Here is a 55337-nt window from a genome sequence, read left to right as displayed (position 1 = left end):
TCGACGTCGAGCTCGTAGTCGCCGTCGACGAGGGTCGCTATGGGCACCGTGGCGCCGAGCGCGGCCGTCGTCATCGGGATGCGGAAGTTGCAGTGCAGGTCGTGGCCCTGGCGGACGAAGACCTCGTGCGGGGTCTCGTCGATCTCGACGTAGAGGTCGCCTGCCGGGCCGCCGCCGGGGCCGACCTCGCCCTGGCCGGACAGCCGGATGCGCATGCCGTCGCCGACGCCCGGCGGGATCTTCGCGGTGACGTTGCGGCGGGCGCGGATGCGGCCGTCGCCGCCGCACTGGCGGCAGGGGTCGGAGATGACCTCGCCGAAGCCGCGGCAGACCGGGCAGGGGCGGGCCGTGACGACCTGGCCGAGGAAGGACCGCTGGACGGACTGGACCTCGCCGGCGCCGCCGCAGGTGTCGCAGGTCTTGACGCCGGTGCCCTCGGTGGTGCCCGCGCCGCGGCAGAGGTCGCAGACGATCGCGGTGTCGACCGCGATCTCCTTGTCCACGCCGGTCGCGCAGTCCTCGAGGCTGAGGCCGAGCCGGATCAAGGCGTCCGAACCGGGCTGGACGCGGCTGCGCGGGCCACGCCCGCGACCGCCTCCGCCGCCGCCGGCCGCGCCGAAGAAGGCGTCCATGATGTCGCCGAGGCCGCCGAAGCCGGCGAACGGGTCGCCGCCCCCCGCGCCGCCGCGGCCGCCGCCGTCCATCGGGTCGCCGCCGAGATCGACGATCTTGCGCTTCTGCGGGTCGGACAGCACCTCGTAGGCGGTCGTCACCTCGCCGAACTTGTGCTGCGCGTCCTCCGACGGGTTGACGTCGGGGTGCAGCTCTCGGGCCAGCTTCCGGTACGCGCGCTTGATGTCCTGGTCGCTCGCGTTCTTCGCCACCCCGAGGATGCCGTAGTAGTCCCTCGCCACCGTCTCTGCTTCTCCTTCTGCTCTGCCCGGCTCAGCGGCCGGACAGGATCTGACCCACGTAGTTGGCGACCGCGCGCACCGCGGCGATCGTGCCGGGGTAGTCCATCCGGGTCGGGCCGACCACCCCCATGCCGCCGAGCACCATGTCCTGGCCGTATCCGATCGAGACGACCGAGGTGCTGCGCATCTGCTCGTCCTCATTTTCCTCACCGATGCGCACCGTGATCGCACCGGGGTTGCGGGTGGCGGCGAGGAGCTTGAGGACGACGACCTGCTCCTCGAGCGCTTCGAGGACCTGGCGCAGCGAGCCGGGGAAGTCCGCGACGTTGCGGGTGAGGTTCGCCGTACCGCCCAGGACCAGGCGTTCTTCGGGGTGTTCGGCCAGTGACTCGACCAGCACCGTGCACACGCGGATGAGCGCGTCGCGCAGCTCGCCGGGCGACTTGTCGGGCAGCTCGGCGACGCGCGCGGCGGCCTCGTTGAGCCGCCGGCCGGCCATCGCGGCGTTGAGCACCGTGCGCAACCGCGCGACGCCGTCCTCGGTGATGACGTCGCCGAGGTCGACGGTCCGCTGGTCGACGCGGCCGGAGTCGGTGATCAGCACCAGCATGAGCCGGGCCGGGGTCAGCGGCACCACTTCGAGGTGGCGCACCGCGGCGTTGGTCAGCATCGGGTACTGGACGACGGCGACCTGCCGGGTCAGCTGCGCGAGCAGCCGGACCGAGCGGCGCAGGACGTCGTCGAGGTCCGTGCCGCTGTCGAGGAACGTCGTGATCGCGCGGCGCTCGGCCGCGCTCAGCGGCTTGATCTCGGACAGCCGGTCGACGAAGAGCCGGTAGCCCTTGTCGGTGGGGATCCGCCCGGCGCTGGTGTGCGGCTGGGTGATGTAGCCCTCTTCTTCGAGGGTGGCCATGTCGTTGCGCACGGTCGCGCTGGACACGCCCAGGTTGTGCCGTTCGACGATCGTCTTCGAGCCGACCGGCTCCTGGTTGGAGACGTAGTCGGCGACGATCGCGCGCAGCACGTCGAAGCGGCGTTCGTCCGCGTTGGCCACCCGTTCCTCACCCACTTCGCTCGCTGCTCATGCCGAGTTTACGGAAGCCTGAGCCGGTCGCGCTCAACACCGCCCGTCTCGCCCCGGGTAAAGAACGGATAAATGAATTCCCATGCGTTGTTCTCGGAAAGATTTTCCGGGTTGTCGGCGGAACCGAAACGGGGTTTGCTGCCTCTGATCCGCATGCCCTCCCCCGACTTTCGAGGTCGCCGTGAACATCACTGAATCCGCTTCGGCCGGTATGCCCGAAATCGCCCGGCGCGCCGCGGAGGCCAAGGTCCGGCTCCAGCACATCTCGGCGACGGCCACGAGCGCCGACGGCGCCGTCACGGTGACCGTCAACACCAGCGGTGCGCTGCAGGAACTCACCTTCGGGCCACGTGCCGACGAGCTGCCGCGCGCCCGCCTCGCCGCCGCCGTCGTGGCCACCGCGAAACGCGCCCAGGTGCAGGCGGCCCAGCAGCTGACGAGCGTGATGGCACCGGTGATCGGCGCCGACAGCGACGCGATGAAATTCCTCCGGGAACAGATTCCGGAGCCCGAATTGCCCGAAGAGGAATCACCTCGGGATTTCCCCCGGAAACCGCCGCCGCGGCCGGGTGACGAAGAGGACTTCGGCGGCCCGATCCTGCGCCGGGGGCTGTGATGACGGCCATGAAGGTCGACTTCGACGTCCTCGGCGGCCACGAGGACGAGATCCGCGAGATCGCCGGCCGGGTGCAGCAGGCGCTCGACGCCGCGGGCACCGCCCAGGCGCTCGACTTCGACGCGTTCGGCATCGTCGGGCAGGTCTTCGCCGTCCCGATCCAGGGGTGGGTCGACCAGGCCGACGGCCTCCTCCAGGCCGCCGTCGACGCCGGGCACGACGTCGCGGACCGGGTGAAGACCGCGCACACGGCGTTCAGCGAGCACGAGCAGCACACGAAGAGCCTCATCGAAGGCATCGGCAAGGAGCTGCCGGCATGACCGAGACGCAGGAGAACCCCCTCGTCGCGACGAGCGAGTCGTCCGGCGGCTTCTGGAGCGGGATGGGCGACGGCTCGAAGGGCGAGCTGGACAACGTCAACGCCCAGACCGGCGGCGCCGGCATCTTCAGCGACGCCGCCTCGACGCTGACCGACGCCCGCAACGGCGACTGGGGCAACCTCGCCATGGACGTCGGCACCGACGCCCTCGACCTGCTCGGCGCGGCGATGGACCCGCTCGGCACGCTGGCCAGCGCGGGTGTCGGCTGGCTGATCGAGCACATCAGCTTCCTCAAGGACGGCCTCGACAAGCTCGCCGGCAAGCCCGAGGCCGTCACCGCCAAGGCCGTGACCTGGTCGAACATCTCGAAGCAGCTCACCGAGACGGCCGAGCAGTACGAGCAGAAGGCGGCGAACGTCGGGCAGTCGTTCAGCGACTGCGGCTCCGCGGAGGCCTACCAGCGGACGGCGGAGAGCTACGTCGGCGTCCTGCGCGGAGCGGCTTCGCACGCCGACAGCGCGTCGACGGCGATGAACGTCGGCGCCGCGCTGGTCGGCACCGAGCGCGGGCTGATCCGCGACCTGATCTCGTCGTTCGTCGGCGAGCTGATCGTCAAGGCGCTGGCCGCGCTCGCGGCGTCGTGGTGCACCTTCGGCGGCACGATCGCGGCGTTCATCGCCGACTCCGTCGTCGAGGGCGGGGTGCTCGCGGAGAAGATCAGCACGCGCATCACGAAGGTCGTCGAGAAGCTGGAAAGCCTGGCCAAGGGCGCCGGCAAGTCGAAGGCGGCCCTCGAAGGCGCGGCGAACGCGCTGAAGAAGGTCGGCAAGGGCGTCGACAAGCTGGTGGACAAGAGCGTCGACACGGCCGCGGGCATCGAGCGCAAGGCCAACGAGCTGAAGCAGGCCGGCAAGGAGGCGAAGACCGCCGAGGAGACGGCCAAGGGGTGGAGCGACGCCGCCAAGGAGCACGTGCCCGGCCGCGAGAAGCTCGAAGGTCCCGGCGAGAAGTACTCCGAGGAGGGCCGCAGCGTGCTGAACCAGCACAAGCTGCTCGACCCGAACGAGAAGGTGCACTGGAGCACGGCCGACACCGTCGGCGTCGTGACCGAGGGCCGCCGCCAGGAGAACGAGCAGATCGACCGGAACCACGAGGCCACGGAGGCCTACGAGAAGGAACACCCCGAAGGCGAGGGCGAGTGATCGAGCAGGCCGAGGTGGAGCTGGCCAACCGCAACGGGCAGCTCCACCCCGCCCAGCGCGGGAAGCTGCTCGACCTCAACTTCTGGGCCGCCGCGGTGGTGGCGGTCGCCGGGGTGGTGGTCGCGGTGCTCGTCGCGACGGTGGCCGACACCGCGGGCGAGGTGCTGGGCACCGTCGTCCCGATCCTGGCGCTGACCGCCTGGTTCGCCTACATCAGCTGGCGGCGGCTCGCCGACGCGACCGGTGGGCGGCTGCTCGCGGTCACCGGCTGGACGCACGACTTCGACACCGCGCGCCTCACCGACGAGTACCCGATCGGCCTGCACCACAGCCCGGCCGGGTTCAAGAGCATCGAGACGTTCAGCCTGCGCGCCGGCGGCCGGACCTACCCGCTGGAGCGCGAGCTCCGCGGGCGGATCCGGCCGGACCGGGTCAACACCGTGCTGATCACGCCGCGCAGCAAGCTGCTGATCAACGTGCTCCCCGCCTGACGCGGCACCGGAACCGCCGACCGGTTCCGGCGTGCGGTCTGCCGCGGCTGGTCGTGAGTGTTTAGGGCGGTTAGAACCGCCCTAAACACTCACGACCGGAGCCGAGCGCTAGGCGGCCGCCTCGGACAGGGCGTCGAACTCGGCGTCCGTCAGCTCGATGTCCGCCGCCGCGATGTTGTCCTCGACGTGCGCGACCGACGACGTGCCCGGGATCGGCAGCACCACCGGCGAGCGCTTGAGCAGCCAGGCCAGCGCGAGCTGCGACGGCGACGCGTCGTGCTCCTTGGCCAGGGTGCTCAGCGGGCTGTCCGGGCCGGCGAGGGCGCCGGTGGCCAGCGGGAACCACGGGATGAACGCGATGCCGTGCTCGGTGGCGTGCTCCAGCAGCGGCTCGGCGTCCCGCTTGACCAGGTTGAACATGTTCTGCACGGACACGATCTCCGCGGTCTTCTGCGCCTCCTGCAGGTCCGCGACGCCGACCTCGGACAGGCCGATGTGCCGGATCTTGCCCTCGTCCTGCAGCTTCTTCAGCTCCCCGATCTGCTCGGCGACCGGCACCTTCGGGTCGATCCGGTGCAGCTGCAGCAGGTCGATCCGCTCCAGGCCGAGGTGGCGCAGGCTCAGCTCGACCTGCTGGCGCAGGTACTCGGGCCGGCCGACCGGGATCCACTCGTTCGGGCCCTGCCGGGTGAAGCCGGCCTTGGTCGCGATGACGAGGTCGTCGGCGTACGGGTGCAGGGCCTTCTTCAGCAGCAGGTCGGCGACGAACGGGCCGTAGACGTCGGCGGTGTCGATCAGCGTGACACCCAGCTCGACGGCGCGCCGCAGCACGCGGACGGCCTCCTCCGGGTCCTTCGGGTCACCCCAGACGCCAGGCCCGGTGAGCTGCATCGTGCCGTACCCCAGCCGGGTCACCGGCAGGTCGCCACCGATCGTGAAGGTGCCTGAGTTCTTCGCACTCATCTTTCGTCCCATCGTCGTCCGGGGTGCTCCACCGGGTCTCAACCCGCGGAGCTCCCCGGACAATCCCGGATCACGTCAGGAATTGCGCGGGAACCCCAGGTTCACCCCGGCGTGCGACCGGTCGGGCCAGCGCGAGGTGACGACCTTGGTGCGCGTGAAGAAGTGGAAGCCCTCCGGCCCGTACGCGTGGCTGTCGCCGAACAGCGAGTCCTTCCAGCCGCCGAAGGAGTAGTAGCCGACCGGCACCGGGATCGGGACGTTGACGCCGACCATGCCGACCTCGACCTCGTTCTGGAACCGCCGTGCGGCCGCGCCGTCGCCGGTGAAGATGGCCGTGCCGTTGCCGTACGGGTTGGCGTTGACCAGGTCCAGGGCGTCGTCGTAGGACGCCGCGCGTGCCACCGACAGCACCGGGCCGAAGATCTCGTCGGTGTAGATCGACATCTCCGGGCGCACGTGGTCGAACAGCGTCGGGCCGAGCCAGAAGCCGTCGCCGGGCACCTCGACGCCGCGGCCGTCGACGACCAGCGCCGCGCCCGCCCCGACCCCGGCGTCCACATAGGACTCGACGCGCTCGTGGTGGGCGCGGGTGACCAGCGGGCCCATCTCGGACTCCGGGTCACGCCCGTCGCCGACCTTCAGGTTCCCGATCCGCTCGGCGATCTTCGCGACCAGCTCGTCGCCGACCGGGTCGACGGCCACCACGACCGACACGGCCATGCAGCGCTCCCCCGCCGAGCCGAACCCGGCGGACACCGCGGCGTCGGCGGCCAGGTCGAGGTCGGCGTCCGGCAGCACGATCATGTGGTTCTTCGCCCCGCCGAGGGCCTGGACGCGCTTGCCGTGCCGGGTGCCGGTCTCGTAGACGTACCGCGCGATCGGCGTCGACCCGACGAACGAGATCGCCTTGACGTCGCGGTGTTCCAGCAGGCCGTCGACCGCGACCTTGTCGCCGTGCAGCACGTTGAGCACGCCCGCGGGCAGCCCCGCCTCGGCGAACAGCTCGGCGAGGAACACCGCCGCCGAAGGGTCCTTCTCACTGGGCTTGAGCACGACGGTGTTGCCGCAGGCGAGCGCGTTCGGCACGAACCACAGCGGCACCATGGCCGGGAAGTTGAACGGCGAGATCACGCCGACGACGCCGAGCGGCTGGGCGATCGAGTAGACGTCGACGCCGGTGGAGGCGTTCTCGCTGAAGCCGCCCTTGAGCAGCTGCGCGGCCCCGCAGGCGTACTCGACGTTCTCGATCGCGCGGGCGATCTCGCCGGCCGCGTCGGACTCGACCTTGCCGTGCTCGCTCGTGACGATCTTCGCCAGCTCGTGCTTGCGCGCCGAGAGCAGCTCGCGGAAGGCGAACAGCACCCGCGTCCGGCCGGCCAGCGACGTCCCGCGCCAGCCCGGCAGCGCCGCGGACGCGGCCGCCACGGCCTGGTCGACCTCGGCCTGCCCGGCGAAGTCGACCTGCGCGCGGACCTGGCCGGTGGCGGGGTCGAAGACGTCGCCGGTGCGGGCCGGGGTCCCGGTGAACGGCTTGCCGTCGATCCAGTGGCTGATGCGGTCGGTCACGACGGGCACTCCTTCGCTCGGGGACGTCCCTGCGAGTGTCCGGGCGGGCGCCACGCGGACGCCATCGGCAACGTGTACGGACTCGCCGCCCCGGCCGTACAGTCTGTCCCCTGCCGATCATCGCAACCATCACCAGCGAGGTGCCGTGTACCCGACCGTGGCCGACGTGCTCGCGCTGCCGGTGCTGCGCCAGGGCCGGCCGCACGTCGTCGCGGGCGCCGCCGGGCTGGACGCGCCCGTGCGCTGGGCGCACGTGGCCGAGGTCGCCGACATCGCGCACCTGCTGCGCGGCGGCGAGCTGGTGCTGACGACCGGCGTCGCGCTGCCCGACGACGGCCCGTCGCTGGCCCGCTACGTCGCCGACCTGGCCGGCGTCGGCGCCGCCGGCGTGGTGATCGAGCTGGTCCGGCACTGGAGCGACAAGCTGCCCGCGGCCCTGGTCGAGGCCGCCGACGCGCACGGGTTTCCGCTGGTCACGCTGTCGCGTGAGACGCGGTTCGTGAGCGTCACCGAAGCCGTCAACGGCCAGATCGTCGACGCCCAGGTCGCCGAGCTGCGCGCGGCCGAGCGGGTGCACGAGACGTTCACCGCGCTGACCGTCGCGGGCGCCGAACCCGGCGTCGTGCTGGGCGAGGTCGCGCGGCTCACCGAGCAGCCGGTGGTGCTGGAGACGCTCTCGCACGAGGTGCTGGCCTACGACGCGGCCGGCACCGACCCGGCCGAGCTGCTCACCGGCTGGCCCGCGCGGTCCCGGGTGGTCCAGGTCGGCGAGCGCACCGGCTACCACGCGAACGCGGGCTGGCTGGTCACGATCGTCGGCGCGCGCGGCCACGACTGGGCGCGGCTGATCGTCGTGTGCGCCGACCAGCCGCCGCACCGCCACCGCGTGGTCGCCGAACGCGCCGCGTCCGCGCTCGCCGTGCACCGGCTGGTCGCCAAGGACTCCGACGGCCTGGAGCGCCAGGCCCACCGCGCGGTGCTCGCCGAGCTGCTGGCCTCGCCCGCGCCGTCGGCGGAGCTGCTGGCCCGGGCGTCCGCGCTGGCCGTGCCGCTGACCGGGCGGCAGCTGGTCGGGCTCGCGGTGCGGCCGCGGTTCACCGGCACCGGGCGGCCGGCGTTGTCGACGCCGCCGGTGCTGCGCGAGCTGGCCGAGGCGACGGCGCTGGCCGCGCGCCGCGCGAAGGTGTCGGCGCTGGTGGCGACCGACGACATCGGGGTGCGGGCGCTGATCGCGCTGTCCCCGGAGGCGAACGCCGACGCGGTGCTGCAGCGGCTCGCCACCGACGTCCACGAGGCGCGCAGCAGCGCCCCGGGGGTGCTCGCGGTCGGCACCACGGTGCTCTCGCCCGCCGAAGCGAGCCGGACGCTGCTGGAAGCCGGGCAGGTCGCGGCCGCCGCCCTGGGCGCCGGCGAGGAGCGGGTGCTGCACCGGCTGTCCGACGTCCGGCTGCGCGGCCTGCTGCACCTGCTCGCCGGGGACGAGCGGGTGACGGCGTTCGCGACCCGTGAGCTGGGGCCGTTGCTGCACCGCGACGCCGCGTCCGGCAGCCGGCTCGTGCAGGCGCTGCGGCACTACTGCGAGCAGGGCGGCAACAAGTCCGCGGCGGCCGCGGCCGCGCACACTTCGCGGACGGCGTACTACCAGCAGCTCGCCCGGATCGAGCAGGTCCTCGGCGTCCGGCTGGAGGAGCCGGAGTCGATGCTCTCGCTCTACGTCGCGCTGCTGGCGGTGGACCTCACCCGGCCGAGCGAAGAAGACTCACCCGGACGTGCAGCACAGTGATCACCTTCGGCCTGCCGATGAGACCGATATGGCCCTCCTCCCGTTCGCTGCCTGCCTGATGAGCCTGAGCTGTCTCGCGCCCGCGCAGCCGCCGGCGTCGACGTTGCAGCTGACCAGCCACGACACCGCCGACCGGATCGGCTCGGTCGTGCTGACCTGCGACCCGACCGGCGGCACGCACCCGAAGCGCGGGAAGGCGTGCGACGTCCTCGAAGGCGTGAACGGCGACTTCGCCCGCATCCGCGGCCGGCACCAGGCGTGCACGCTGATCTACGCCCCGGTCGACATCACGGTGGTCGGCACCTGGCGCGGCAAGCCGGTGTCGTTCCGCACGACCTACGCCAACCGGTGCGAGGCCGTCCGCGACTCCGACGACGTCTTCGCCTTCTGAGCGGGTTTCATCGGTTTTCATCGGGTTTCGCGCGCGGGAGCCGCCGGGCCGCCCCCACGACGGCCCGGTGGCTCCCGCTCGACCTCATGGACCACGCACGAACGCGCCGTTCGGTTCAGCCGCACCGGCCGAGGGTGACCTCGCGCGCCGTGGAGCGGCTGAGGTTCCAGGCGGGCCAGCCGTCCGGCGTGTCGTCGGCGAGGATCCGCCGCAGCACGCAGGTGCGCACCGGCTCGGGCAGCCGCGCCGAGACGACCGGGACGACGTCTGCGGAGAACTCCTCGAGATAGCTGTGGTCCAGGGGCTTTCCGGCGGCGGCGCGGTCGAGGTTGGCGTCGGCGATGAGCCGTTCCGGATCGAGGAGGGCGAGCGTCAGCAGCGCCGCGGCGGCGGTGCCGATGGCCGCGCGGGGCAGCCACGTCGAGCGCAGCTTGACCAGCGAAGCGATCACCAGCACGAAAACCGCGCCGAACCACAGCTCGCAGACTTCGACCAGCAGCCGCAACACCGTGAAGCCGTAGGCCTCCTGGTAGGTCCACATGCGACTCAACGCGGACCCGACGAGCACCAGGCTGAGCCCGCTGAGCGCCCCGAGCAGGACACGCTGGCGGAGCCGGTCGGCCCGGGTGACGTCCGGCGCCCAGCGCAGCGCGGCGGCGACGATGGCGAGCGTCAGCACCGTCACCGCGCAGAGCTGCCAGAAGCCGCCGCGGGCGTATTCGGCCGCGGTCAGGCCGCTGGTGCGCAGGACGTACTCGGTGCCACCGAAGAGCGTGACCAGCCGGACCGCGACGAAGACGCTGAAGAGCAGCACGAGAACAACGAGCGGGACTGTCCATTCCAGACCGTACTTGCTCCGGTGTGGACGGTCGACGGTCGCCCGAGGCGGTGGCGCGGCGAGGAAGTAGCAGGCCCCGGCGACGACCGACGCGGCGACGACGAAGACGAGACACCACCGCGCGACGGTCGCGACGCTGAGGTCGGGGATCATCGCGCGGACGAGCGCGGCGAAGGCGGCGTCGGCACTGGCGAGCAGCGGCACGAAGACGGCGACGAGCACCGCGGCGGCCAGCACGGCGAGCGCGATCCGCCGGGCCACACCGTCGCGGCGGGCGGTGAACTTCCCGATCCCGCGGCCGGCCCACGGAACCGCCCGCAGCGCTTCGAGCGGGACGGCGAGCACGTCGTAGAGAACGCTGTGGACGGTCCGCTTCCCCACCAGTGCCAACGATCCACTGACGACGGCCCCCAGCACGCAGAGGACGAACAGCCACCCGGACGCCCGGATCGCCCCCATGCTCAGCAACGCGAGGGAAAGTGCGGCCCACCCGGCGTTGCGCCAGGTGAAGGTCCCGTCTCGGCCGTCCCGAGCCCGCCGATCGGCGACGACGACGGCTCCGACGACGGCGATCCCGGTGAGCAGCCACCCGATCCCGGGCCGCCAAACGGGCAACACCAGCGCGGCGACGACCCCAGCCACCCCGGCGGCCGGCAACACGGCCGGAGGCAGTGGCACCACAACGGACTTGGGCGGCGGCAGCGGCCGCATCAACACCGGCGGCGCGGCCACGGCGACCCCACCACCCGCACCCGCCCCAGCGCTCATCCCTGGTTCCGGCCCCACGGCAGCACCAAATCCCGGCCCACCACCGGCCACTGCACCCGGCCGCGCGCCGCCACTCCCCGCAGCGCCTACGCCACCCGCCGCTCCCGCAGCCGACCCCGGCCCACTGCCCATCTCTGGCTCGCGCCCCACAGCCGCACCAAGTTCCGGCCCGCCACCGGCCGCTGCACCACCCCGCCGTGCGCCGCCCCTCCCCGCCGCGGTCGCGTCAACCCGCGCGGCCGAACCGGCCGAACCCTCCGGCGCCTCCGCCGTCCGAGGCCCGGCCGAGCGCTTACCCCTCGGCACACCGCCGCCACCGACACTGGACTTGGGCATCTCGCCTGCTTTCTCGCGTACTCGCGTTCACGTTCGCAAATGTCAAGTGCCGCTGTGCTCGCGTTCTCGTGAGTGGCAATGAGGGTTCTAACCCGCATTACCACTCACGACCCCCGGCACTCAGGCCGTCGGGAGGGTCACCCGGATCCGGCCGCCGGTTCCCGCCGATGGCTCCACCACGCCTATCGACCCGCCGTGCAGCTCCACCGCCCACCGGGCGATCGCCAGCCCCAGGCCCGTGCCGCCGCCGGTCGGGCGCTCGCCGCGCGTGAAGCGCTCGAAGACCCGCGTGCGGTCCGCCGGGGCGATGCCCGGGCCTTCGTCGCACACGTCGATGTGCACCTCGCCCACCCGCGTCTCCGCGAGGATCCGCACCACGCCGCCCGCGGGGCCGTGGCGGGCCGCGTTCTCCAGTAAGTTCGCGACCACCTGGAACAGCCGGCCGCGGTCCGCCGTCACCACCGCTTCCGGCGGCGTCACCGCCACCTCGAACCGCACCCCACGGCCCGCGAAGGCCGCTTCGCCGACGACGTCCGACAACAACCCGGCCAGCGGGAACGACGTCTTGTGCAGCGGGATCGCCCCCGCGTCCAGCCGCGACAGGTCCAGCAGCTCGTCGACCAGCGTCGCCAGCCGCTCGGTCTGCTGCAGCGCCGTCTTCAACGTCGCCGGGTCCGGGTCCTCGACGCCGTCGACGAGGTTCTCGAGCACCCCGCTCAACGCCGTGATCGGCGTCCGCAGCTCGTGGGACACGTTCGCCACCAGCTCGCGGCGCTGCCGGTCCGCGTCGCCGAGGTCGCCCGCCATCTGGCTGAACGCCTGCGCCAGCTCGCCCACCTCGTCGCGCGTGGTGGCGCGGATGCGACGCGTGTAGTCGCCCTTCGCCATCTCCCGCGCGGCCGCCGTCATCTCGCGCAGCGGCCGGGTCATCCCGTGCGCCAGCACCTGCGAGAGCACCAGGGCCAGCACCATCGCGGTGATCGTCGTCTTCGGCGGCAGCCAGCCGATCTGCCAGTTGAAGAACGCGAACGCGACCCCGCCGGACGCGAGCATCAGGATCGCCAGCTTCAGCTTGATCGACCGGACGCGGTCGAGCGGCCGCGGCAGCAGCTCGGCCACCGTCACGATGACGCGCTTCACGATCCCGCCTCCAGCGCGTAGCCGACGCCGTGCACGGTGCGGATCAGGTCCGCGCCGAGCTTCCGCCGGAGGGCCTTGATGTGGCTGTCCACCGCCCGCGTCCCCGCGGACGTGCCGTGCACGTCCCACGCCCACACCTCCGAGAGCAGCCGTTCCCGCGGCTGCACCACCCGCGGCCGCCGCGCGAAGTGCACCAGCAGGTCGAACTCGATCGGCGTCAGCTGCGCCGCCACCCCGGCCCGGGCGACGCGCCGCTGGTCGACGTCGATCTCGAGGTCGCCCAGCACGATCCGCGCACCGTGCGCGGACGAGGACCGCTCGACGCGTCGCAGCAGCGCGTGCACGCGGGCGGTCAGGACCCGCATCGAGAACGGCTTCGTGAGGTAGTCGTCGGCGCCGACGCCGAGCCCGACCAGCATGTCCGTCTCGTCGGCGCGCGCGGTCAGCATGAGCACCGGCACCGGCCGCCGCCCCTGGATCCGGCGGCAGACCTCCAGGCCGTCGAAGCCCGGGAGCATCACGTCCAGCACCACCAGGTCCGGCTCGAGCGACGCTTCGGCCTCGACGGCGGCCGGCCCGTCGTGGGCGACGTCCACGGTGAACCCTTCGGCCCGCAGCCGGGCCGCGATCGACGCGGCGATCGTGACGTCGTCCTCGACGACCAGCACGCGCCGTCCACCCAGTTCCATAGGGGCGACTTTAAGCACCGGAGGTGGAGACGGTCGGCGCGAACTGTGGAGATCTTGTGGAGACGCGAACCGGCAGGTCACGGGGCCTGCGTGTTGCGAGGAGGTTGCGTGAGGACTACGGCGTGATGTGTGACGTACGTCATGCATTGCCACGACGTGAACGCAATCGACAGTCTGCGTTCCGACGCGGCGAAGAGTGAACAGTCTGCCAATGCCACCCGCGCGCACCGGCGCGGAAGATTCCGCAATGGCGCCGACACCCGCAGACCAGCGCGTGCACGAGGACGGCCGGGTCGAGCTCGAACCCGGTGACGTCCGGTCTCTCGAAGGCAGCCGGTTCTTCAACGACGAACTGGCCCCCGTCCCCGTCGAAAAGCGAACCTGGACCACCTACAACTACTTCGCGCTCTGGATGGGGATGGCCCACAACATCCCCAGCTACGCACTGGCCGCGTCGCTGATCGCCCTCGGCATGAACTGGGTGCAGGCGCTCATCACCATCACCATCGGCAACCTGGTCGTGCTGGCGCCGATGCTGCTCAACAGCCACGCCGGCACGAAGTACGGCATCCCGTTCCCGGTGTTCGCCCGCGCCTTCTACGGCATGCGCGGCGCCAACCTGGCCGCGCTGCTGCGGGCGTTCATCGCGTGCGGCTGGTTCGGCATCCAGACCTGGGTCGGCGGCGAGGCCATCTACGTCATCCTCGGGCGCCTGCTCGGCTCGTGGTGGCGGGACGCGCCGGAGATCGCCGGGCAGCACTGGACGCTCTGGCTGTCCTTCGTGGTCTTCTGGATCGGCCAGATGCTGATCATCTGGCGCGGCATGGACGCGGTCCGCCGGTTCGAGAACTGGACGGCGCCGCTGGTGTCGGTCGGCTTCCTGATCATGCTCGGCTACGTGCTGGTCAAGGCGGGCGGGCTCGGCCCGATCCTGGCCGACGGCGGCAAGCTCGGCTGGGGCCCGGACTTCTGGAAGGTGTTCGCGCCGTCCCTGATGGCGATGATCGCGTTCTGGTCGACGCTCTCGCTGAACATGCCCGACTTCACGCGCTTCGGTGGCAGCCAGCGCAAGCAGGTCCGCGGCCAGATCCTCGGCCTGCCGACGACGATGACGTTCATCGCGATCGTCGCCATCCTGACCACGTCGGGCGGGCACGTGCTCTACGGCGAGGACATCTGGGACCCGGCGCAGCTGGCCGACAAGTTCACCAGCCCGGTCGTGGTCGTCGTCGCGCTGGTCGCGCTGGTGCTCGCGACGATCTCGGCGAACCTCGCGGCCAACGTCGTCAGCCCGTCCTACGACTTCTCCAACGCCTTCCCGAAGAAGATCACCTTCGCGATCGGCGGCGGGATCACCGGCGTCATCGGCATCCTGATCCAGCCGTGGCGCCTCTACTCCGACCCGAACATCTACATCTTCGCGTGGCTCGGCTTCTACGGCGGCCTGCTCGGCGCGGTCGCCGGCGTGCTGGTGGCCGGGTACTGGGTGATCGCCCGCACGAAGCTCAAGCTGAAGGACCTCTACACACCCGATGGGGTGTATTGGTTCAGCGGCGGCTGGAACTGGCGCGCACTGGTCGCGACGCTGGTCGGAGCCGTTCTTTCGGTCGGTGGTGCGTATGGCGGGCCGTTCCCCGACAGCGGGCTCATCCCGTTCCTCAAGCCGCTTTACGACTACAACTGGGTGGTCGGCTTCGTCTCGGCGTTTGTCGTCTTCGCCGCCCTGTCCGCATCATCGAACAAGGAGGAAGCCAGTGAGCGTGGTCCGAGCCGCATTGATCCAGCAGCGGTGGACGGGTGACAAGGAGTCCATGATCAAGGCGGCGGTGGACCACATCGCCTCCGCCGCCTCGCAGGGCGCCCAGGTCGTCTGCCTGCAGGAACTGTTCTACGGCCCCTACTTCTGCCAGGTGCAGGACACCGAGTTCTACTCCTACACCGAGGGCATCCCGGACGGGCCGACGACCAAGCTCATGCAGGAGGTCGCCGCGCGCCACGGCGTGGTGCTGATCGTGCCGATGTACGAGGTCGAGCAGCCCGGCGTGTACTACAACACCGCCGCGGTGATCGACGCCGACGGCACGTACCTCGGCAAGCACCGCAAGAACCACATCCCGCAGGTCAAGGGGTTCTGGGAGAAGTTCTACTTCCGGCCCGGCAACCTGGGCTACCCGGTGTTCGACACCGCCGTGGGCCGCATCGGCGTCTACATCTGCTACGAGCGGCACTTCCCGGAGGGCTGGCGCGCGCTGGGCCTGGCGGGCGCGAAGATCGTGTTCAACCCGTCGGCGACCAGCCGCGGCCTGTCGCAGTACCTGTGGAAGCTGGAGCAGCCGGCGGCCGCGGTGGCGAACGAGTACTTCGTCGGCGCGATCAACCGCGTCGGCGTGGAACCCCTGGGCGAGAACGACTTCTACGGCCAGACGTACTTCGCCGACCCGCGCGGCCAGCTGATCGGCGACGCCGCGTCCGACACCGACGACGAGGTCGTCATCCGCGACCTCGACATGACCCTGGTCGACGAGGTCCGGGACCTGTGGGCGTTCTACCGCGACCGCCGGCCGGACACCTACGGCCCCCTCACGGAGGCCTGATGACCACGCTCATCAAGGGCGGTCAGGTCGTCTCGCCGTCGGGCGCTCTGCCGGCGGACGTGCTGGTCGACGGCGAGACCATCGCCGCCGTCGGCGCGCCCGGCACGCTGTCCGGCGACGAGACGATCGACGCCACCGGCAAGTACGTGCTGCCCGGCGGGATCGACGCGCACACGCACATGGAGATGCCGTTCGGCGGCACGCACTCGGTCGACACGTTCGCCACCGGCACCACGGCGGCGGCCTGGGGCGGCACGACGACGATCATCGACTTCGCCGTGCAGGCCAAGGGCACGTCGCTGCTGTCCACGATGGACAAGTGGCACACCAAGGCCGACGGCAACTGCGCGATCGACTACGGCTTCCACATGATCGTCTCCGACGTCAACGACCAGTCGCTGAAGGAGATGGAAGCCTGCGTCGACGCCGGGGTCGGCAGCTTCAAGATGTTCATGGCCTACCCGGGCGTGTTCTACTCGACCGACGGCGAAATCCTGCTGGCCATGCAGAAAGCGCGTGAAATCGGCGCCACGATCATGATGCACGCCGAGAACGGCATCGCGATCGACCAGCTGGCCGCGCAGGCGGTGGCCGCCGGGAAGACCGACCCGGTGCAGCACGGCCTGACCCGGCCGCCGGAGCTGGAGGGCGAGGCGACGTCACGGGCGATCCAGCTCGCGAAGGTCACCGGCTCGCCGCTCTACATCGTGCACCTCTCGGCGTCGCAAGCGCTTGCGGCTGTGGCGGAAGCACGCAACGAGGGGCAGAACGTCTTCGCCGAGACGTGCCCGCAGTACCTCTACCTGTCCATCGAGGACCTGGCGAAGCCGGACTTCGAGGGCGCGAAGTACGTCGCTTCGCCGCCGCTGCGGGAGAAGTCGCACCAGGCCGACCTGTGGCGCGGGTTGCGGACGAACGACCTGTCCGTGGTGTCGACCGACCACTGCCCGTTCTGCTTCAAGGATCAGAAGGAGCTGGGCCGCGGCGACTTCCGGGCGATCCCGAACGGCATGCCCGGCGTCGAGCACCGGATGGACCTGCTGCACCAGGGCGTCGTCGCGGGTGAGCTGACGCTCGGGCGCTGGGTCGAGACGTGCTCGGCGACGCCGGCGCGGATGTTCGGGCTGTACCCGCGCAAGGGCGTGATCGCCGCGGGTTCGGACGCCGACATCGTCGTCTACGACCCGACGGCGACGCAGACGCTGTCGGCCGAGACGCACCACATGAACGTCGACTACTCGGCGTACGAAGGGTTCGAGCTGACCGGTCGTGTGCACACGGTGCTGTCCCGCGGGCGGGTTGTCGTGTCGCCGGACGGGTTCACCGGGTCGACGTCGCACGGCAAGTTCCTGTCCCGCTCGCTGAACCAGTACCTGAACTAGGAGCGGTCCATGGACTTCGGGATCGTGCTGCAGACGGACCCGCCCGCGCGGGACGTCGTGCGGCTGATGAAGGACGCCGAGGACGCCGGGTTCCGCTACGGCTGGACGTTCGACTCCTGCGTGCTGTGGCAGGAGCCGTTCGTCATCTACTCGGCGATCCTGGCCGCGACGTCGTCGCTGGTGGTCGGGCCGATGGTGACCAGCCCGGGCACCCGCGACTGGTCGGTGATGGCGTCGACGTTCGCCACGCTCAACGACATGTACGGCAACCGGACGGTCTGCGGCATCGGCCGCGGCGACTCCGCGCACCGGGTCGTCGGGAAGCCACCGTCCACTTTGGCCACCGTGCGCGACTGCATGCACGTGGTCAAGGAGCTCGCCGAAGGGCGGGCCGTCGAGATGAACGACACGACCGTGCAGATCCCGTGGATCCGCAACGGCCGGCTGGAAATGTGGATGGCCGGCTACGGGCCGAAGGCGCTGAAGACGGTCGGCGAGCACGCCGACGGCTTCATCCTGCAGTGCGCGGACCCGGCGATCGCGCGCTGGACGATCGGCGCGGTGCGGGACGCGGCGCGCGCCGCCGGGCGTGACCCGGGCGGCATCACGATCTGCGTCGCGGCCCCGGCGTACGTCGGCGACGACCTGGCGCACCAGCGCGAGCAGCTGCGCTGGTTCGGCGGGATGGTCGGCAACCACGTCGCCGATCTCGTCGCGCGCTACGGCTCGTCGGGTGCGGTGCCGAAGGAGCTGACCGACTACATCCGCGAGCGGGAGGGGTACGACTACAGCCACCACGGCAAGGCGGGCAACCCGTCGACGGAGTTCGTCCCGGACGAGATCGTCGACCGCTTCTGCCTGCTGGGCCCGCCTTCGGCGCACGTTTCCCGCCTGCAGGAGCTGGCGGAGCTGGGCGTCGACCAGTTCTCGCTGTACCTGATGCACGACGACCGCGAGTCGACCCTCGCGTCCTACGGGTCGCAGATCATCCCGAAGCTGACCGCCTGAAAGCCGTGAAGGCCTCCTTACCGGCTCTTATGGCCGCGAAGGAGGCCTTCACGGCTTTCGGCGTTCGTAGGGCTTGCCCCACCCCGGTTCCGGGGGTGCGCACCAGCGCGCCCCCGGTCCCGGCGGCGGGACGATCGGGCCCATGAAATCTCCGAAACTCCGTGCTGCGCTGGCTCTGGGGGCCGCCACGCTCGCGGTGGGCGCACTCGCGCCCGCGGCAGAGGCGAGCCCCGCCGGAATCGTCTGGGAAACCTGCCCCACCGGCTCGCCGGGCGGGTACGACTGCGGGCGCCTCGACGTCCCACTGTCCTATCAGGACCCTTCGGCCGGGACGGTGTCGGTGGCGATCGGCCGTCTGCCCGCCACCGACCAGGCCCACAAGCTGGGCACGATCTTCTACAACCCCGGCGGCCCCGGCTCGTCCGGCCGGTTCGCCCCGGCGTTGACGCCTTTCCTGCACACCCGCTACGACATCGTCGGGATCGACCCGCGCGGCGTCGGGGCGAGTGCGAAGATCCACTGCTTCACGGACCCGTCGCAGATCCAGGTGCTGCAACGCGCCCTCGGGACGTTCCCGTTGACGCCGGCCGCCGAGCAGCAGCAGATCGCGGACACCCGGACCGTGACCGACCTGTGCGAGCAGAACGCCGGGCCGCTGGCGAACCACCTGTCCACCGGCACGATCGCCCGCGACCTGGACCGGCTGCGCGCCGCGTTCGGCGAGCCGAAGCTGCGCTACTACGGGAAGTCGTACGGCACGTACATCGGCGAGACGTACGCGAACCTGTTCCCCGGCCGCGTCGGCACGCTGGCCCTGGACGCCGTCGACGACCCGTCGCGCTGGGCGACCGGCGCGGGCCCGATGAGCTACCGCCTGGCGGGCTACGTCGACGGCCCGCGGGCGCTCCAGTCCTTTTTGGACGCCTGCGCCGCGCGCTGCACCTTCGACTACCCCGCCATCCTCGACCGCTTGGCGACCGGCCCGATCACGGTGACGGACACCAACGGTCGCCAGGTCGCCGTCACGTACCAGAGCGCGATCGCCCAGATCCACAACTACCTGACGGACGCCCAGGCGGCCCCGCAGCTGGCGGCGTTCCTCACCGCGCTGGCAGACCCATCGTCGCTCGCCCCGGCGTCCGCCGGCGGCCCCCCGGACGTCGATTCGATGCTGGGCGGCGGCGCAACCCTGTGCTCGGACGCGGCGAACCCGCATGACCCGGCGGTCTGGGCGGGATACGCCCGCGCGGCCGACCGAGTCGGCCGCGGCTTCGGCCCGTACGACGTCTACAAGACCCTGCCGTGCGCGAGCTGGGAAGTCACGGATACAGGCCGCTACTCCGGCCCGTGGAACCGCCCGACGGCCCCGATCCTCCTGCTGGCCAACAAGCAGGGCGACCTGGAAACCCCGTACGACGGCGCCCAGCGCACGGAGAAGCTGCTGGCCAACGCCCGCTTGCTGACCCTGGACACGTACGGCCACGGTTCCCGCGGCAAGAGCGCGTGTGTCGACAAGTCGCTGGACACGTATTTCCTGACGGGCGCCGTCCCGGCGCGAGGCGCGGTCTGCGCCCCGGACCAAGGCCCGTTCGGCTGACGCCGGTCGTGAGTGAGAAACAGTGTTAGAACACTGTTTCTCACTCACGACCTGTAACAGACCGGATGGCCGCGGCGACTCTGGCGCTTGATCAGTTCCCGCAGAGATCGGCACCGGCATGGACATCGCGGAGCGCGCGCAAGCACTCGCCCTGAAGATCCGCAAGCACAAGGACGGCATCGAGACCGAAGAGGCGACCAAGAACGCCTTCGTGATGCCGTTCATCAGCACCGTGCTCGGCTACGACGTGTTCAACCCGGCCGAGGTGATCCCCGAGTTCACCGCCGACGTGGGCACCAAGCGGGGCGAGAAGATCGACTACGCGATCGTGCACAACGGGCAGGTGCAGGTCCTCGTCGAGGCGAAGAAGATCAACGACCCGCTCAAGATCGAGCACGCGTCACAGCTCTTCCGCTACTTCGCCGTCACGAACGCGCGGATCGCCGTGCTGACCAACGGGCAGGTCTACCAGTTCTACACCGACCTCGACGCGCCGAACCGGATGGACGCCAAGCCGTTCCTGGTGATGGACTTCTCGGACATCGACGAGACTCTCCTGCCCGAACTGGCGAAGCTCACGAAGGAGGACTTCGACCTTGACTCGGTCATCAGCGCGGCCGGCGAGCTGAAGTACATCGGGCAGCTCAAGCGCATCCTCGCGGCTCAGTTCAAGGAGCCGGAGGACGAGTGGGTGAAGTTCCTGACGACGCGGGTCTACGAAGGGGCGTTCACCCAGCGCGTGCGCGAGCAGTTCGGCCCGCTGGTGAGCAAGGCGACCCGCCAGTTCCTGAACGAGCAGGTCAACGACCGGCTGAAGAACGCCCTCGGCGGGCCCGACGCCTACGTCAGCGTCTCCACGGGAGCCGGCACCGACACCACCCCGCAACCCGAACCCGCGGTCGCCGAGAGCCCCGACCGGGAGGACGACCTCGTCACCACCGAGGAAGAGCTGGAGGGCTACCGGGTCGTCCGCGCCATCGTCTGCGGCGAGGTGCCGGCCGCGAGGATCGCCGCCCGCGACACCAAGACCTACTTCGGCGTGCTGCTCGACGACAACAACCGCAAGCCGATCGCGCGGCTGTGGTTCAACCGCTCGAAGAAGTACCTCGGCGTCTTCGACGAGAACAAGGCCGAGACCCGGATCCCGATCACGAGCGTCGAGGAGATCTACACCCACGCCGACCACCTGCGACGAACGGTGGCGCGGTACGTGGCCGCACCCCCGATCGCCGCCGACGTCGTCGAGGAACCTCAGTCCACGAGTGCTTGATAGACCAGCTGCCGCAGCTGGGGCCGTAGCCGGTAGGTGCTCGACGGCAGCAGCTGCGTGTAGAAGCCCACCGTGATGTCCGCGGCCGGGTCCACCCAGAACGCGGTGGAAGCCGCGCCGCCCCAGGCGAACTCGCCGGCCGACGAGATCGTCCGGGCCTTCACCGGGTCCTCCAGCACCGAGAACCCGAGGCCGAAACCGTGGCCGTCGAACGGCATTTCCGCGAACAACGGGCGACCGTACGCCTCCAGGTCCACGTGGCCGGGCAGGTGGTTGCTCGACATCAGCGACACCGTCCGCGGGGACAGCAACCGGACGTCGTCGAGAACTCCGCCACGCAGCAGCATTTCGGAGAAACGCCAGTAGTCCGGCGCCGACGACACCAGGCCGCCGCCGCCCGAGAGGCACGAGGGGCGGGACGTGCCCAGTGCTCCGAACGCGTCGTTCCGCAAGATCCCGCCAGAAGGGTCCGGCAGGTACATCGCCGCCAGGCGGTCGGTGTCGGTGGTGAAGAAACCCGTGTCCGTCATGCCCAGCGGGCCGAAGATGCGGGAGGCGAAGAACTCGTCCAGCGACTGACCGGACACCACCTCGACGACGCGGCCGAGGACGTCCGTCGCGATCGAGTAGTTCCACTCCGCGCCCGGCTGGAACAGCAGCGGCAGCTTCGCCCACTGCTCGGAACACGCGGCCAGGTCCAGACCCGGCGGGGTGCCCCACTCGAAGCCGGCCGCGCGGTAGATCGCGTCCACCGGGTGGCCGTGGTGGAAGCCGTACGTCAAGCCCGCCGTGTGCGTCAGCAGGTGCCACACCCGGATCGGGGCCGTGGCGGGCTCGGTCAGCGGCTTCAGCGCCGATCCCTTGACGAACACCCGCGGCGACGCGAACTCCGGCAGCCACTGCGAGATCGGGTCGTCAAGCTCCAGGAGACCCTCTTCGGCGAGGATCATCGCGGCGACCGACGTGATCGGCTTGGTCATCGAGAAGATCCGCCACAGCGTGTCCGGCTCGACCGGCAGCCCGGCCTCCACGTCACGATGGCCGCCGCTGCCGACGTGCACGACCTTGCCGTGCCTGCTCACCACCGCGAGCCAGCCGGGCAACCGTCCATTGTCGACATACCGGGCGAAGTGGTCGTCGATCCGCTTCAGCCGCACCGCGTCGAACCCGGCCTCGGCCGGGTCGACGTCTACCTTCAGCTCACCCATGCAGCGAGGTTACTTCTCCCGCGCGCGCTCGGCCGCTTTCTCTTCACGCCAGGCTTCGTCGTCCTTGCCGACGCGCCAGTAGCCGGAGATCGACAGCAGCTCGCGCCGCACGCCCCGCTCGTCGAGCAGGTACCGGCGCAAGTCGCGGACGAAACCCGCCTCACCGTGCACGAACGCCTGCACGACGCCCTCACGCCACGGCAGCGCCTTCACCGCCGCGGTGACGTCACCACCCGAAGCGCGGTGCAGCCAGGTGATCTGCGCGTCCGCCTTCGTGACCAGCGCCTGCTCTTCGCTCGCGTCCTCGACCAGGATGACGGCGTGCGCCGGGACGCCGGCCGGGAGCGCCTCGAGCGACGCCGCGATGGCCGGCAGCGCGCTCTCGTCGCCGGCCAGCAGGTGCCAGCCGGCGTCGGCGCCCGGCGCGTACGCGCCACCCGGGCCGGACAGCAGCAGCTCGTCACCGGGCTGCGCCGAGGCCGCCCACGGGCCGGCGATGCCTTCGTCACCGTGGTGCACGAAGTCGAAGACCAGCTCGCCGGCCTGCGGGTCGAACGCCCGGACCGTGTAGGACCGCATCCGCGGCCACTGCTCGCGCGGGAGCGTGGCCCGGATCTCCTGGACGTCGAACGGCTCCGGGTACACGACGCCGGGCACCTTGAACAGGACCTTCACGTAGGCGTCTGTGAAGGCGTTGGGCGCGAAGCCGGCGATGCCGTCCCCGCCCGCGACGATCCGGATCATGTGCGGGGTGAGCCGCTCGGTGCGCAGCACGCGCAGCTTCACCGCGGGCCGTCCGGACCGCCGGGGTGCTTCGGCCATCGGCCAACTCCTCGCTCAGGTACTAAGGCTTACCTAAGTCACCCTACGCGCCGGATCGCGCCCCCGGCTACTCCGGCCCGCCCAGCTCCCGCAGCAACCCGGCGAATCCGGCAGCCACCTTTTCGCGGTACCCCAGGAAGAACCGGTTGGCCAGCGGCACGCCCCACCGGCCCCACTCGGCCGCGTTGACCACCCGGTGCTCGACCCGGCTGCCGGCCGGATCGGCGGTCACGCGGTACTCGCCGCGGTACCACCAGCCCCCCTGCACGGCGACGAAACCGCGGTCCGCGTCGACGTCCATGCGCATCGGGTGACCGCCCGCGGTCAGCCACCCGCGCAGCCGCTCGAACACCTCGTCCGGCGGCCGCGGCACCACCCCGGCCGCCTCCGCAAGCATTTTCACCCGCGCGGATCCGAGACGCGGGTGTTCTGGAACGCCGTGATCAGCCATTCGCCGTCCTCCCGGACCAGCGCGAAACCGACGGTGGATTCGCGGCCGGCGTCGGCGGTCTCGCCGCCGGCGAGCGAGGAGCCGCCGCCCACCACGGCGATGGCGACGTCCGGGCGAATGAACCGCACCTTGGTCTCGGCGCCGAGGTTCCCGGTCAGCTTCGAGCCCTTCAACGGCCCTTCGAAGAGCGCGCGGTGCCCGCTCTCGATCGCGGCCCGGCCGGGCATGTTCAGCCCGAAGAAGGTGATGTAGTCCGCGTCTTCGGTGAAGAGCCGGCCGTACGCGGTGGCGTCGCCGTCGTTCCAGGCCTGCGTGAGCCGGTCGAGCACGGCGCGGACGTCGGCTTCGGCGGTGGTCGTGGTCATGAGAGATCCCCTTCGCGAACGCTGTTCGTGTTACGAACACCGTTCTACATACGAACGACGTTCGCGTCAAGTACAGTGTTCGTTACGTTCGTGAACCCCGGAGGTGCTCGTTGACCGTTCCCCCGCCGCCGTGGCGCCGCGCCCCGCGCCGCCGCGCCGCGAAACCCGCGCTCTCGCAGGAGCTCGTCGTCAAGACGGCGCTGGAGATCCTGGCGAAGGAGGGTTTCGACGCGGTGACGATGCGCCGGGTCGCGCAGGAGCTGGAGACGGGACCCGCGTCGCTCTACGCGCACGTGTCGAACAAGGACGAGCTGGCGGAGCTGATGCTCGACGCCGTCCTGGGCGACCTGCCGCTGCCGGAGCCCGACCCGGCCCGCTGGGACGAGCAGGTGAAGGAGCTGGTCGGGGCGCAGATCCGGGCGATGGTCGCGCACCCGGGCATCGCGCGGGTGGCGTGGAACATCGCCGTGCCGGTCAACCCCAGCTCACTGCACCAGGGCGAGGCGATGCTCGCGCTGCTGCGCGCGGGCGGGCTCGACCTCAAGCAGGCGAGCTTCGCGGGCGACGCGCTTTCGCTCTACGCCAAGGCGTACGCCTACGAAGCGAGCGGCTGGACGTGGGGCGAGATCGACGCCGACGACGTCTCCGAGCGCGGGAAGCAGATGCTCGCCTACATGCGGTCGCTGCCCGCCGAGGCGTTCCCGAACATGCTGCTCATGGGCGAGTTCTTCACCGAGGAGACCGCGGCCGAGCGGCTGGAGTTCGCGCTCGACGTGTTCCTGGCCGGCGTGAAGGTGGTCGCGGCCAGGAACACGTGAGCGTCAGGGGACCAGGACGATCTTGCCGCGCGTGTGGCGCTGCTCCAGCTCGAGGTAGGCGTGCTGCACCTCGTCGAGCGGGTACACGCTCGCGATCGGCACCTCCAGCAGGCCCTTGGCGATCAGCGTCGCCAGCTCGCGCAGGACGTCCGCCGACGACGCGGCGGCGCTGCCCTCGGCCTTCACGTTGTACTTCTCGGCCGCGGCGAAGTCGATGATCGTGTCGATCCGGCCCGCGTAGACGCCGAGGCGCAGCGCGAGGTCGACGTAGCCGGAGCCGTAGGTGTCGACGAACGCCTGGACGCCGTTCGGCGCCGCGGCCCTGATCCGGTCTTCGACGCCCTCGCCGTAGGCGACCGGGACGACGTCGAGCTTGCGCAGCCACGCGTGGTTCGCCTCGCTCGCGAGGCCGATCACCGTGGCTCCGGACAGCTTCGCGAGCTGGACGGCCAGCGAGCCGACCCCGCCCGCGGCCCCCGAGACGACGACCGTCTCGCCTTCGCGCGGGTACACCGCGCGCACCGCGGCGTACGCGGTGGCACCGGCGACGAACAGCGAACCGGCCGCTTCCCAGGACACGCCGTCGGGGCGCGGCGTCAGGTTCTCCGCCGGCGCCACGACGAACTCCGCCTGGCTGGACCGGGTCTCGACGAAGCCGATGACCTCGTCGCCGACCTCGATCTCCTCGACGCCTTCGCCGAGTTCGGCGACGACACCCGCGAAGTCGCTGCCCTGGCCCGAAGGGAAGGTCGCCGGCCAGCGGTCGTGCAGCAGACCGCGTCTGATCGAGCTCTCCCCGGGGTTGATCCCGGCGGCGCGGACCTCGACGAGCACCTGGCCCGGTCCGGGCGCGGGCCGCGGGACGTCTTCCACCCGCAGGACGTCCGCTTCGCCGTACTCGCCGAACCTGATCGCGCGCGCCATGGGCCCTCCTCGAACGTCGTTGCTTGATGCAAGTAACGACGTGCGCCGGAGATTTATGCCCGGGACGGCCTCATCCCGCAAGCCGGCGGACGACACCGTCGGCCAGCAGGCGGCCGCGGTCGGTCAGCACCGCGCGGCCGCGGGAGTCCAATGCGGACGGATCGAGCAGCCCTTCGGCCGCCGCCGCGCGGGCCTCCGCCAGGCCCGGCTCGTCCAGCACGTCCAGCGGCAGTCCTTCGGCGACGCGCAGCTCGAGCATGATCCGTTCGAGGTGCTGGTCGTCGTCGGTGAGCACCTCGCGCCCGCCCGCGGGCGAGTCGCCGGCGGCGAGCAGCGACGTGTAGCGCGCCGGGTGCTTGACGTTCCACCAGCGCACCCCGCCGACGTGGCTGTGCGCGCCCGGCCCGGCGCCCCACCAGTCGTCACCGCGCCAGTAGGCGAGGTTGTGGCGGCAGCGGGCGGCGTCGGTGGCCGCCCAGTTCGACACCTCGTACCAGCTCAGGCCGGCCGCCGACAGCGTCGCGTCGATCATCTCGTAGTCCGCGGCCAGCACGTCGTCGTCCGGGGCGGGCAGCTCACCGCGGCGGACGCGGCGGGCCAGCGCCGTGCCCTCCTCGACGATCAGCGCGTACGCCGAGACGTGGTCGACCCCGGCGGCCAGCACGGCCTCCAGCGTCGCCTGCAGGTCTTCGCGGCGCTCGCCCGGCGTGCCGTAGATCACGTCCAGGTTCACGTGCTCGAACCCGGCCGCGCGCGCTTCCGCGGCGGCCTTCCCCGGCCGGCCGGGCGTGTGCACGCGGTCGAGGATCTTGAGCACGTGCCGGGCCGCGGACTGCATGCCCAGCGACACCCGCGTGTACCCGGCCTCGCGGATCCCGGCGAAGAACTCCGGCGACGTCGACTCCGGGTTCGACTCGGTGGTGACCTCGGCGCCGGGCGCGAGGCCGAAGACGTCGCGGACGGCGTCGAGCACCGACCGCAGCCCGTCGGCGCCGAGCAGCGACGGCGTGCCGCCCCCGACGAAGACCGTCTCCGCGGCGGGCGGCACGACCAGCACCTTTGCGGCCAGCTCCAGCTCCCGGCGCAGCCCTTCCAGCCACGACTGCGGTGACGAGCCGGAGTCCAGCTCGCCCGCGGTGTAGGTGTTGAAGTCGCAGTAGCCGCAGCGGGTCGCGCAGAACGGGACGTGCACGTAGACGCCGAACGCTCTGCTGCCGAGACCCTTCAGCGCGCTTTCCGGCAGGGCCGGGTCGATCGGTGTGGCGGGGTCGGGACGCAGGTCAGGCACCCTCCGATTGTCCACCCCACCACGGCCTGGCCCCCGCCGAGGGCCCGTTCGGGTCAACACCGCTCACCGCGCCGAGCCGGACGAGAGCCACTGCGCTGTCCGGCCCCCATCGACCCGGCCGTCGAGCGGTTGACACCGGCCGCGGCGGGCCCGGCGCCTCCCAGGCGCAGGTCGGGGGTCCGCCGGGCGGCGCATTCTCGCTGGTTAGTGACCCTTCTCCCACCATCCGGACAGGCCTGGACCACATTGTGGACGCGTGGCACGCTGAGCGGGTGACTTCTGCCGGTGTTCTCCTCGTGGCACGCCGCCACGTCGACCTCCTGCGGGTCGCCAGTGCCCTCTGCGTGCCCGTTCGCTGACTGCGTCGCCACCACTGCCACGAAATCTGGACAGCGGCGCCGGAGGGAAGGTGTTTTCGCGTCCCCCGGTGCCACGAAAGCCTCTCGGAGGACGCCCCCATGGCCTCGCCAACGCGTGATACCCCCGCCCGCCCCGCGCGCGTCAAGCAGAAGCGCGGCGAAGGGCAGTGGGCGCTCGGTTACCGGGAGCCGCTGAACCCGAACGAGCGGTCCAAGAAGGACGACAACCCGCTCAACGTGCGCGCGCGGATCGAGAACATCTACGCCCACCGCGGGTTCGACGCCATCGACCCCGGCGACCTGCGCGGCCGGTTCCGCTGGTTCGGCCTCTACACCCAGCGCAAGCCCGGCATCGACGGCGGCCGCACCGCGACGCTGGAGCCGGAGGAGCTGGACGACCGCTACTTCATGCTGCGCGTCCGGCTCGACGGCGGCGCGCTGACCACCGAGCAGCTCGCCGTGCTCGGCGAGATCTCCCAGACCCACGCGCGCGGCACCGCCGACATCACCGACCGGCAGAACATCCAGTACCACTGGATCCGGATCGAAGACGTGCCGACGATCTGGGACAAGCTCGAGAAGTCCGGCATGACCACGATGGAGGCCTGCGGCGACAGCCCGCGCGTCATCCTCGGCTCCCCCGTCGCGGGCATCGCGGCGGACGAGGTCATCGACGGCACGCCGGCGATCGAGGAGATCAAGCGCCGCTACATCGGCGACCCGGCCTACTCGAACCTGCCGCGCAAGTTCAAGACCGCCATCTCCGGCCAGTCCGACGTCGCGCACGAGATCCACGACATCGCGTTCGTCGGCGTGAACCACCCCGAGCACGGCCCCGGCTTCGACCTCTGGGTCGGCGGCGGCCTGTCCACCAACCCGATGATCGGGCAGCGCCTCGGCGCCTGGGTGCCGCGCGACGAGATCCCGGACGTCTGGGAAGGCGTCATCTCGCTCTTCCGCGACTACGGCTACCGGCGGCTGCGCGCCCGTGCCCGGATCAAGTTCCTGGTCAAGGACTGGGGTGCCGGGAAGTTCCGCCAGGTGCTGCAGGACGAGTACCTCAAGCGTGAGCTGATCGACGGCCCGGCCCCGGAGACACCTGCGGCCCCGATCGACCACGTCGGGGTGCACCCGCAGGTCGACGGCAAGTTCTACGTGGGCGCGGCGCCGATCGCCGGGCGCGTCTCCGGTGACACGCTCGTCGCCGTCGCCGAGGCCGCCGAGCGGGCCGGGTCGAACCGGGTCCGGCTCACCCCGCAGCAGAAGCTCGTCGTGCTCGACGTCCCCGAGGCGCAGGTCCCGGCACTGCAGGCGGCGCTGGTGGAGCTGGGCCTCGACAGCAACCCGTCGCCGTGGCGGCGCGGGGTGATGGCCTGCACCGGGCTGGAGTTCTGCAAGCTCGCCATCGTCGAGACGAAGGCCCGGGCGCAGCAGCTGGTCACGGACCTGGAGAAGTCCCTCGCGGACATCCAGGCCGAGCTGGACACCCCGGTCAGCGTGCACCTCAACGGCTGCCCCAACTCCTGCGCGCGGATCCAGACCGCGGACATCGGCCTCAAGGGCCAGATCGTCACCGACGCCGACGGCAACCAGGTCGAGGGCTTCCAGGTGCACCTCGGCGGCGGCCTCGGCCTCGACGCCGGGTTCGGCCGGAAGCTGCGCGGGCACAAGGTGACCGCGGCGGAGCTGACCGGGTACGTCGAACGCGTCGTGCGCGCCTACGTCGCCGGGCGCGAACCCGGCGAGCGGTTCCCGCAGTGGGCGGCGCGGGCCGAAGAGAGCGTTTTGCAGTGACGAGCACCGAACGCGCGGCGCCGTACTACTGCCCGTACTGCGGCGACGAGGACCTGCGCCCGGAAGAGAACGGCGGCTGGCTGTGTTCCGGTTGTCGCCGGGTCTTCTCGGTGAAGTTCCTCGGACTGTCCCTCCCGGAGGTGTCCCGATGACCGCCACAGCCGACTACAAGACCCTCGCCGAACGCGCTTCGAAGGAGCTGGCGGACGCGACCGCGGACGAGGCGATCCGCTGGACCGTCGACACGTTCGGCGACGACTTCATCGTCGCGTCCAACATGCAGGACGCCGTGCTGATCGACCTCGCCACGAAGGCGAAGTCCGATGTGGACGTCCTGTTCCTGGAGACCGGGTACCACTTCGCCGAGACGATCGGCACCCGCGACGCGGTGCAGGCCGTCTACCCGAACGTCAAGATCGTCAACGCGCAGGCCGAGCAGAGCGTCGCCGAGCAGGACGCCGAGTACGGCGAGAAGCTGCACGACCGCGACCCGACGCAGTGCTGCAACCTGCGCAAGGTCGTGCCGCTGCGCAAGACCCTGGGCAACTACTCGGCGTGGATCACCGGCGTCCGCCGGGTCGACGCGCCGACCCGCGCGAACACCCCGATCGTCACCTGGGACGACCGCAACGGCCTGGTGAAGATCAACCCGATCGCCGCCTGGACCGACGACGAGTTCAACGGCTACATCGCCGAGCACGGGATCCTCGAGAACCCGCTGGTCTCGATCGGCTACCTCTCGATCGGCTGCGCGCCCTGCACGGCCAGGGTCGAGCCGGGCCAGGACGCCCGCAGCGGCCGGTGGGCGGGCCAGTCGAAGACCGAGTGCGGACTGCACGGTTGAGGAAAGGGACGCATGACGACTCTGGAGCCCGCTGTGAATTCTGGGGCCAAGCCCCAGACCCCAGCCGGGGGACGAGCCCCCCTGGACCCCCCAACCGCTGTTGATGCGGCACAGGACAATCTGGCCGCGCTCGAATCCGAAGCGATCCACATCTTCCGGGAGGTGGCCGGCGAGTTCGACCGCCCGGTGATCCTCTTCTCCGGCGGCAAGGACTCGACGCTGCTGCTGCACCTGGCGATCAAGGCGTTCTGGCCGGCGCCGGTGCCGTTCCCGCTGCTGCACGTCGACACCGGGCACAACTTCGACGAGGTCATCGAGTTCCGCGACCGCGTCGTCGAGCAGCACGGGCTGCGCCTGGTCGTCGCGAAGGTCCAGGACTGGATCGACGACGGGCGCCTGGAGGAACGCGCCGACGGGATGCGCAACCCGCTGCAGACCACGCCGTTGCTCGACACCATCTCGGCGAACAGGTTCGACGCCGTGTTCGGCGGCGGCCGCCGCGACGAGGAGCGCGCCCGGGCCAAGGAGCGGATCTTCAGCCTCCGCAACTCCTTCGGCCAGTGGGAGCCGCGGCGCCAGCGGCCCGAGCTGTGGAACCTGTACAACGGCCGGCACCGCCCGGGCGAGCAGGTCCGCGTCTTCCCGTTGTCCAACTGGACCGAGGCGGACGTCTGGAACTACATCGCCCGCGAGAAGGTCGAGCTGCCGTCGATCTACTACGCGCACCAGCGCGAGGTGTACCTGCGCGACGGCATGTGGCTCGCCGAAGGCCCGTGGGGCGGGCCGCGGCCGGGCGAAGAGGTCCGTGAGCGGACCGTGCGCTACCGGACCGTCGGCGACGGCTCCTGCACCGGCGCGATCGAGTCCACCGCGAGCACCGTCGAAGAGGTCATCGCCGAGGTGTCCGCCTCGCGGCTCACCGAGCGCGGCGCCACCCGCGCCGACGACCGGATGTCCGAGGCGGCCATGGAAGACCGCAAGCGTGAGGGGTACTTCTGATGTCCAGCCTGCTACGGCTCGCGACGGCCGGGAGCGTCGACGACGGGAAGTCCACGCTCGTCGGCCGGCTGCTCTACGACACGAAGTCCGTGCTGGCCGACCAGCTGGACGCCGTCACCCGCGCGTCCGTCGACAAGGGACTGTCCACACCGGACCTGTCCCTGCTCGTCGACGGCCTGCGCTCGGAACGCGAGCAGGGCATCACCATCGACGTCGCCTACCGCTACTTCGCGACGCCGAAGCGGTCGTTCGTGCTGGCCGACACGCCCGGGCACGTGCAGTACACGCGCAACACGGTGACCGGCGCGTCCACCGCGCAGCTGGCCGTGCTGCTGGTCGACGCGCGCAAGGGCGTCATCGAGCAGACCCGGCGGCACGCGGCCGTGCTCGCGCTGCTCGGCGTGCCCCAGCTGGTGCTCGCGGTGAACAAGATCGACCTCGTCGGCTACGACGAAGCGACGTTCGCGGTGATCGCCGAGGAGTTCGCCACGCACGCCGAATCCCTGGGCTACCAGCGTGGTTCGGTGCTCGCGGTCCCGGTGTCGGCGCTGGAGGGCGACAACGTCGCGTCGCGCTCGGACCGGACGCCGTGGTACTCCGGCCCGAGCCTGCTGGAGCACCTGGAAGAGGTGCCGGTGGCCCCCGACCCGCACGACTCGGCGCTGCGGTTCCCGGTGCAGTACGTCATCCGCCCGCGCACGCCCGAGTACCCGGACTACCGCGGGTACGCGGGCCAGATCGCCGCGGGCACGGTCCGCCCGGGTGACGAGATCGTCGTGCTGCCGCAAGGTATCCGCAGCCGCGTGGAGCGGATCGACACCGCCGACGGCCCGCTCGAAGAGGCCGGTTCCGGGACGTCGGTGACGCTGCTGCTGGCCGACGACATCGACATCTCCCGCGGCGACCTGATCGCGGCCGCGGACTCGCCGCCGGAGGTGACCGACGAGATCACCGGCACGCTGTGCTGGCTGTCGTCGAAGCCGCTCAAGCCGGGCGCGCGGGTGCTGGTCAAGCACGGCGCGCGCACGGTCCAGGCGCTGGTCGGCGAGCTGCACGCGCGGTTCGACGAGCAGAAGCTGGCCAGCGTGGCCGGACCGGCTTCGCTGGAGCTGAACGACATCGGCCTGGTCACCCTGACATTGGCCGAGGAGCTGAGCGTCGACGACTACGGCGTCAGCCCGCGCACCGGCGCGTTCCTGGTGATCGACCCGAAGGACGGCGACACCCTGGCCGCCGGGCTGGTGGGTGAGCGGTTCTCGTGACCCCGCCCCTGGTCGCCGTCGCGCACGGCAGCCGTGACCCCCGCTCGGCGTCGACCGTGCGGGCCCTGGTCGACGTCGTGCGCACGCGAGCACCGGGACTGTCGGTGCACGAGTCCTTTTTGGACCTGTCGGAGCCGCGGGTGACGGATGTCCTGCGGGAGCTGTACGCGGCCGGGCACCGGACGGCGGTCGTGGTGCCGCTGCTGCTGGGCAGCGCGTTCCACGCGCGAGTCGACCTGCCGGCGCTGGTGTCGTCGGTGACCGCCGAGTGCCCCGGTTTCCGCGTCCAGGTGTCGGACGTGCTCGGCGCGGACCCGGCGCTGGAAGCGGTAGCGCTGGACCGGCTTTCCGCGGCGCCGCGACGGCGTGGCACGGGTGTGCTGCTCAGCGCGGTCGGCTCGTCCAACGCTTCCGCCAATGCCGTCATCGCCGCGGTGGCCGCGCGCTGGGAGGAGCGGCTCGGGCTCCCGGCGAGCGAGGCGTTCGCTTCGGCGACCCAGCCGGACATCCCCACGGCCGCCGCACGCCTGCGGGACCGGGGCGTGAAGCACCTGATCGTGGCGTCGTGGTTCCTGGCGCCAGGCCTGCTGCCGGACCGGATCGCGCGTTTGGCCCGCGAAGCGGACCCGGGCGCGTTCCTCGCGTCGCCGCTGGCGGACGACCCGCGCGTCGCGGACGTCGTGATCGCCCGGTACGCCACCGCCGTCACCGAGCTGCTGCGCGCCGGAGCGTACGTCTAGACCACGCTGAGTGCGCCGGAACGATCACCCGCGAAGATCACCACCGCCAAAAGGCGAGTCTTATTCACATTTCTGTTACCCACCGTGCCTGGGAACGGTAAATCCTTGACGGGCTAGTTAACTTGCCGGTAACTATCTAAGCGCTGCGCAGCTCTCGTTCCTCCCCTCCAAAACCGCAGGTAGGTGGATACAGATGAAAGCGCTTCACTTTTCCCGGCTGGCCGCTCTGACCGCGGCCGCGGCCCTCCCGCTGGCCCTCGCCGCCCCGGCTTCGGCGGCCACCACCACCATCGCCTTCGACTGCCAGGCCGACGCCCCGATCATCGGGCCGCAGCAGGTCTCGCTGAACCAGGACGCCGACGTCACCGCGCCCGCCACCGTCGCGCCCGGTGCCGCCTTCGACGTCGTCATCGACCCGGCGCCGAACGAGGTGCCCGGCGAGGTCGCCGGGAACACCGTGAAGAACATCAACACCTTCGCGCTGAAGTTCCCGATCCCCGCGAACTCCACCTACGTCAGCGCCGACCTCGCCGGCGGCTCCGGCCTCGGTTCCACCGCGCCGGCGATCGCCGTCTCCGGCGGCGTCGCGACCCTGAGCTTCCCCGGCCCGATCGCCGGCGGCGCCACCTTCGAGCTGCCGACCATCACCGCGCACCTGACCGCGGGCGCGTCCGGCACCATCGAGACGAAGCTGTCCGGCACCAGCTACAGCGACCCCGGCCTGACCTTCAAGGCGGTGGCGGGCACCTTCATCGGCGACATCACCGCGCCCACCGCCTGCTTCCCCAACCCCAGCCCGGTCTTCACCACGACGACCATCGGCTGACCACCGCGTGAAAAGGCCACCCTGCGGACGGCGAACCGTCCGTAGGGTGGCCTCATGGGGTACGAACTCGCAGAAGTCAACATCGCCCGGATGAAAGCGCCGATCGACGACCCGTCCTTCAAGGATTTCGTCGACGCGCTCGAGCCCGTCAACGCCCTCGCCGACGCCGCACCGGGATTCGTCTGGCGGCTGCAGACCGAGGACGACAACGCGATCTCGATCCGCGCTTTCGAATGGGACGTGCGCGGCACGTCCGGTCTCCTGATCAACATGTCCTCCTGGACGTCGGTGGAGACCTTGGCCGCCTTCACGTATTCCCCGGGCCACCTGGCGATCCTCAAGCGCCGCCGCGAGTGGTTCCACCGGGTGAAGGACGTGATGACCGCGCTGTGGTGGGTGCCGGCCGGTTACCGGCCGACACCCGCCGACGCCGAAGAGAAGATCAAGCACCTGCGCGTCCACGGGCCGACGCCCGAGGCGTTCACGCTGAAGCAGCACTTCCCCGCCCCGGACGCGGCCGTCGTCGAGGCCCGCGAAGGCGACCCGGACTGGCTCTGCCCGGCCTGAGTCAGGGCAGCAGCAGTCCCCAGTAGAGAGCCCACGGCAGGAAGACGACACCGGCGGCCACCGGGAGTACCCGGCGGCCGGCCGGTTTCGCCACCGTGAAGCCGAACACCACCACCGTCGCGACGGCCAGGCCCTGCAACGCCAGCCACGGCAGCGGCCGGCCGAGCAGCACCGGCCCGAAGTCCTTCATCCCGGACGCCTGCGCCCAGCCGAGCAGGGCGAGGAACCCGGCGACGGTCACCAGCCCGAGCCCGCCCAGCCAGCGAGCGCGCCGGACCAGCGCGGCCACGAACCCGGCGAGCAGCACCAGCAGCACGATTCCCTGCGCCCACACCGATTCCCACCACGCCAGGGGCGCGAGCGCCTCGGTCGGGCGCTGGGTGAACGACGGCGTCTCGACGTGCACGCCGCGCCGGTCGGCCAGCCACGCCCCGACGGCCGCGGGGTAACCGGGCACGACGCGCGGCAGCCGGTCGAACCCGGCGTCGGTGGTCGCGTAGAGGTCGGGACCACCGTCGGCGACGAACCTGATGGTGTGGTCCGGATTCGCGCGCAGGGCGTCGGCGAAGATCCGCGAGCTCTCCACCGGCGCGTGGCTGACGTCGAAGTCGCCCCACAACGCCAGCATCGGCTGCTTCAGCCGTTCGAGCACCGGCACCGGGTCGTAGTACGCCTCGGGGAACAACCCGGCGCCGACGGCGAAGCGGGTGCCCTGCACCGGCAGCGTGCGCAGCAGCGAACCCGAGATCCCTTGGTGGCGCAGCACGTTGCCCCAGTACCACGACGTCTGGCGGCCGCCGCCCATCCCGGCCGAGCCCTCGGTGATCACGTAGGAGACGGCCGGCGAACGCGTGGCGGCCAGCGGCGCGACCCAGCCGCCTTCGCTGACGCCCCAGACGCCGACGTCCGCCGGGTCGACCCCCGGCTGGGTGCGCAGCGCGCCGACGGCCGCGATGAGGTCGTCGGCCAGCACGCCGTAGTCGCGGCTGGTCTTCGAGTACCCGGTCGTGCGGCGGTCGTAGACCAGGGTGGTGACGCCGAGGCGGGTGAACATCTCGACCTGCACGCGCAGGTCGTCGCGCACCTGCCAGTCCGAACCGCCCTGCAGGACGATCGCCGACTTCGGCGGGCCGGCCGGGCGGAACACCGTGGCGTGCAACGGGATCCCGCCGGCGCCGGTGAAGGTGAGGTCGTTCGGTGGCTGGGCGGACGCCGTCGACGGCGTGACCGCGCCCAGCAGGAGGACCACGGCAGCGAGCCGCGATTTGCCCCAGGGCAGCATGGAGTGTTCTCCTTGGTTCGGGAGATCGTGAGCGGTTTTCCGTTTCCTGGGTGCCGAGTGGCCGCTCGGCACCCAGGGCCTTCTTCGTCAGCCCAGGCCGGCCTCCTTCTCGGCGGGCGCGGGGAACGCGAGCAGCCGCGTCTCGACCCGGCGCGCGTCCGGCGGGGTTTCGCCCTCCGGGCGCTGGTAGCGCCGCAGGAGCGCGAGGTAGGCCTCGAAGAAGTCGGCGAGCTCTTCGAGGTTGACGCGGATCGCGCCGCGCGAGTACGGCACGGCGTCGGCCCACTCGCCCAGCTCCGGCCGTTCCCGCTCGAAGCGTTCGTACAGCTCGGTGTCCCCGGCGAGCCAGAGCCGGTGCAGCTCGCCGATCGCGGCCTTCGCCGGGTCCTCCTGGTCGCCGGGCGGCGGCAGGCGGATGTCGTGCTCGACCGCGCGCCACCAGCGTTCCCGGCCGTGCGCCCGCTCCGGGATCTCCGCCACGAAACCGTTGTCCGCCAGCACCCGAAGGTTGTAGCTCGTGCCGCCGCTGGTGACGCCGAGCTGCTGGGCGAGCGTCGTCGACGTCGCCGGGCCGCCGGCCGTGAGCAGTTCGAGGATCCGCTGGCGCAGCGGGTTCGCGAGGGCCTTCAGCGCCTTGAGATCGGCGGTCCGCGGTTCGGGCATACCGCCACCGTAGCCCTGCACGAGTTTTCGTGCACGTATTTTCGTGCAAGTGCCCGGGCTCACACCGGCCGCACGGCCCGGGGTGTGTAAAGGTGTCGGTCATGGCTGACGAACTGGTGCACTACGACGTGGTGGGCGGCACCGCCACGATCACCTTGGACTCCCCGCACAACCGCAACGCGCTCTCGGCGCAGCTGCGCCGCGAACTCTCGGACTCGCTGGCGAAGGCCGCCGAGGACGACGCCGTGCGCGTGGTCGTGCTGACCCACACCGGGCCGGTGTTCTGCGCGGGGATGGACCTGAAGGAGGCCCGCGGCGCCGGCGCGGGCGACCAGGGCGTCAACGAGTTCCCGAAGATCCTCGAGCAGCTGTGGAGCAGCCCGAAGCCGGTCGTCGCGCGGCTGGCCGGGCCCGCGCGGGCCGGCGGCATCGGCATGGTCGCCGCGTGCGACATCGCCGTGGCCGTGCCGGAGGCGACGTTCGCCTTCTCCGAGGTGCGCATCGGCGTTGTCCCGGCGGTCATCTCGCTGACCGTGCTCCCCCGCCTGAACGCGCGCGCCGCGCACGAGCTGTTCCTCACCGGCGACACGTTCGACGCGCGCCGCGCGGTCGAGATCGGCCTGCTCAACTCCGCCGTCCCCGCCGACGAGCTGGACGGCGAGGTCGCCCGGTTCGTCAAGGCCTTGGCCCAGGGCGGCCCGAACGCGCTGGCCGCGACGAAGGCCCTGCTGAGCCGGCCCCGCCCGGCGACGCCGTCGGACGGTTTCGAGGACATGCTCGGCCTCTCGGCGAAGTTCTTCGCGAGCGAGGAAGGCCAGGAGGGCATCCTGGCCTTCGCCCAGAAGCGCAAGCCGAACTGGGTGCCGCAGGACTAGCCGGTACGGCGTTCGGTGCGGCCACCGCACCGAACGCCGGCCGCGCGAGCCGTCACCCGGCGAGGAACGCGGCGAGGTGCTCCGCCACCGCCCGCGGGGCACTCTCGTCGGGGGCGTTGTGATCCGCCCCGTCGAGCAGCTCGACCCGCGCTCGCGGGATCACGCGGCTCAGCGGCTCGAGCACCCCGAGCAGGTAGGCCGGGGTCTTGGTGCCGCCGAGCATCAGTGTCTTCGCCATGACCTCGGCGTACGTCGCGCCGTCGGAGTCGTACCGCGCGACCTCGGTCAGCTCCGGTGGCGTCGTGGGCATGAGATCCCGCATCTCGACGCCGCTCCGGCCACCCACCAGGAGAGCGGCGAGCGCGAGGAACACGACCCTCGGGGTCGAGCCGGGCAGCGGAGTCAGGCGGGTCCGGTGCAGGAACAGGGCCATGGCCCGGGTTCGCCGGCCGGCCGCGAGCAGCCGCTCGAAATCGGGCAGGAACGACAGGTCGAACGAGCCGTTCAACGACACCGCCGGCTCGTACACCACCAGCCGGTCGAGGGACCGGTCCGCGCGCGCCGACTGCAGGGCCACCAGGCCGCCGTAGCTGTGGCCGAAGACGAGGTGCGCGTCTTCGGCGCGCTGGACAGCGCGAAGATCCTCGATCTCACGCTCGAGGGTGTAGTCCGGGCCCTGCGGACCGCTGGCCCCGCGCCCCCGGCGGTCGATCACCGAGACGGCGAACCGATCGGCGAGTTCGCCGGCCAGCCGGTCGTAGTCGTGCGCCATCCGGTTGTTGCCGGGGACGATCACGAGCCCCGGCCCGGCACCGCGATGGGCGTAGCTGATCGCGGTGCCGTCGAGCGAGTCGATCGAGCGATATTCGGTCACGCGCAAGTATTCGCAGCCGGACCTGGTACGACGCTGGTACCGCGCTGTCAGGCACAGTCAGGCACAGTCAGGCACGGTCAGGCGCTGTCAGGCGTCCGGCAGCACGACCGTGAGCCGCCACGAGCCGGCGCTCGGGCCGCTCGGCCCGAGCGTGCGCTGCGCGTCCGAGAGCACGCTGCGGATCGCCAGGTAGGTCTTGGGTTCGGCCTTGCGCAGGGCCTCCGAGCCCGGCCAGATGAGCACGTGCTCGCCCGGCGGCAGCCACGACAGGTCGGTCAGGCAGTCGTAGAGCGCGTCGAGGTTGTGCCCGAAGTAGTCCGGAAAGGACAGTGCCTCGGCGAACGCGCTCAGCGTGCCGGCCTTGTCCACCGCGGCCCGCGCGTTCACCAGGTGCGGGTACGCGCCCCGCCCGAAGGCCTCTTCCGCGGCGGCCTTCGCCTGCTCCGCGGCGGTCATCGGGCCGGGTCCACGACGACGAACGACGAGTAGTGGTCGCCGGTGTAGAACAGCTCGTGCGCCCGGCCGGAGATCAGCCGGCGCGCGCCGCGGTCGGCACTGCCCGGCGTCTTCACGGTGTACTCGTGGTAGTAGCCGGATTGCTTGCCGGGCAAGCGCTTCTCCCGGTTCTCGAACACGACGTCGTCGTTGCGGGGGTAGGGGTACGGGCCGCCCGCCTTGATCAGCTTCCAGGTGTCGGCGGCCTGCGTCGGCAGCGTGGACAGCGCCTTGACCGGCAGGCCCGAGTCCGTGCCCGGCACCGCCGAGCCACCCTGGGCGGGCGCGGCGGAACCGGCGCTCGTGGTGGGCGCCGTCGAGGAGTTCGACGAGCCGCCGAGGTTGTCCTTGACCAGCCAGCCCCCCAGCACCAGCACGAGGAGGCCGATCAGCGCGGCGGTGATCCGCCTTCGGTTGAACATGGTTCGCGAGCCTATGCCGAGCGGTCGGGGCGGTCGTCGTCACGCCCCGGGGTGAGTCGTCTGGCGAAGAGGCCGACGACCTTGTCGAGTACCCAGGCGGCGGCCAGGCACAGCGGCACCACGACCACCATCACCAGCACGAACTGGACGGGGAACCACGCCTGGGCGAGCCACAGCTCGACCCCGTCCCACCAGTCGGCAAGCCCGTTGAACACGGTGTGAGCCTACGCGCGGTCTGCTGCCGCCGCGCCCGAGGGGCGGTACGTTGCCAAACATGTTCGCCGTCTACGCGCAAGAACCCAACGCCGAAAGCCCCTTGGACTCGCTCGTCGTCGGCGAGCGTCCCGAACCCGACGTGCCCGACGGCTGGGTCCGCGTGCACGTCAAGGCGGCCAGCCTCAACATGCACGACCTCTGGACGCTGCGCGGCGTCGGGATCAAGCCGGACCAGTTCCCGATGATCCTCGGCTGCGACGGCGCCGGCACCCTCGACGACGGCTCCGAGGTCGTCGTCCACTCGGTGATCAACGCGCCGGGCTGGCAGGGTGACGACACCCTCGACCCGAAGCGCACGCTGCTCACCGAGAAGCACCAGGGCACCTTCGCCGACCAGGTCGTCGTGCCCGCCCGCAACGTCGTCCCGAAGCCGGCCGGGCTGAACTTCGCCGAGGCCGCCACCATGGGCACGGCCTGGCTGACCGCCTACCGGATGCTGTTCGTGAAGTCCGGGCTCCGGCCGGGGCAGACGATGCTCGTGCAGGGCGCGTCCGGCGGCGTCGCGACGGCGCTCGTGCAGCTCGGCCGCGCGGCCGGGTTCCGGGTCTGGGTCACCGGCCGCACCGAGGAGAAGCGCGCGCTCGCCACGAGTCTCGGCGCGCACCAGGCGTTCGAGTCCGGCGCGCGGCTGCCCGAGCGCGTCGACGCGGTGTTCGAGACGGTCGGCAAGGCGACCTGGTCGCACTCGGTGAAGTCGCTCAAGCCGGGCGGGATCATCGTCGTCTCGGGTTCGACCAGCGGCCCCGACGCGAACGCGGAGCTGCAGCGCGTCTTCTTCCTGCAGCTGCGCGTCTCCGGATCGACCATGGGCACCCGTGACGAGCTCGCGGATCTGCTCGCGTACCTCGATCTGACCGGCGTGCGGCCGCAGATCGGCGCGGAACTTCCGTTCGCCGATGCGGCCAAGGGTTTCCAGGCGATGCTGGACGGCGACACCGCCGGGAAGATCGTCTTCACCCGCTGATCGCCGTGACCTGGGCGGATCCGCCGTGGATCCGCCCAGGTCACCGCTTGTACCGGCTACTTCGTGAATTGTCAACGGACTCTTATCGAGATCTGGTCGTTAGCACCGAAGGTCCACCGGAACTCCACTCCGGCCAGCTAATCTGGAGTCATGACCGCGACGAAGCGGCCCGTTCCGGCTGAACCGGGCGGCCGGCCCAGCAGCGACCCGGACCCCGTCCGGGTCTCCTTCCGGCGCTACGCCGGAGTCCGCACCCGCGTCCTCGAGGTCGGCGATCCCGTCCAGGACCCGGAGCAGTCCCCCGCGCGACGCTCGTTGCGCCGGCGGGCCGCCGCTCCGCACGTGCGGCCGTCCGCGCCGAGGCTGGTGCTGCTGCACGGTTACTGCGACAGCGCCGACACCTGGCGCCCCGCCCTGGAGCAGCTCGCGGCCGCCGGGATCCCGGCGATCGCCGTCGACCTCCCCGGGTTCGGGGACGCCCAGCCGTTGCGGCCCGGCCCGATGCTGCCGCAGCTCGACGCGTTCACCACCGCCGTCGTCCGCGAGCAGGCCGTGCTCGGGTCGGTCGTGCTGGCCGGGAACTCCCTCGGCGGCACCATGAGCCTGCGTGCCGCCCAGAACGCCCGGTTGCCGCTCTCCGGCGTCGTCTCGATCGCCGCACCGGGCTTCGTGGACTCGTGGCTGATCCGCACGATGGCCCGCTACCCGCTGCCGCTGCGGCTGTACTCGTCGCTGCCCGTCCCGGTGCCGGGCTTCCTGGTGCGCAAGGTGGCTGAGCAGCTCGTCCCGCGGTTCCTCTACGCCGACGCGCACGCGGCCGACGTCGCCCAGGTGCAGCGCTTCACCGCGCTCTTCCCCGACTACCGCGCGACCAAGAGCCGCCTGGAACAGGCCCGGCAGCTCGTCGCCGAGCTGGCCGACGCCTACCGGCTCGACTCCGTCACGGTGCCGCTGCTGGTCGTCGCGTGCGGCAAGGACAAGCTCGTCACCGCCGCGTCCGGGCGCCAGCTGCACACGCTGGTGCCGCACAGCAGGCTGCTGGTCCGCGAGGACTGGGGGCACTGCCCGCAGCTGGACGACCCGGCGGAGATCGCCGAGCTGCTCACGTTCTTCGCCGCGAGCGCGGTCCGGACCACGCAGGCGAAGCGCGCCGCGGCGAGTGCCGCCGACGGCGTGAGCGAGGACACCGCGGCGGGCTGATCGCTCGCGCTGTAGCCCGGCGGGGTTGCCGGTAGGTTCCCCCGTTGGGTCCGTGATCCGGGCCGTTCACCGACGTTCGGGAGACGATGATGTCCGCTCCAGGAGGCCTGGGCAGCAGCTCCGGCATCTTCCGGCGCAAGCCGATCGACCAGATCCCCGACACCTCCGAAGCCGCGGGCCTCAAACGCACCCTGGGCTTGTGGCAGCTGACCGCCATCGGCATCGGCGGCATCATCGGCGCGGGGATCTTCGCCCTCGCCGGCAGCGTCGCGCACGGCGACGACGCCGCGGGCATCCCCGGCGTCGGCCCGGCCGTGCTCATCTCGTTCCTCATCGCCGGTGTCGCCAGCGCGGCGGCCGCGTTCTCCTACGCCGAGTTCGCCGGCCTGATCCCGAAGGCCGGCTCGGCCTACACCTACGGCTACGCGGTGCTCGGCGAGGTCGTCGGCTGGTTCATCGGCTGGGACCTGCTGCTGGAGTACACGGCGATCGTGTCGGTGGTGGCGATCGGCATCTCCGGCTACTTCAGCTTCCTGCTCGGGCAGCTCGGGCTCGACCTGCCCGCGTGGATGCTGGGCGCGCCCGGCACCGGGCCCGGCCACAAGGTCGACCTGTTCGCCGCGCTGCTGTGCCTGCTGATCGCGTACCTGCTCAACCGCGGCATCCGCAGCGCGGCCCGGTTCGAGACGGTGATGGTCGGGATCAAGGTCCTGATCGTGCTGGTCGTCATCCTGGTGGGCTTCTTCTACGTCAAGACCGGCAACTACACGCCGTTCGCCCCGGCCGGCTTCGGCGGCGCGGTGACCGGCGCCGCGACGGTGTTCTTCGCGGTGTTCGGCTACGACGCGATGTCGACGGCGGCCGAGGAGTCCAAGGACGCGCAGCGGCACATGCCGAAGGCGATCATCTACTCGCTGGCCATCTCGATGGTGCTGTACGTGCTGGCCTGCCTGGTGCTGACCGGCATGCAGAAGTACACCGAGATCGACCCGAAGAGCGGCTTCTCGACGGCGTTCAAGTCGGTCGGCCTCGACGGGCTGGCCACCGTGATCGCGATCGGCGCGATCATCGGCATCCTCACCGTGCTGTTCACGTTCCTGATGGGTGCCACCCGCGTCGGCTACTCGATGAGCCGCGACGGCCTGCTCCCGCCGTGGTTCGGCAAGACGCACCCGAAAACGCAGGTGCCGAGCCGGATGACCTGGATCCTCGGCGGCGCGTCCGCGATCATCGCCGGGGTGCTGCCGATCGGTGAAGCCGCCGAGCTGACGAACATCGGCATCCTGCTCGCGTTCGTCGTCGTCTGCGTCGCGGTGATCGTGCTGCACTACAAGCGGCCGGACCTCAAGCGCACGTTCAAGACGCCGGGCATGCCGGTGGTGCCCGCGGTCGGCGTCGTGTTCTCGATCTGGCTGATCACGTTCCTGCAGCCGGCGACCTGGGTGCGGTTCGCCGTCTGGTTCCTGATCGGCATGGTGATCTACTTCGCCTACAGCAAGCGGCACTCCCTGATGAACCGCACGGGCGGCGAGGTCGAGAAGACGGACTAGCGGATCCGGTCGAGGCGTGCGGCGGCTTCGCGCGCCTCGACCTTGAGCCGCTCGACGATCACCGCCGCCGAGGCGTCGTAGCCGAGCGGGTAGGTCTGGCCCGCCCACAGCGAGATGGCCTCCGGGTCGCCGGCCGCCGCCGACGCCTTGCGCACCGGCCCGGCCATGCGGTTGATCTGCGGGTACGCGGCGGGCGCGCCGTCGGACAGCTCGTCCATGAACCGGTTGACCAGCCCGCGCGCCGGCCGTCCGCTGAAGGCGCGGGTGAACGCCGTCTCGCGCTCGGCGACGACCAGGGCCTTGCGGTGCGCCTCGGACGTGCCGGCCTCGTCGGCGCGCAGGAAGACCGTGCCCAGCTGGGCGGCCGCCGCACCGGCGGCGAGCACGGCCGCGACGTCGCCGCCGTGCACCAGGCCACCGGCCGCGACGAGCGGCACGTCCACGCGGGCGGCGACGAGCCGCAGCAGCGCGAGGACGCCGTACTCCGCGCCGCCGCCGGGCTGATCGGCGTCGTCGGTGAACAGCGATCGGTGCCCGCCCGCCTCGAACCCCTGCAGGACCAGGGCGTCGGCACCGAGGTCCGCGGCCCGGACGGCGGTTTCCGGCGTGGTGACGGTGACGAGCACCTTGCTGCCGGCCTCGTGCAACCGGACGACGTCCGACGGCGACGGCGTCCCGAAGGTGAACGACACCACCGGAACACGCTTCTCGAGCACGACGTCCAGCTTCGCCGGGTACGCGTCGTCGTCCCACTGCGCTTCGCCGAGCTCGACGTCGTATTCGCGGGCGACGGCGAGCAGCCGTTCGCGGTAGGCCGTGAGGTCGGCGCCGGTGTCCGGCTGCGGGACGAAGAGGTTGACGCCGAACGGGCCGCCGGTCAGCTCGGCGGTCCGGTCGATCTGCGCGGCCAGGGCCGCGGGCGTGAGCATGCCGGCCGAGAGGAAGCCGAAGCCACCGGCTTCGGTGACCGCGGCGACCAGCTCGGGAGTGGTCGGACCACCGGCCATCGGCGCGGCGATCACCGGGAACGTCAGCTCGTCGAACATGCTGCCGAGCGTAGTCCCGCGCACACCACCCAGATTGGTCTAGACCAGAAACTCTAGAAATGCGACGATCCGGGCAGGCGCGACGGCGATGTCGCGCCCTTCCCGCCAGGAGGACCGGTGAAGACAGCCCGCACGCGGCGCCTCGGCCGCGCACTCGCCGTAGTGACCCTGGTCGGCGCCAGTACGACGGCCGCCCAGCTCGCCCCGGCCGCGTCGGCCGCCACGCCCGCGCTGCAGTCGATCGTGCCGGTGCCGGTGTCGGTGACCGCGGCGGCCGGCGTCAGCTTCCCCCTGGTCTCGACGACGAAGATCGTCACCGAGGCCGGTTCGGCGCCGGCCAAGGACGTCGGCACCTACCTCGGCGGCGTCCTGCGGCCGTCGACCGGCTACGCGCTGCCGGTGTCCGACGCCCCGGCGTCCGTGCCGGCCGACAGCATCGCACTGCTGCTGAGCGGCGCGCCGTCCTCGGTCGGCACGCAGGGCTACCAGCTGGTGTCGACGGCGTCGTCGGTCACCGTGCGGGCCCAGACGGCGGACGGGCTCTTCGCCGGCGTCCAGACGTTGCGGCAGATGCTGCCCGGCAGCGTCGAGAGCGCGTCGGCCCAGCCGGGGCCGTGGAGCGTGCCGGGAGCGACGATCGTGGACTACCCGCGGTTCGGCTACCGCGGCGCGATGCTCGACGTCGCCCGGCACTTCCACCCGGTGGCGACGGTCAAGCGTTACATCGACCAGCTGGCCCAGTACAAGATCAACAACCTGCACCTGCACCTCGCCGACGACCAGGGCTGGCGCATCCAGATCGACAGCTGGCCACGCCTGACGACGTACGGCGGCAGCACCCAGGTCGGCGGCGGCGCGGGTGGTTACTACACGAAGGCGCAGTACACGGACATCGTGAACTACGCGCTCTCGCGGCACATCACGGTCATCCCCGAGATCGACATGCCGGGACACGTGAACGCGGCGCAGGCGTCGTACGCGGAGCTGAACTGCAACGGCGTCGCACCGGCGCTGCGGACGGACACGGCGGTCGGCTACAGCTCGTTGTGCATCTCGAAGGACATCACGTACACGTTCATCGCGGACGTCCTGCGCGAGCTGGCGGCCCTGACCCCGGGCCCGTACCTCCACATCGGCGGCGACGAGGCGTCATCGACGTCGGCGGCGGACTACGTGACGTTCGTGAACAAGGTGCTGCCGCTGGTGACGGCCACCGGCAAGTCGGCGATCGGCTGGCACGACATCGCGAAGGCTTCCTTGCCCGCGACCGCGACCCCGCAATTCTGGGGAACTTCCACCTCGGACGCGGGTGTCTCGACGGCGGTTTCCCGCGGCAGCAAGGTGATCCTGTCGCCGGCGAACAAGGCGTACCTGGACATGAAGTACAACAGCTCGACCCCGATCGGCCTGTCGTGGGCGGGCTACATCGAGGTCCAGGACGCGTACAACTGGAACCCGGGTGCGTACCTGTCGGGCGTGGGCGAATCGGCGGTCCGCGGAGTGGAATCCCCGCTGTGGGCGGAAACGGTGGTCACCCCGGCGGACATCGACTACCTGGCCTTCCCCCGCCTGGCAGCCCACGCGGAGCTGGGCTGGTCCCCGTGGTCGACGCACGACTGGACGACGTTCCGCACCCGCTTGGGCGCCCAGGCCCCACGCTGGACAGCGCAGTCGATCAACTTCTACCGCTCGTCGCAGGTGGCCTGGGACACGGGCGGCACGACAACCCCGGGCACGTGCACGGACCCGGCGTGGAGCGCATCGCAGGTGTACACGGGCAGCAACGCGGTCTCCCACAACGGCCACAAGTGGACGGCGAAGTGGTGGACACAAGGCGAGGAGCCGGGAACCACAGGCCAGTGGGGAGCATGGACCGACAACGGCCCCTGCTGAGCCGGCGGGGCGACGCCAGTCCGCCCGGCACGTCGCACGGCTGAGGGCGTACTTCACCCGGCCATGATCGTTGCGGCCAAGGCCGTTCGGTGGTCCTTCGTCCAGGGTGGGCCCAGTGCCGCGCGCGGGCCGTGGAGTACCTCGTCCGCCCGTGGGCCGAGGATGGCCGCCGCCTGGCGTTCTACGTCCTTGGCTTCGTAGAGGTGCACCTGCCAGCCGCGGGCGTGGGCCAGTTCCGCCAGGACCTGGCGGTACATGACCGAGTCGGCGCGGGCCTCGTACGGCACGCGGCGCTGGACCGTGATGTCCTCGGGGAAATCCGGCGGCCATGCCCTCAGCGACATCGACACGATCGGTGCGGGCAGCGCGGCCGCGAGGCGGTCCAGTTCGGCCGACGCCGCCCGGGTCGCCGACGCGCGGACCAGCGCCACGAGGGCCGCCGCGGCCGGGTCGTCGAGGTGTTTGCCGTCGTGGTGGATCGGGGCTGCCGCTACTCCGGGCTCGACCAGCTCGATCCGCCGGCGGTCCACGACCCGGTGGTCGGCCGACGCCGTGACAGCCACTGCCCACCCGAAGTGGTGGGCGATGCCCAGCCGCATGGAACGAGGCTTCCCCGGCCGGTGCGGACAGTCAAGGCCGCACTCCACCCCGTGAAACCGGAACACCCGGCGCCGCGACCGGGTTAGCTTGGTTCATGAGCGCTGATCTCGAGCAGGTTCGCACCTTGTCGCTGCAGGAAAACGGCCTCGCCACCATCTCCACGACGCGCGCCGACGGCACCGTTCACTCCTCCGTCGTCAACGCCGGGGTGTACGAGGACCCGGTGACCGGGGCACCCGGCGTCGCGTTCGTCGCCCTCGGCCGGGCGCACAAGCTCGCGCTGCTGCGGCTGGCCGGGCACGCCACGGTGACGTTCCGGCGCGGCTGGAACTGGCACTCCGTCACCGGCGCCACGCACCTGATCGGGCCGGACGACCCGGACCCGGCGTTCGACGCAGCCGGGCTGCCGAAGCTGCTTCGCGACGTCTTCATCGCCGCCACCGGCACCCACGACGACTGGGCCGAGTACGACCGCGTGATGGCCGAAGAGCGGCGGGTTGCGGTGTTCGTCACGGCGGACCGGATAATCGGCAACCGCTGAGCCCGTCCGGCCCCAGGAGCGTCCGTTGTCCGAGTCCCCGCCCCGCGTCACCATCCCGGCGAAGGTCCTCATCGGCCTGCTCGCCGTCATCGACGCGGGCTTCGGCGCGGCCCTCGCCCTGGGGCTGGTGCGCGGCCTGCCCGCCTGGCTGATCGCCGGCGCCTACGCGGCGACCGTGCTCGTCGCCGTGCTGATCTTCCGGGCGTCACGCGCCCGCGTGCTCAAGCGCGGCTTCGACGGCCTGCGTGACCTCACCCTCGGCGACGAGGGCATCCGCCTGCCCGCGGGCACGATGAGCACCCGGCTGGTGCCTTGGGCCGAGATCGCCGACGTCACCGCCCGCCGCTCGGCCCGCTTCGGCGACGGCTACCTGCGCGACGCGATCTGGCTCGACCTGGTCACCGGCGAGGGCGTCGAGAGCTCGGTGCAGTGCTTCGCGCCACGCAGCCGGCTCGAACCGGCACCGGCGCGAAGACGGCAGTTCGATCAGACCGCGATCCTCGACCCGGCCCTGTTCAACGCCGTGATCGACCGGCTCCGCCGCGAACTGCGCCACCGCCGGCTGCACGCCGACACCCGCGGCGAACCCCGCCTCCGGCGTCGCTGACGCTCAGGCATACTTCCGCCATGAGTGAATGGCAGCGCATCTCACCTCCCGAGGCGCACCGGCATCTCGCGAAGCGCAACGCCGTTGTCCTCGGCGCCATCGGACTCGCCCTGACCGGGGTGTCGATCTCCCTCGGTCACGTGCCTCAAGCCATCTTCCTCCTCGTGTTCATCGCCGTCGCCGGCGTTGTGATGGCGTTGAGCGCCCTCTCCGGGATCCAGGCCGGTCCGAGCGGTCTTCGCCTCCGGCGGTTGCTGACCGTCCGTGAGCTGCCGTGGTCCGAAGTCGCCGACGTCACGACCGCGCCCGCGCAGCACCTCGGCGCCGACACGTCCTACACCGCGCTCTGGATCGTCACCGCCGCCGACGAGCGGATCCAGACCCAGGTGGTGCGCTACGACCACCCGCAGCAGGGCGAGCGGGTGAGCACCCGGCGCTGGCTCAAGCTCGGGCCGACCGAGTTCACCGGCGTGGTCCAAGCGCTGCGCGACGTGCGCCAGGCCCAGGAACAGCCGGGCTCAGCCGAGCCGGCCCAGTAGCTCCCGCGGCACGATCCGCACCGGGAACGGCCGCTCGGCCTCGAAGACCTCGTCGCCCGCCGCCTTGGCCACCTGCTGGTAGTTGCCGTCCACGTCCAGCTCGAACACCGTCAACGCGGGCTCGGTAGGGTCGATCACCCAGTAACTGGGCGTGCCGAGCCGCTCGTAGACCGCTTTCTTGGTGTTGAGGTCGTGGATCGCGGTGCTCGGCGACAGCACCTCGACCGCCAGCACCGGTGGCGCCGCGAGATCCTTCTCCGTGAAGTCCTCGTCCCGGCCCACCAGGACGTCAGGCTGCAGCTCGATCTTGTCGCCGTGATGCACCGCGAAGGGCGCTCCGAGAACGTCGAACTCGAGCGGACACACAGCCTCCAGCACGCCGTAGAGCCGATAAGTGATCTTCTGGTGTCTGAGTCCTGGCGCCGGGGTCACGAGGAGCACCCCGTCGATGAGCTCGTATCTTCGCCCGTCATCCGGCATCCCCTCCAGGTCGCGCACCGTCATGGGGCCCGACCCGGCCGGATACTGGAAGTCCGTCATGGCAGTCATGGTGCCCTCCTTTCGCTCTTCGCACCAGAGCACACCAGAGGGCACCGACAGAAACGGCGTCGAACACGGGTTCGGCGCCTGTATTCACACGGAAGCGTGAATGCAGGCGCCGGTGTTCACATCAGCGGAACACTTACTTCTTGCTCTTGCCGGAGTCCTCAGTGGACAGTGCGGCGACGAAAGCCTCTTGCGGGACCTCGACCCGGCCGACGGTCTTCATCCGCTTCTTGCCTTCCTTCTGCTTCTCCAGCAGCTTGCGCTTACGCGAGATGTCACCGCCGTAGCACTTGGCCAGAACGTCCTTGCGGATCGCGCGAATCGTTTCGCGCGCGATGATCCGGGCGCCGATGGCCGCCTGGATGGGGACCTCGAAGTTCTGCCGCGGGATCAGCTCGCGCAGCCGGTTCACCATGCGGTTGCCGTAGTTGTAGGCGTCGTCCTTGTGCACGATCGCGGAGAACGCGTCCACACCCTCGCCCTGCAGCAGGATGTCCACCTTGACCAGGTCCGCCGCCTGCGTGCCGGCCTCTTCGTAGTCCAGCGACGCGTAGCCGCGCGTACGCGACTTCAGCGTGTCGAAGAAGTCGAAGATGATCTCGCCCAGCGGCATGTTGTACCGCAGCTCGACCCGGTCCTCGGACAGGTAGTCCATGCCGAGCAGCTGACCGCGCTTGTTCTGGCACAGCTCCATGATCGTGCCGATGAACTCCGACGGCGCCAGGACGCTGACCTTGCTGACCGGCTCCAGCACCTTGTCGATCTTGCTGCCGGTCGGCCAGTCCGACGGGTTGGTGACGTGGATTTCCTTGCCGTCGTCGAGCACCACGTCGTAGACGACGTTCGGTGCCGTGGAGATCAGGTCGAGGCCGAACTCGCGCTCGAGCCGGTCACGCGTGATCTCCAGGTGCAGCAGGCCGAGGAAGCCGCAGCGGAAGCCGAAGCCCAGCGCCACCGACGTCTCCGGCTCGTAGTCGAGCGCGGCGTCGTTCAGCTGGAGCTTGTCGAGGGCCTCGCGCAGCTCGGGGTAGTCCGAACCGTCCACCGGATACAGTCCGGAGTAGACCATCGGCTTCGGCTCGCGGTACCCGGCCAGCGCGTCCTTGGCGCCGTGGCGTTCGGACGTCACGGTGTCGCCGACCTTGGACTGGCGGACGTCCTTCACGCCGGTGATCAGGTAGCCGACCTCGCCGACGCCGAGTCCCTTGCTGGGCTTGGGTTCCGGCGAGATGATGCCGACTTCCAGCAGCTCGTGGGTGGCGCCGGTGGACATCATCTTGATGCGCTCGCGCGGGGTGATCTTGCCGTCGACCACCCGGATGTAGGTGACGACGCCGCGGTAGGTGTCGTACACCGAGTCGAAGATCATCGCGCGGGCCGGCGCGTCCGCGTCGCCCTGCGGCGCCGGGACCATCTTCACGACCTCGTCGAGCAGCGCGCCGACGCCGATGCCGGTCTTGGCCGAGACCCGCAGCACGTCGTCGGGCTCGCAGCCGATGATGTGGGCCAGCTCACCCGCGTACTTGTCGGGATCGGCCGAAGGCAGGTCGATCTTGTTGAGCACCGGGATGATCTGGAGGTTGTTCTCGAGCGCGAGGTAGAGGTTGGCCAGGGTCTGGGCCTCGATCCCCTGCGCGGCGTCGACCAGCAGGACCGCGCCCTCGCACGCCTCCAGCGCCCGGGAGACCTCGTAGGTGAAGTCGACGTGGCCCGGGGTGTCGATCATGTGCAGGACGTGGTCCTGCCCGTCGACCTGCCAGGGCAGCCGGACGTTCTGGGCCTTGATCGTGATCCCGCGCTCGCGCTCGATGTCCATCCGGTCGAGGTACTGCGCGCGCATGGCCCGCTCTTCCACGACGCCGGTGAGCTGCAGCATGCGGTCGGCCAGGGTGGACTTGCCGTGGTCGATGTGCGCGATGATGCAGAAGTTCCGGATGAGCTCCGGAGGCGTGAAGGTCGTGTCGGCGAACGTCGTCACTCGAATGAGTCCTCGGAAAGTCGGGGATGGCCACCTCTATGCTCCCATGGCGCTCCGGGTGCGAGTGGGGGTCATCCCCGATGCGAGCCCACGTGATCCGTGGTGCCCTCGAAGTATGAGCACATCGCACCAGCCCACACCACCTCCCCAGCCTGATCCGGACGGCCTCGCCCGGGTTCTCGACCGTGTCTTCGGTCACCCTTCGGGCCTGCTCGGCCGGCTCGGCGGCCGGCTCATGGCCCGGGGCAACTCCGCCACCGAACACCGCGTCGTCGACCTGGCGAAGCTCGAGCCGGACGAGACCGTCCTGGTCGTCGGCCCCGGCCCCGGCGTCGGCCTCCACGCCGCCGCACGGCTGGCCGGGCGCACGATCGGCGTCGACCCCTCCCCCGCGATGCTGGCCCTGTGCCACGAGCGCTGCGGCGACCGGGTCGAGCTCCGGGAGGGGTCGGCGGCGCACACCGGCGAGCCCGGCGAGTCCGTCGACGTCGTCCTCACCGTGAACAACGTCATGCTCTGGGACGACCGCGCGGCCGGCTTCGCCGAGCTGTTCCGCGTCCTGCGCCCGGGTGGCCGGCTGCTGCTGTCCGCGCACGAGAAGTGGCTGCCCGTGAGCAGGCACGTGCTGGCCGACGAAGCCGCCGAAGCGGGCTTCGCCGACCTGCAGACGTGGACCTGGGAACCGCCCGGCTTCACCGCGCTCGCCGCGCAGCTGCGGGCCGTCAAGCCCGCCTAGCGGGTGTCCGTGCGGATCGGGTGTCCTTCCGGCACCTCGACCAGCACGATGCGTGTGCCGTCCGGATCGGCGATCCAGGCCTCGTCCAGGCCCCAGGGCTCGCGCTTGGCGTCCCGCACCGGCGTCAGGCCCTTCGCCTTCAGCCCGGCCAGCTCGCCGGCCAGGTCGCGGACCTGCACCCAGAGCACCAGGTCGGGCGACGCGCCCGCCTCGCCCGAGCCGGACACCTCCAGGGAGCCGTGCCCCAGGAAGAACACGGTGCCACCGGGGAACTCACGCTCCACGGCCAGGCCGAGGGTGTCGCGGTAGAACGCGGTCGACGCCTCGGCGTCGCGCGGGCGGATCAGCAGCCTGCTCTTCAGGACTTCCATCCGACCATCCCTACCGGAGGTCCTCAGGCCGCCGCAATCGCGACGATGCCGGACAGCACGATCACGGACCCGGCGAGCCGCCGCACGGCGTCACGCTCGCCCAGCACCAGCCACGCGGCGAGACCGCCCAGCACGATGCTCAGCTCCCGGGCGGGCGCCACGAGGCTGACCGGCGCCATCGTCAGGGCGAACAGCACGAGGATGTAGGCGACGGGCGACAGCAGCCCGACGATCAGCACCTCGCGCCGCTGCTCGCGCCAGAGCCGCGTCACCTCGGACCGGCCCGCCCGCGCGCTCGGCAGGAGCATGGCGCTCTGGATCAGCGTGCCGAGGCCGAGGTACACGATCGGCGGCATGCCGATGCCGGTCACCGAGTGCTCGTCCCAGAGCGTGTAACCGGCGATGACGGCCCCGGTCAGGACGCCGTAGAAGATCCCGGCGCGCCGGGCCTTGGCGGCGGCCGGGTCGGCCGCCGCGGCGCCCCGGCGGCCGGTGCTGATCACGAGCACCCCGGTGATCACCAGGAACGCGCCGAGCAGCCCGAGCCAGCCGGGCCGTTCGCCGAGGACGAGGACGGCGGCCAGCACCGAAAGCAGCGGCCCGGTGCCCCGCGCGACGGGGTAGACGACGGAGAGGTCGCCGACGCGGTAGCCGCGCTGCAGGACGATGCCGTAGGCGACGTGCAGCACCGACGTGCCCGCCGCGGCCAGCAGCCAGCTCCACTGTGGACGTTGCGGCTCGACGGCCACCAGCACGACCGTCACCGGCAGCAGGGCGACGGCGGAAACCGTGTAGTAGAGCCAGACGAACTGGGTGCCGCCGGAGCGGACCCGCTTGGCGGCGAGGTTCCACGCGGCGTGCACGACGGCCGCGACGACGACGAAGGACAGTGCGGTGGTGTTCACAGGGACCCCTTACGGGTTTCGCGCGCGCGAAACCGGGTCCTCCAGGCTTTTGCCCCGTCAGATGAACGGCGGGACTTCCGGACCCGCCGACGGTGCCGCTCGGACCAGACCCACCGGTTCCTGGTTGTCCTGCTGGCTGGGGCGGACCGGTGACGGAACCCTAGGCACTACCGCCGTCCACCGTACTCCCGGTGATCCACGCCCGGCCGGACGCGCTCGCGGCGGGCCGGGGCCGGGCTGTTAAAGTTGTTGCTCGTTGCCGTGCGGCATTCCGTCATGGAGGAAACCCGCTTCAGCGGGGCCACACCAGCGCGGCGGCGAATCTCACCGAGTGAAAGCAGGAGCGCCTCATGGCCAACATCAAGTCGCAGATCAAGCGCATCACCACGAACGAGAAGGCGCGTCAGCGCAACCAGGCGATCCGGTCCTCGGTGAAGACCGCGATCCGCAAGGTCCGCGAAGCCGCTGACTCCGGTGACAAGGCCAAGGCCGTCGAGCTGCAGCGCGACGCCGCCCAGAAGCTGGACAAGGCCGTCTCGAAGGGCGTCATCCACGCCAACCAGGCCGCCAACAAGAAGTCGGCGCTCGCGAAGCGCGTCAACTCGCTCTGAGCGAGCTGATCTCTGGAGAAGCCCCGGCCCCGGCCGGGGCTTTCTTCATGTTCAGCGGTCGCCCTTGGCCGCCGCCACCTGCAGGACCGCGCGTTCCAGCGCGTAACCCGGGTCCGCCGCGACGCCCTTGACCTCGGCGTTCAGCCGGGCGACCACCCGCATCGCCGTGGCGAGGCCGTCCTGGTTCCAGCCGCGGGACTGGCCCTGGGCCTTGCGGACCTTCCACGGCGGCATGCCCAGCTCCCCGGCCAGCTGGTTCGGGTTGCCGCGGCCCGCGCCGGAGACGCGGGCGATCGTGCGGACCGCGTCGGCCAGCGCGTCGGCGACCAGGACGTACGGGACGCCGAGCTGCATCGCCCAGCGCAGCGACTCCAGGGCGGCCGCGCGGTCACCGCTCACCGCCTTCTCGGCCACCGCGAACCCGGTCACGTCGGCGCGGCCGCGGTGGTAGCGGTGGACCGCGTCCGCGTCGACCGCCCCGCCGGCGTCCGCGACGAGCTGCATCGCGGCCGAGGAGAGTTCCCGCAGGTCGGAGCCCACGGCGTCGATGAGCGCCGCGACCCCGGCCGGGTCGATCTTGCCGCCGGCCCGGCGCACCTCGTGGCGCACGAACTGCTCCCGCTCGGCGGGCTTGGTCAGCTTCGGGCACTCCGTCACCTCGGCGCCGGCCTTCTTCAGCACCGCCGGGAGCGTCTTGCCCGCCTTGCTGCGCCCGCCGCCGGTGTGCACGACGACGAGCACGATCCCGGCCGCCGGGTCCTTCAGGTACGACGTCACGGCGTCGGCCAGCTCCTGCGAGATGTCCTGCGCCGACTCGAGGACGATCACCCGGCCTTCGCTGAACAGCGACGGGCTGACGAGTTCGGCCAGCTCGGGAGCTGTGAGATCGGACACCCGGGCCCGCGTCAGCTCGGCCGTCGCGTCGATCGCGCGGGACGCGGCCAGCGTCTCGCGGACGGCCCGCTCGATCAGCAGTTCTTCCTCACCCAGGACCAGGTGGAGCGGGGCCGGGGCGGTGGCTTGCGCGGTCACCCGGGAATCTTCTCACTTGCTGCTTCGTGCGCCCGCTCCGGTGATGTCGAGCGGCCACCATGGCACGGCCCGAGTGCCATGTCGTACGGTGTCCTGGAGGCGGCGCGCTTTCTCGCGCGCTCCGACAACTGAATACCGCTCATCCAGAGGGGCAGAGGGAACGGCCCGACGAAGCCCCGGCAACCGGCGTACAGCCTGTCATCCCGCGATCGCGGGATAGCTGACGACCACGGTGCCAATTCCGGCCCGCTTCGGCGGGGCAGATGAGGAAGGAACCTCGCGATGACCGCAACCCTCGGCACGACCTCCACCACCAAGACCCCGGATCTCGGACCGGCCGTCGAACTGGTGTCGAAGGAAGAGGGCCACCGGCAGCCGCTCGCCCCCGAGTTCGTCTCCGCCGAAGACTTCTCGCCGCTCGAGGTCGCCTACGACTTCGGCCGCGTCCGCCGCGAAGACATCGAGGCCGGCCCCAAGAACATCTGGCGCTACAAGAAGCTCCTCCCGGTTCCGTCCAACATCGAAGAGATCCCGAACACCGAGCCCGGCTCGACGCGGCTGATCCGCGCCGACCGCCTGGCCAAGGAGCTCGGCCTCAAGCGCCTGTGGGTCAAGGACGACACCGGCAACCCGACGCACTCGTTCAAGGACCGCGTGGTCGCCGTCGCGCTGGCCGCGGCCCGCGAGTTCGGCTTCGAGGTGCTCGCCTGTCCCTCGACCGGCAACCTGGCCAACGCCGTCGCCGCCGCGGCGGCGCGCGCGGGCTGGAAGTCGGTCGTGCTGATCCCCAAGTCCCTCGAGCGCGCCAAGATCCTCACCACCGCGGTGTACGACGGTGACCTGATCGCCGTCGACGGCAACTACGACGACGTCAACCGGCTCGCCACCGAACTGGCCGGTGAGCACCCGAGCTGGGCCTTCGTGAACGTCAACGTCCGCCCGTACTACTCCGAAGGCTCGAAGACACTCGCCTTCGAGGTCGCCGAGCAGCTCGGCTGGCGGATCCCGCCGCAGATCGTCGTGCCGATCGCCTCCGGTTCACAGCTCACCAAGGTGGACAAGGGATTCCGCGAGCTGGGCCAGCTCGGCCTGGTGGACGCCAGCCCGTACAA

The 55337-nt window shown here is 71.0% G+C and carries 59 protein-coding genes and 1 riboswitch (2 of these 60 only partly in view); of the genes, 33 read left to right on the top strand and 26 right to left on the bottom strand.

Translation table 11 applies throughout. From position 1 onward, the window contains the following. Both dnaJ and hrcA read right to left on the bottom strand, forming a co-directional pair. Positions 1–914, bottom strand: partial view of a molecular chaperone DnaJ gene (gene dnaJ / locus OHS58_RS01495; RefSeq protein WP_247055076.1) — the 5' portion only. It extends 259 nt beyond the left edge of the window; 914 of the gene's 1173 nt are visible here — the first part of the coding sequence; it begins with the start codon at positions 912–914; its stop codon lies beyond the left edge, outside the window. Positions 915–945: 31 nt separating this feature from the next. Beyond that, positions 946–1968: a heat-inducible transcriptional repressor HrcA gene (hrcA, locus tag OHS58_RS01490; protein ID WP_247064483.1), complete on the bottom strand. Its 1023-nt coding sequence runs from the start codon at positions 1966–1968 to the stop codon at positions 946–948. 241 nt (positions 1969–2209) lie between these two features. Between hrcA and OHS58_RS01485 the strand changes: the two genes are divergently transcribed. From OHS58_RS01485 to OHS58_RS01470, 4 genes are read left to right on the top strand one after another with little or no spacing between them, the layout of a single operon-like run. Beyond that, positions 2210–2614 carry a YbaB/EbfC family nucleoid-associated protein gene (locus OHS58_RS01485; protein ID WP_328646887.1) on the top strand — a complete coding sequence of 135 codons (405 nt, stop codon included), beginning with the start codon at positions 2210–2212 and terminating at the stop codon, positions 2612–2614. 8 nt (positions 2615–2622) lie between these two features. Further along, positions 2623–2934 (top strand): type VII secretion target, encoded by a 312-nt coding sequence (locus tag OHS58_RS01480; RefSeq protein ID WP_326943278.1) that lies wholly within the window; start codon positions 2623–2625, stop codon positions 2932–2934. Continuing rightward, on the top strand, positions 2931–4136 hold the full coding sequence (locus OHS58_RS01475) for a hypothetical protein (protein ID WP_328646886.1): 1206 nt from the start codon (positions 2931–2933) through the stop codon (positions 4134–4136). The genes OHS58_RS01480 and OHS58_RS01475 overlap by 4 nt, the downstream gene beginning before the upstream one ends. Next, entirely contained in the window at positions 4133–4627 is a 495-nt protein-coding gene (locus OHS58_RS01470) for a hypothetical protein (RefSeq protein ID WP_326943280.1), read from the top strand. Before OHS58_RS01475 ends, OHS58_RS01470 begins: the two co-directional genes overlap by 4 nt. 108 nt (positions 4628–4735) lie before the next feature. On the opposite strand, the gene OHS58_RS01465 is transcribed toward OHS58_RS01470, so the two are convergent. After that, positions 4736–5590 (bottom strand): aldo/keto reductase, encoded by an 855-nt coding sequence (locus OHS58_RS01465; protein WP_326943281.1) that lies wholly within the window; start codon positions 5588–5590, stop codon positions 4736–4738. 75 nt (positions 5591–5665) lie between these two features. Then, the gene (locus OHS58_RS01460; protein ID WP_328646885.1) at positions 5666–7156 is read right to left on the bottom strand and encodes a CoA-acylating methylmalonate-semialdehyde dehydrogenase; all 1491 of its coding nucleotides are present in this window, start codon (positions 7154–7156) and stop codon (positions 5666–5668) included. Between the two features lie 145 nt (positions 7157–7301). On the opposite strand from OHS58_RS01460, the gene OHS58_RS01455 reads away from it, so the two are divergent. Further along, positions 7302–8939: a PucR family transcriptional regulator gene (locus tag OHS58_RS01455; RefSeq protein WP_328646884.1), complete on the top strand. Its 1638-nt coding sequence runs from the start codon at positions 7302–7304 to the stop codon at positions 8937–8939. 58 nt (positions 8940–8997) lie between these two features. Then, a complete protein-coding gene (locus OHS58_RS01450; RefSeq protein WP_328649758.1) occupies positions 8998–9330 on the top strand; it encodes an SSI family serine proteinase inhibitor in 333 nt (110 codons plus the stop codon). Positions 9331–9445: 115 nt separating this feature from the next. Here OHS58_RS01450 and OHS58_RS01445 read toward each other — a convergent pair whose 3' ends face one another. The 3 genes from OHS58_RS01445 to OHS58_RS01435 all read right to left on the bottom strand — a co-directional run bounded on the left by OHS58_RS01445 (position 9446) and on the right by OHS58_RS01435 (position 13101). Continuing rightward, on the bottom strand, positions 9446–10936 hold the full coding sequence (locus tag OHS58_RS01445; RefSeq protein WP_328646883.1) for a DUF4153 domain-containing protein: 1491 nt from the start codon (positions 10934–10936) through the stop codon (positions 9446–9448). A 456-nt stretch (positions 10937–11392) separates the two neighbouring features. Then, positions 11393–12412 (bottom strand): HAMP domain-containing sensor histidine kinase, encoded by a 1020-nt coding sequence (locus tag OHS58_RS01440; protein WP_328646882.1) that lies wholly within the window; start codon positions 12410–12412, stop codon positions 11393–11395. Further along, positions 12409–13101: a response regulator transcription factor gene (locus OHS58_RS01435; protein ID WP_247055097.1), complete on the bottom strand. Its 693-nt coding sequence runs from the start codon at positions 13099–13101 to the stop codon at positions 12409–12411. Before OHS58_RS01435 ends, OHS58_RS01440 begins: the two co-directional genes overlap by 4 nt. A gap of 247 nt (positions 13102–13348) precedes the next feature. Here OHS58_RS01435 and OHS58_RS01430 point away from each other — a divergent pair, with 247 nt between their 5' ends. From OHS58_RS01430 to OHS58_RS01405, 6 genes are all read left to right on the top strand, one after another. Next, the gene (locus OHS58_RS01430; protein WP_326943287.1) at positions 13349–14902 is read left to right on the top strand and encodes an NCS1 family nucleobase:cation symporter-1; all 1554 of its coding nucleotides are present in this window, start codon (positions 13349–13351) and stop codon (positions 14900–14902) included. Between the two features lie 10 nt (positions 14903–14912). Beyond that, complete coding sequence (locus tag OHS58_RS01425; RefSeq protein WP_247064487.1) at positions 14913–15695, top strand: nitrilase-related carbon-nitrogen hydrolase; 783 nt, start codon at positions 14913–14915, stop codon at positions 15693–15695. Then, complete coding sequence (gene hydA / locus OHS58_RS01420) at positions 15695–17077, top strand: dihydropyrimidinase (protein WP_326959492.1); 1383 nt, start codon at positions 15695–15697, stop codon at positions 17075–17077. Before OHS58_RS01425 ends, hydA begins: the two co-directional genes overlap by 1 nt. A gap of 9 nt (positions 17078–17086) precedes the next feature. Continuing rightward, entirely contained in the window at positions 17087–18085 is a 999-nt protein-coding gene (locus OHS58_RS01415) for a TIGR03842 family LLM class F420-dependent oxidoreductase (RefSeq protein ID WP_326959490.1), read from the top strand. A gap of 142 nt (positions 18086–18227) precedes the next feature. Continuing rightward, positions 18228–19682 (top strand): alpha/beta hydrolase, encoded by a 1455-nt coding sequence (locus tag OHS58_RS01410; RefSeq protein ID WP_328646881.1) that lies wholly within the window; start codon positions 18228–18230, stop codon positions 19680–19682. Between the two features lie 118 nt (positions 19683–19800). Next, positions 19801–20952: a type I restriction endonuclease gene (locus OHS58_RS01405; RefSeq protein WP_328646880.1), complete on the top strand. Its 1152-nt coding sequence runs from the start codon at positions 19801–19803 to the stop codon at positions 20950–20952. On the opposite strand, the gene OHS58_RS01400 is transcribed toward OHS58_RS01405, so the two are convergent. From OHS58_RS01400 to OHS58_RS01385, 4 genes are all read right to left on the bottom strand, one after another. After that, positions 20934–22160 carry a serine hydrolase domain-containing protein gene (locus OHS58_RS01400; protein ID WP_328646879.1) on the bottom strand — a complete coding sequence of 409 codons (1227 nt, stop codon included), beginning with the start codon at positions 22158–22160 and terminating at the stop codon, positions 20934–20936. The two genes, OHS58_RS01405 and OHS58_RS01400, sit on opposite strands and share 19 nt — an antisense overlap. 9 nt (positions 22161–22169) lie before the next feature. Further along, positions 22170–22982, bottom strand: a complete 813-nt coding sequence (locus OHS58_RS01395) for a siderophore-interacting protein (RefSeq protein WP_328646878.1) — start codon at positions 22980–22982, stop codon at positions 22170–22172. A gap of 67 nt (positions 22983–23049) precedes the next feature. Beyond that, positions 23050–23379 (bottom strand): hypothetical protein, encoded by a 330-nt coding sequence (locus OHS58_RS01390; protein WP_328649757.1) that lies wholly within the window; start codon positions 23377–23379, stop codon positions 23050–23052. A 2-nt stretch (positions 23380–23381) separates the two neighbouring features. Next, entirely contained in the window at positions 23382–23798 is a 417-nt protein-coding gene (locus OHS58_RS01385; protein WP_328646877.1) for an SgcJ/EcaC family oxidoreductase, read from the bottom strand. A gap of 110 nt (positions 23799–23908) precedes the next feature. On the opposite strand from OHS58_RS01385, the gene OHS58_RS01380 reads away from it, so the two are divergent. After that, on the top strand, positions 23909–24616 hold the full coding sequence (locus tag OHS58_RS01380; RefSeq protein WP_326943296.1) for a TetR/AcrR family transcriptional regulator: 708 nt from the start codon (positions 23909–23911) through the stop codon (positions 24614–24616). A gap of 3 nt (positions 24617–24619) precedes the next feature. Here OHS58_RS01380 and OHS58_RS01375 read toward each other — a convergent pair whose 3' ends face one another. Beyond that, the gene (locus OHS58_RS01375; protein WP_328646876.1) at positions 24620–25540 is read right to left on the bottom strand and encodes an NADP-dependent oxidoreductase; all 921 of its coding nucleotides are present in this window, start codon (positions 25538–25540) and stop codon (positions 24620–24622) included. A gap of 70 nt (positions 25541–25610) precedes the next feature. Beyond that, positions 25611–26843, bottom strand: a complete 1233-nt coding sequence (gene hemW, locus OHS58_RS01370; protein WP_442788304.1) for a radical SAM family heme chaperone HemW — start codon at positions 26841–26843, stop codon at positions 25611–25613. Here hemW and OHS58_RS48655 point away from each other — a divergent pair. The 9 genes from OHS58_RS48655 (at position 26798) to OHS58_RS01330 (ending at position 34219) form a co-directional block, all read left to right on the top strand. After that, positions 26798–27187: a putative leader peptide gene (locus OHS58_RS48655; RefSeq protein ID WP_442875511.1), complete on the top strand. Its 390-nt coding sequence runs from the start codon at positions 26798–26800 to the stop codon at positions 27185–27187. The two genes, hemW and OHS58_RS48655, sit on opposite strands and share 46 nt — an antisense overlap. A gap of 99 nt (positions 27188–27286) precedes the next feature. Continuing rightward, positions 27287–28981, top strand: a complete 1695-nt coding sequence (locus OHS58_RS01365; protein ID WP_328646875.1) for a nitrite/sulfite reductase — start codon at positions 27287–27289, stop codon at positions 28979–28981. Next, positions 28978–29133: an Insertion element protein gene (locus tag OHS58_RS01360; protein ID WP_328646874.1), complete on the top strand. Its 156-nt coding sequence runs from the start codon at positions 28978–28980 to the stop codon at positions 29131–29133. Before OHS58_RS01365 ends, OHS58_RS01360 begins: the two co-directional genes overlap by 4 nt. Next, a complete protein-coding gene (locus OHS58_RS01355) occupies positions 29130–29825 on the top strand; it encodes a phosphoadenylyl-sulfate reductase (RefSeq protein WP_328646873.1) in 696 nt (231 codons plus the stop codon). Before OHS58_RS01360 ends, OHS58_RS01355 begins: the two co-directional genes overlap by 4 nt. Positions 29826–29837: 12 nt before the next feature. Next, on the top strand, positions 29838–30824 hold the full coding sequence (gene cysD / locus OHS58_RS01350; protein WP_328646872.1) for a sulfate adenylyltransferase subunit CysD: 987 nt from the start codon (positions 29838–29840) through the stop codon (positions 30822–30824). Next, the gene (locus tag OHS58_RS01345; protein WP_328646871.1) at positions 30824–32086 is read left to right on the top strand and encodes a sulfate adenylyltransferase subunit 1; all 1263 of its coding nucleotides are present in this window, start codon (positions 30824–30826) and stop codon (positions 32084–32086) included. The genes cysD and OHS58_RS01345 overlap by 1 nt, the downstream gene beginning before the upstream one ends. Beyond that, entirely contained in the window at positions 32083–32826 is a 744-nt protein-coding gene (locus tag OHS58_RS01340) for a sirohydrochlorin chelatase (RefSeq protein WP_328646870.1), read from the top strand. The genes OHS58_RS01345 and OHS58_RS01340 overlap by 4 nt, the downstream gene beginning before the upstream one ends. 193 nt (positions 32827–33019) lie before the next feature. Next, a complete protein-coding gene (locus OHS58_RS01335) occupies positions 33020–33652 on the top strand; it encodes a cyclase (protein WP_326959472.1) in 633 nt (210 codons plus the stop codon). A gap of 54 nt (positions 33653–33706) precedes the next feature. Then, a complete protein-coding gene (locus tag OHS58_RS01330) occupies positions 33707–34219 on the top strand; it encodes a DUF3291 domain-containing protein (protein ID WP_326943304.1) in 513 nt (170 codons plus the stop codon). 1 nt (position 34220) lies between these two features. On the opposite strand, the gene OHS58_RS01325 is transcribed toward OHS58_RS01330, so the two are convergent. Next, on the bottom strand, positions 34221–35501 hold the full coding sequence (locus tag OHS58_RS01325; protein ID WP_328646869.1) for an alpha/beta hydrolase family protein: 1281 nt from the start codon (positions 35499–35501) through the stop codon (positions 34221–34223). Positions 35502–35588: 87 nt separating this feature from the next. Further along, entirely contained in the window at positions 35589–36164 is a 576-nt protein-coding gene (locus OHS58_RS01320) for an ArsR/SmtB family transcription factor (RefSeq protein ID WP_328646868.1), read from the bottom strand. Between the two features lie 101 nt (positions 36165–36265). On the opposite strand from OHS58_RS01320, the gene OHS58_RS01315 reads away from it, so the two are divergent. Beyond that, positions 36266–37039, top strand: a complete 774-nt coding sequence (locus OHS58_RS01315) for an enoyl-CoA hydratase family protein (protein ID WP_328646867.1) — start codon at positions 36266–36268, stop codon at positions 37037–37039. A 52-nt stretch (positions 37040–37091) separates the two neighbouring features. Here the strand turns inward: OHS58_RS01315 and OHS58_RS01310 are convergent, their stop codons facing one another. The 4 genes from OHS58_RS01310 to OHS58_RS01295 form a co-directional block, all read right to left on the bottom strand. Continuing rightward, a complete protein-coding gene (locus tag OHS58_RS01310; RefSeq protein WP_328646866.1) occupies positions 37092–37913 on the bottom strand; it encodes an alpha/beta fold hydrolase in 822 nt (273 codons plus the stop codon). Between the two features lie 87 nt (positions 37914–38000). Continuing rightward, entirely contained in the window at positions 38001–38369 is a 369-nt protein-coding gene (locus OHS58_RS01305) for a barstar family protein (protein ID WP_247055138.1), read from the bottom strand. Further along, entirely contained in the window at positions 38366–38830 is a 465-nt protein-coding gene (locus tag OHS58_RS01300) for a ribonuclease domain-containing protein (protein ID WP_326943309.1), read from the bottom strand. The genes OHS58_RS01305 and OHS58_RS01300 overlap by 4 nt, the downstream gene beginning before the upstream one ends. A gap of 11 nt (positions 38831–38841) precedes the next feature. After that, entirely contained in the window at positions 38842–39045 is a 204-nt protein-coding gene (locus OHS58_RS01295; protein WP_247055142.1) for a hypothetical protein, read from the bottom strand. Positions 39046–39104: 59 nt separating this feature from the next. On the opposite strand from OHS58_RS01295, the gene OHS58_RS01290 reads away from it, so the two are divergent. The 3 genes from OHS58_RS01290 (at position 39105) to OHS58_RS01280 (ending at position 42820) form a co-directional block, all read left to right on the top strand. Then, positions 39105–40070 (top strand): quinone oxidoreductase family protein, encoded by a 966-nt coding sequence (locus OHS58_RS01290; RefSeq protein ID WP_247055144.1) that lies wholly within the window; start codon positions 39105–39107, stop codon positions 40068–40070. Between the two features lie 150 nt (positions 40071–40220). Next, on the top strand, positions 40221–41270 hold the full coding sequence (locus tag OHS58_RS01285) for an alpha/beta fold hydrolase (RefSeq protein WP_326943310.1): 1050 nt from the start codon (positions 40221–40223) through the stop codon (positions 41268–41270). Positions 41271–41359: 89 nt separating this feature from the next. After that, positions 41360–42820: an amino acid permease gene (locus OHS58_RS01280; protein WP_326959461.1), complete on the top strand. Its 1461-nt coding sequence runs from the start codon at positions 41360–41362 to the stop codon at positions 42818–42820. On the opposite strand, the gene OHS58_RS01275 is transcribed toward OHS58_RS01280, so the two are convergent. After that, positions 42817–43866, bottom strand: a complete 1050-nt coding sequence (locus OHS58_RS01275) for an NAD(P)H-dependent flavin oxidoreductase (RefSeq protein WP_328646865.1) — start codon at positions 43864–43866, stop codon at positions 42817–42819. The genes OHS58_RS01280 and OHS58_RS01275 overlap by 4 nt on opposite strands. Positions 43867–43983: 117 nt before the next feature. Between OHS58_RS01275 and OHS58_RS01270 the strand changes: the two genes are divergently transcribed. Then, a complete protein-coding gene (locus tag OHS58_RS01270) occupies positions 43984–45759 on the top strand; it encodes a family 20 glycosylhydrolase (RefSeq protein WP_328646864.1) in 1776 nt (591 codons plus the stop codon). Between the two features lie 53 nt (positions 45760–45812). Here the strand turns inward: OHS58_RS01270 and OHS58_RS01265 are convergent, their stop codons facing one another. After that, positions 45813–46358, bottom strand: coding sequence for a hypothetical protein (locus OHS58_RS01265; protein WP_328646863.1), 546 nt, complete (start codon positions 46356–46358; stop codon positions 45813–45815). A 95-nt stretch (positions 46359–46453) separates the two neighbouring features. On the opposite strand from OHS58_RS01265, the gene OHS58_RS01260 reads away from it, so the two are divergent. Genes OHS58_RS01260 through OHS58_RS01250 form a run of 3 tightly spaced genes read left to right on the top strand, consistent with a single transcriptional unit; the run spans position 46454 to position 48046 of the window. Beyond that, positions 46454–46900, top strand: a complete 447-nt coding sequence (locus tag OHS58_RS01260) for a pyridoxamine 5'-phosphate oxidase (RefSeq protein WP_326943315.1) — start codon at positions 46454–46456, stop codon at positions 46898–46900. A gap of 25 nt (positions 46901–46925) precedes the next feature. After that, positions 46926–47507 carry a hypothetical protein gene (locus OHS58_RS01255; RefSeq protein WP_326959454.1) on the top strand — a complete coding sequence of 194 codons (582 nt, stop codon included), beginning with the start codon at positions 46926–46928 and terminating at the stop codon, positions 47505–47507. Positions 47508–47527: 20 nt separating this feature from the next. Further along, positions 47528–48046: a PH domain-containing protein gene (locus tag OHS58_RS01250; RefSeq protein WP_326959452.1), complete on the top strand. Its 519-nt coding sequence runs from the start codon at positions 47528–47530 to the stop codon at positions 48044–48046. Here OHS58_RS01250 and OHS58_RS01245 read toward each other — a convergent pair. Both OHS58_RS01245 and lepA read right to left on the bottom strand, forming a co-directional pair. Beyond that, positions 48026–48595 (bottom strand): Uma2 family endonuclease, encoded by a 570-nt coding sequence (locus tag OHS58_RS01245; protein WP_328646862.1) that lies wholly within the window; start codon positions 48593–48595, stop codon positions 48026–48028. The two genes, OHS58_RS01250 and OHS58_RS01245, sit on opposite strands and share 21 nt — an antisense overlap. Positions 48596–48728: 133 nt before the next feature. Further along, positions 48729–50570 (bottom strand): translation elongation factor 4, encoded by a 1842-nt coding sequence (gene lepA, locus OHS58_RS01240; RefSeq protein ID WP_326959448.1) that lies wholly within the window; start codon positions 50568–50570, stop codon positions 48729–48731. 115 nt (positions 50571–50685) lie between these two features. Between lepA and OHS58_RS01235 the strand changes: the two genes are divergently transcribed. Beyond that, positions 50686–51306, top strand: a complete 621-nt coding sequence (locus OHS58_RS01235) for a class I SAM-dependent methyltransferase (protein ID WP_328646861.1) — start codon at positions 50686–50688, stop codon at positions 51304–51306. Here OHS58_RS01235 and OHS58_RS01230 read toward each other — a convergent pair. Continuing rightward, positions 51303–51677 (bottom strand): VOC family protein, encoded by a 375-nt coding sequence (locus tag OHS58_RS01230; RefSeq protein ID WP_328646860.1) that lies wholly within the window; start codon positions 51675–51677, stop codon positions 51303–51305. The two genes, OHS58_RS01235 and OHS58_RS01230, sit on opposite strands and share 4 nt — an antisense overlap. A gap of 23 nt (positions 51678–51700) precedes the next feature. Continuing rightward, on the bottom strand, positions 51701–52582 hold the full coding sequence (locus OHS58_RS01225) for a DMT family transporter (RefSeq protein ID WP_328646859.1): 882 nt from the start codon (positions 52580–52582) through the stop codon (positions 51701–51703). Between the two features lie 350 nt (positions 52583–52932). On the opposite strand from OHS58_RS01225, the gene rpsT reads away from it, so the two are divergent. Next, positions 52933–53193: a 30S ribosomal protein S20 gene (gene rpsT, locus OHS58_RS01220; protein WP_247055174.1), complete on the top strand. Its 261-nt coding sequence runs from the start codon at positions 52933–52935 to the stop codon at positions 53191–53193. A 51-nt stretch (positions 53194–53244) separates the two neighbouring features. Here the strand turns inward: rpsT and holA are convergent, their stop codons facing one another. Next, a complete protein-coding gene (gene holA / locus OHS58_RS01215) occupies positions 53245–54225 on the bottom strand; it encodes a DNA polymerase III subunit delta (RefSeq protein ID WP_328646858.1) in 981 nt (326 codons plus the stop codon). A 136-nt stretch (positions 54226–54361) separates the two neighbouring features. Then, positions 54362–54495: riboswitch (SAM riboswitch) on the top strand. A 12-nt stretch (positions 54496–54507) separates the two neighbouring features. Here holA and thrC point away from each other — a divergent pair. After that, positions 54508–55337 carry the 5' portion of a threonine synthase gene (thrC, locus tag OHS58_RS01210; RefSeq protein ID WP_247055177.1) on the top strand. 436 nt of this gene lie beyond the right edge of the window, so the window shows 830 of its 1266 coding nt (coding positions 1–830); the start codon lies at positions 54508–54510; the stop codon falls past the right edge of the window.

Source organism: Amycolatopsis sp. NBC_00348 (genome assembly GCF_036114655.1).
Taxonomy (GTDB): Bacteria; Actinomycetota; Actinomycetes; order Mycobacteriales; family Pseudonocardiaceae; genus Amycolatopsis.
The sequence above is the reverse complement of the archived record's forward strand: the minus strand, read 5'-3'. Positions and strand labels throughout refer to the sequence as shown.

Bases quoted from the DNA above. Each gene is read 5' to 3' on its own strand.
- OHS58_RS01485 (WP_328646887.1), top strand. From the start codon at position 2,210: ATGCCCGAAATCGCCCGGCGCGCCGCGGAGGCCAAGGTCCGGCTCCAG.
- OHS58_RS01480 (WP_326943278.1), top strand. From the start codon at position 2,623: ATGAAGGTCGACTTCGACGTCCTCGGCGGCCACGAGGACGAGATCCGC.
- OHS58_RS01475 (WP_328646886.1), top strand. From the start codon at position 2,931: ATGACCGAGACGCAGGAGAACCCCCTCGTCGCGACGAGCGAGTCGTCC.
- OHS58_RS01465 (WP_326943281.1), bottom strand. From the start codon at position 5,590: ATGAGTGCGAAGAACTCAGGCACCTTCACGATCGGTGGCGACCTGCCG.
- OHS58_RS01450 (WP_328649758.1), top strand. From the start codon at position 8,998: ATGAGCCTGAGCTGTCTCGCGCCCGCGCAGCCGCCGGCGTCGACGTTG.
- OHS58_RS01445 (WP_328646883.1), bottom strand. From the start codon at position 10,936: ATGAGCGCTGGGGCGGGTGCGGGTGGTGGGGTCGCCGTGGCCGCGCCG.
- OHS58_RS01435 (WP_247055097.1), bottom strand. From the start codon at position 13,101: ATGGAACTGGGTGGACGGCGCGTGCTGGTCGTCGAGGACGACGTCACG.
- OHS58_RS01430 (WP_326943287.1), top strand. From the start codon at position 13,349: ATGGCGCCGACACCCGCAGACCAGCGCGTGCACGAGGACGGCCGGGTC.
- OHS58_RS01425 (WP_247064487.1), top strand. From the start codon at position 14,913: ATGATCAAGGCGGCGGTGGACCACATCGCCTCCGCCGCCTCGCAGGGC.
- hydA (WP_326959492.1), top strand. From the start codon at position 15,695: ATGACCACGCTCATCAAGGGCGGTCAGGTCGTCTCGCCGTCGGGCGCT.
- OHS58_RS01415 (WP_326959490.1), top strand. From the start codon at position 17,087: ATGGACTTCGGGATCGTGCTGCAGACGGACCCGCCCGCGCGGGACGTC.
- OHS58_RS01410 (WP_328646881.1), top strand. From the start codon at position 18,228: ATGAAATCTCCGAAACTCCGTGCTGCGCTGGCTCTGGGGGCCGCCACG.
- OHS58_RS01405 (WP_328646880.1), top strand. From the start codon at position 19,801: ATGGACATCGCGGAGCGCGCGCAAGCACTCGCCCTGAAGATCCGCAAG.
- OHS58_RS01400 (WP_328646879.1), bottom strand. From the start codon at position 22,160: ATGGGTGAGCTGAAGGTAGACGTCGACCCGGCCGAGGCCGGGTTCGAC.
- OHS58_RS01395 (WP_328646878.1), bottom strand. From the start codon at position 22,982: ATGGCCGAAGCACCCCGGCGGTCCGGACGGCCCGCGGTGAAGCTGCGC.
- OHS58_RS01390 (WP_328649757.1), bottom strand. From the start codon at position 23,379: ATGCTTGCGGAGGCGGCCGGGGTGGTGCCGCGGCCGCCGGACGAGGTG.
- OHS58_RS01385 (WP_328646877.1), bottom strand. From the start codon at position 23,798: ATGACCACGACCACCGCCGAAGCCGACGTCCGCGCCGTGCTCGACCGG.
- OHS58_RS01375 (WP_328646876.1), bottom strand. From the start codon at position 25,540: ATGGCGCGCGCGATCAGGTTCGGCGAGTACGGCGAAGCGGACGTCCTG.
- OHS58_RS01365 (WP_328646875.1), top strand. From the start codon at position 27,287: ATGGCCTCGCCAACGCGTGATACCCCCGCCCGCCCCGCGCGCGTCAAG.
- OHS58_RS01355 (WP_328646873.1), top strand. From the start codon at position 29,130: ATGACCGCCACAGCCGACTACAAGACCCTCGCCGAACGCGCTTCGAAG.
- cysD (WP_328646872.1), top strand. From the start codon at position 29,838: ATGACGACTCTGGAGCCCGCTGTGAATTCTGGGGCCAAGCCCCAGACC.
- OHS58_RS01345 (WP_328646871.1), top strand. From the start codon at position 30,824: ATGTCCAGCCTGCTACGGCTCGCGACGGCCGGGAGCGTCGACGACGGG.
- OHS58_RS01335 (WP_326959472.1), top strand. From the start codon at position 33,020: ATGAAAGCGCTTCACTTTTCCCGGCTGGCCGCTCTGACCGCGGCCGCG.
- OHS58_RS01330 (WP_326943304.1), top strand. From the start codon at position 33,707: ATGGGGTACGAACTCGCAGAAGTCAACATCGCCCGGATGAAAGCGCCG.
- OHS58_RS01325 (WP_328646869.1), bottom strand. From the start codon at position 35,501: ATGCTGCCCTGGGGCAAATCGCGGCTCGCTGCCGTGGTCCTCCTGCTG.
- OHS58_RS01320 (WP_328646868.1), bottom strand. From the start codon at position 36,164: ATGCCCGAACCGCGGACCGCCGATCTCAAGGCGCTGAAGGCCCTCGCG.
- OHS58_RS01315 (WP_328646867.1), top strand. From the start codon at position 36,266: ATGGCTGACGAACTGGTGCACTACGACGTGGTGGGCGGCACCGCCACG.
- OHS58_RS01305 (WP_247055138.1), bottom strand. From the start codon at position 38,369: ATGACCGCCGCGGAGCAGGCGAAGGCCGCCGCGGAAGAGGCCTTCGGG.
- OHS58_RS01300 (WP_326943309.1), bottom strand. From the start codon at position 38,830: ATGTTCAACCGAAGGCGGATCACCGCCGCGCTGATCGGCCTCCTCGTG.
- OHS58_RS01290 (WP_247055144.1), top strand. From the start codon at position 39,105: ATGTTCGCCGTCTACGCGCAAGAACCCAACGCCGAAAGCCCCTTGGAC.
- OHS58_RS01285 (WP_326943310.1), top strand. From the start codon at position 40,221: ATGACCGCGACGAAGCGGCCCGTTCCGGCTGAACCGGGCGGCCGGCCC.
- OHS58_RS01280 (WP_326959461.1), top strand. From the start codon at position 41,360: ATGTCCGCTCCAGGAGGCCTGGGCAGCAGCTCCGGCATCTTCCGGCGC.
- OHS58_RS01275 (WP_328646865.1), bottom strand. From the start codon at position 43,866: ATGTTCGACGAGCTGACGTTCCCGGTGATCGCCGCGCCGATGGCCGGT.
- OHS58_RS01265 (WP_328646863.1), bottom strand. From the start codon at position 46,358: ATGCGGCTGGGCATCGCCCACCACTTCGGGTGGGCAGTGGCTGTCACG.
- OHS58_RS01260 (WP_326943315.1), top strand. From the start codon at position 46,454: ATGAGCGCTGATCTCGAGCAGGTTCGCACCTTGTCGCTGCAGGAAAAC.
- OHS58_RS01250 (WP_326959452.1), top strand. From the start codon at position 47,528: ATGAGTGAATGGCAGCGCATCTCACCTCCCGAGGCGCACCGGCATCTC.
- OHS58_RS01245 (WP_328646862.1), bottom strand. From the start codon at position 48,595: ATGACTGCCATGACGGACTTCCAGTATCCGGCCGGGTCGGGCCCCATG.
- OHS58_RS01235 (WP_328646861.1), top strand. From the start codon at position 50,686: ATGAGCACATCGCACCAGCCCACACCACCTCCCCAGCCTGATCCGGAC.
- OHS58_RS01230 (WP_328646860.1), bottom strand. From the start codon at position 51,677: ATGGAAGTCCTGAAGAGCAGGCTGCTGATCCGCCCGCGCGACGCCGAG.
- rpsT (WP_247055174.1), top strand. From the start codon at position 52,933: ATGGCCAACATCAAGTCGCAGATCAAGCGCATCACCACGAACGAGAAG.